The sequence below is a fragment of the Geodermatophilus sp. SYSU D00663 genome (assembly GCF_054050655.1).
The window spans coordinates 112403-168408 of record NZ_JBJGZT010000007.1; the positions used below are offsets into that span (position 1 = coordinate 112403).

Annotated in this window: 56 protein-coding genes (2 of these 56 running past the window's edge); 24 read left to right on the top strand and 32 right to left on the bottom strand. The window is 76.5% G+C overall.

Going from position 1 to position 56006, the window contains the following annotated elements:
* On the top strand, positions 1-875 hold the 3' portion of the coding sequence (locus ACI79Z_RS07395) for a hypothetical protein (RefSeq protein WP_456902201.1). The gene continues 22 nt to the left of window position 1, outside the view; 875 of the gene's 897 nt are visible here — the last part of the coding sequence; its start codon lies off the left edge, out of view; the stop codon is at positions 873-875.
* A 39-nt stretch (positions 876-914) separates the two neighbouring features.
* Here ACI79Z_RS07395 and ACI79Z_RS07400 read toward each other — a convergent pair whose 3' ends face one another.
* Entirely contained in the window at positions 915-2564 is a 1650-nt protein-coding gene (locus tag ACI79Z_RS07400) for an AMP-binding protein (protein WP_387988901.1), read from the bottom strand.
* Positions 2565-2571: 7 nt separating this feature from the next.
* A complete protein-coding gene (locus ACI79Z_RS07405; RefSeq protein WP_387988902.1) occupies positions 2572-3543 on the bottom strand; it encodes a cyclase family protein in 972 nt (323 codons plus the stop codon).
* A 117-nt stretch (positions 3544-3660) separates the two neighbouring features.
* Here ACI79Z_RS07405 and ACI79Z_RS07410 point away from each other — a divergent pair, with 117 nt between their 5' ends.
* A complete protein-coding gene (locus ACI79Z_RS07410; protein ID WP_387988903.1) occupies positions 3661-4932 on the top strand; it encodes a hydroxyacid-oxoacid transhydrogenase in 1272 nt (423 codons plus the stop codon).
* Between the two features lie 66 nt (positions 4933-4998).
* Here ACI79Z_RS07410 and ACI79Z_RS07415 read toward each other — a convergent pair whose 3' ends face one another.
* Both ACI79Z_RS07415 and ACI79Z_RS07420 read right to left on the bottom strand, forming a co-directional pair.
* Entirely contained in the window at positions 4999-5415 is a 417-nt protein-coding gene (locus tag ACI79Z_RS07415) for a PaaI family thioesterase (protein WP_387988904.1), read from the bottom strand.
* Positions 5416-5606: 191 nt separating this feature from the next.
* Complete coding sequence (locus ACI79Z_RS07420) at positions 5607-5933, bottom strand: WhiB family transcriptional regulator (RefSeq protein WP_456902202.1); 327 nt, start codon at positions 5931-5933, stop codon at positions 5607-5609.
* A gap of 263 nt (positions 5934-6196) precedes the next feature.
* On the opposite strand from ACI79Z_RS07420, the gene ACI79Z_RS07425 reads away from it, so the two are divergent.
* From ACI79Z_RS07425 to ACI79Z_RS07450, 6 genes are all read left to right on the top strand, one after another.
* A complete protein-coding gene (locus tag ACI79Z_RS07425; RefSeq protein WP_387988905.1) occupies positions 6197-6538 on the top strand; it encodes a YciI family protein in 342 nt (113 codons plus the stop codon).
* A 1-nt stretch (position 6539) separates the two neighbouring features.
* Entirely contained in the window at positions 6540-7784 is a 1245-nt protein-coding gene (locus tag ACI79Z_RS07430; RefSeq protein WP_456902203.1) for an RNA polymerase sigma factor, read from the top strand.
* Positions 7785-7942: 158 nt separating this feature from the next.
* Positions 7943-8935 carry a BMP family protein gene (locus ACI79Z_RS07435; protein WP_387988907.1) on the top strand — a complete coding sequence of 331 codons (993 nt, stop codon included), beginning with the start codon at positions 7943-7945 and terminating at the stop codon, positions 8933-8935.
* Positions 8932-10548 (top strand): ABC transporter ATP-binding protein, encoded by a 1617-nt coding sequence (locus ACI79Z_RS07440; protein ID WP_387988908.1) that lies wholly within the window; start codon positions 8932-8934, stop codon positions 10546-10548. Before ACI79Z_RS07435 ends, ACI79Z_RS07440 begins: the two co-directional genes overlap by 4 nt.
* Entirely contained in the window at positions 10545-11630 is a 1086-nt protein-coding gene (locus ACI79Z_RS07445; protein WP_387988909.1) for an ABC transporter permease, read from the top strand. Before ACI79Z_RS07440 ends, ACI79Z_RS07445 begins: the two co-directional genes overlap by 4 nt.
* A complete protein-coding gene (locus ACI79Z_RS07450; protein ID WP_387988910.1) occupies positions 11627-12556 on the top strand; it encodes an ABC transporter permease in 930 nt (309 codons plus the stop codon). The genes ACI79Z_RS07445 and ACI79Z_RS07450 overlap by 4 nt, the downstream gene beginning before the upstream one ends.
* 39 nt (positions 12557-12595) lie before the next feature.
* On the opposite strand, the gene ACI79Z_RS07455 is transcribed toward ACI79Z_RS07450, so the two are convergent.
* The 6 genes from ACI79Z_RS07455 to ACI79Z_RS07480 form a co-directional block, all read right to left on the bottom strand.
* Positions 12596-13858, bottom strand: a complete 1263-nt coding sequence (locus ACI79Z_RS07455; protein ID WP_456902204.1) for a D-arabinono-1,4-lactone oxidase — start codon at positions 13856-13858, stop codon at positions 12596-12598.
* A gap of 23 nt (positions 13859-13881) precedes the next feature.
* On the bottom strand, positions 13882-15228 hold the full coding sequence (locus ACI79Z_RS07460; protein ID WP_456902205.1) for a cytochrome P450: 1347 nt from the start codon (positions 15226-15228) through the stop codon (positions 13882-13884).
* Positions 15229-15324: 96 nt separating this feature from the next.
* The gene (locus ACI79Z_RS07465; RefSeq protein ID WP_387988913.1) at positions 15325-15792 is read right to left on the bottom strand and encodes a heme-degrading domain-containing protein; all 468 of its coding nucleotides are present in this window, start codon (positions 15790-15792) and stop codon (positions 15325-15327) included.
* Positions 15789-16067, bottom strand: a complete 279-nt coding sequence (locus ACI79Z_RS07470) for a YciI-like protein (RefSeq protein ID WP_387988914.1) — start codon at positions 16065-16067, stop codon at positions 15789-15791. The genes ACI79Z_RS07465 and ACI79Z_RS07470 overlap by 4 nt, the downstream gene beginning before the upstream one ends.
* A gap of 167 nt (positions 16068-16234) precedes the next feature.
* Entirely contained in the window at positions 16235-16438 is a 204-nt protein-coding gene (locus tag ACI79Z_RS07475; RefSeq protein ID WP_012948522.1) for a cold-shock protein, read from the bottom strand.
* A 194-nt stretch (positions 16439-16632) separates the two neighbouring features.
* Complete coding sequence (locus ACI79Z_RS07480; RefSeq protein WP_387988915.1) at positions 16633-16779, bottom strand: hypothetical protein; 147 nt, start codon at positions 16777-16779, stop codon at positions 16633-16635.
* A gap of 206 nt (positions 16780-16985) precedes the next feature.
* Here ACI79Z_RS07480 and ACI79Z_RS07485 point away from each other — a divergent pair, with 206 nt between their 5' ends.
* Complete coding sequence (locus ACI79Z_RS07485) at positions 16986-17810, top strand: alpha/beta hydrolase (protein ID WP_387988916.1); 825 nt, start codon at positions 16986-16988, stop codon at positions 17808-17810.
* A gap of 2 nt (positions 17811-17812) precedes the next feature.
* On the opposite strand, the gene ACI79Z_RS07490 is transcribed toward ACI79Z_RS07485, so the two are convergent.
* Together ACI79Z_RS07490 and ACI79Z_RS07495 are read right to left on the bottom strand one after the other, a co-directional pair.
* Positions 17813-18001 carry a hypothetical protein gene (locus ACI79Z_RS07490; protein ID WP_387988917.1) on the bottom strand — a complete coding sequence of 63 codons (189 nt, stop codon included), beginning with the start codon at positions 17999-18001 and terminating at the stop codon, positions 17813-17815.
* 78 nt (positions 18002-18079) lie between these two features.
* On the bottom strand, positions 18080-20485 hold the full coding sequence (locus tag ACI79Z_RS07495) for an MFS transporter (protein WP_456902206.1): 2406 nt from the start codon (positions 20483-20485) through the stop codon (positions 18080-18082).
* 63 nt (positions 20486-20548) lie between these two features.
* Between ACI79Z_RS07495 and ACI79Z_RS07500 the strand changes: the two genes are divergently transcribed.
* Positions 20549-21160 (top strand): TetR family transcriptional regulator, encoded by a 612-nt coding sequence (locus ACI79Z_RS07500; protein WP_387988919.1) that lies wholly within the window; start codon positions 20549-20551, stop codon positions 21158-21160.
* Position 21161: 1 nt separating this feature from the next.
* Here ACI79Z_RS07500 and ACI79Z_RS07505 read toward each other — a convergent pair whose 3' ends face one another.
* Positions 21162-22412 (bottom strand): cytochrome P450, encoded by a 1251-nt coding sequence (locus ACI79Z_RS07505; RefSeq protein WP_456902207.1) that lies wholly within the window; start codon positions 22410-22412, stop codon positions 21162-21164.
* Positions 22413-22735: 323 nt separating this feature from the next.
* On the opposite strand from ACI79Z_RS07505, the gene ACI79Z_RS07510 reads away from it, so the two are divergent.
* A complete protein-coding gene (locus ACI79Z_RS07510) occupies positions 22736-23083 on the top strand; it encodes a DUF4326 domain-containing protein (protein ID WP_456902239.1) in 348 nt (115 codons plus the stop codon).
* A 37-nt stretch (positions 23084-23120) separates the two neighbouring features.
* Positions 23121-24146 carry an aldo/keto reductase gene (locus ACI79Z_RS07515; protein ID WP_387988922.1) on the top strand — a complete coding sequence of 342 codons (1026 nt, stop codon included), beginning with the start codon at positions 23121-23123 and terminating at the stop codon, positions 24144-24146.
* Between the two features lie 25 nt (positions 24147-24171).
* Here the strand turns inward: ACI79Z_RS07515 and ACI79Z_RS07520 are convergent, their stop codons facing one another.
* From ACI79Z_RS07520 to ACI79Z_RS07530, 3 genes are all read right to left on the bottom strand, one after another.
* Positions 24172-24507 (bottom strand): HNH endonuclease signature motif containing protein, encoded by a 336-nt coding sequence (locus ACI79Z_RS07520; RefSeq protein ID WP_456902208.1) that lies wholly within the window; start codon positions 24505-24507, stop codon positions 24172-24174.
* Between the two features lie 27 nt (positions 24508-24534).
* Positions 24535-25347 carry a DUF222 domain-containing protein gene (locus tag ACI79Z_RS07525; RefSeq protein ID WP_456902209.1) on the bottom strand — a complete coding sequence of 271 codons (813 nt, stop codon included), beginning with the start codon at positions 25345-25347 and terminating at the stop codon, positions 24535-24537.
* Positions 25348-25436: 89 nt separating this feature from the next.
* Positions 25437-26609 (bottom strand): MFS transporter, encoded by a 1173-nt coding sequence (locus ACI79Z_RS07530; RefSeq protein WP_387988924.1) that lies wholly within the window; start codon positions 26607-26609, stop codon positions 25437-25439.
* 60 nt (positions 26610-26669) lie between these two features.
* On the opposite strand from ACI79Z_RS07530, the gene ACI79Z_RS07535 reads away from it, so the two are divergent.
* The gene (locus tag ACI79Z_RS07535) at positions 26670-27155 is read left to right on the top strand and encodes a cupin domain-containing protein (RefSeq protein ID WP_387988925.1); all 486 of its coding nucleotides are present in this window, start codon (positions 26670-26672) and stop codon (positions 27153-27155) included.
* A 37-nt stretch (positions 27156-27192) separates the two neighbouring features.
* Here ACI79Z_RS07535 and ACI79Z_RS07540 read toward each other — a convergent pair whose 3' ends face one another.
* From ACI79Z_RS07540 to ACI79Z_RS07570, 7 genes are all read right to left on the bottom strand, one after another.
* Positions 27193-28128, bottom strand: a complete 936-nt coding sequence (locus ACI79Z_RS07540; protein ID WP_456902210.1) for an alpha/beta hydrolase — start codon at positions 28126-28128, stop codon at positions 27193-27195.
* Between the two features lie 77 nt (positions 28129-28205).
* Entirely contained in the window at positions 28206-29054 is an 849-nt protein-coding gene (locus ACI79Z_RS07545) for an ABC transporter permease (protein WP_387988927.1), read from the bottom strand.
* Positions 29051-30013 (bottom strand): ABC transporter ATP-binding protein, encoded by a 963-nt coding sequence (locus ACI79Z_RS07550; protein ID WP_387988928.1) that lies wholly within the window; start codon positions 30011-30013, stop codon positions 29051-29053. The genes ACI79Z_RS07545 and ACI79Z_RS07550 overlap by 4 nt, the downstream gene beginning before the upstream one ends.
* Entirely contained in the window at positions 30010-31104 is a 1095-nt protein-coding gene (locus ACI79Z_RS07555) for a hypothetical protein (RefSeq protein ID WP_456902211.1), read from the bottom strand. The genes ACI79Z_RS07550 and ACI79Z_RS07555 overlap by 4 nt, the downstream gene beginning before the upstream one ends.
* A complete protein-coding gene (locus tag ACI79Z_RS07560; protein WP_456902212.1) occupies positions 31088-31597 on the bottom strand; it encodes a sigma-70 family RNA polymerase sigma factor in 510 nt (169 codons plus the stop codon). Before ACI79Z_RS07560 ends, ACI79Z_RS07555 begins: the two co-directional genes overlap by 17 nt.
* 169 nt (positions 31598-31766) lie before the next feature.
* Complete coding sequence (locus ACI79Z_RS07565) at positions 31767-32357, bottom strand: TetR/AcrR family transcriptional regulator (protein WP_456902213.1); 591 nt, start codon at positions 32355-32357, stop codon at positions 31767-31769.
* Entirely contained in the window at positions 32357-33769 is a 1413-nt protein-coding gene (locus ACI79Z_RS07570; RefSeq protein ID WP_456902214.1) for an amidase, read from the bottom strand. The genes ACI79Z_RS07565 and ACI79Z_RS07570 overlap by 1 nt, the downstream gene beginning before the upstream one ends.
* 136 nt (positions 33770-33905) lie before the next feature.
* On the opposite strand from ACI79Z_RS07570, the gene ACI79Z_RS07575 reads away from it, so the two are divergent.
* Entirely contained in the window at positions 33906-35108 is a 1203-nt protein-coding gene (locus tag ACI79Z_RS07575; protein WP_456902215.1) for a cation:proton antiporter, read from the top strand.
* A 10-nt stretch (positions 35109-35118) separates the two neighbouring features.
* On the opposite strand, the gene ACI79Z_RS07580 is transcribed toward ACI79Z_RS07575, so the two are convergent.
* From ACI79Z_RS07580 to ACI79Z_RS07590, 3 genes are all read right to left on the bottom strand, one after another.
* The gene (locus ACI79Z_RS07580) at positions 35119-36525 is read right to left on the bottom strand and encodes an ATP-binding protein (protein ID WP_456902216.1); all 1407 of its coding nucleotides are present in this window, start codon (positions 36523-36525) and stop codon (positions 35119-35121) included.
* 91 nt (positions 36526-36616) lie between these two features.
* Complete coding sequence (locus ACI79Z_RS07585) at positions 36617-37945, bottom strand: alpha-amylase family glycosyl hydrolase (RefSeq protein WP_456902217.1); 1329 nt, start codon at positions 37943-37945, stop codon at positions 36617-36619.
* Between the two features lie 82 nt (positions 37946-38027).
* Positions 38028-38624 carry a hypothetical protein gene (locus tag ACI79Z_RS07590; RefSeq protein ID WP_456902218.1) on the bottom strand — a complete coding sequence of 199 codons (597 nt, stop codon included), beginning with the start codon at positions 38622-38624 and terminating at the stop codon, positions 38028-38030.
* A 260-nt stretch (positions 38625-38884) separates the two neighbouring features.
* Here ACI79Z_RS07590 and ACI79Z_RS07595 point away from each other — a divergent pair, with 260 nt between their 5' ends.
* Together ACI79Z_RS07595 and ACI79Z_RS07600 are read left to right on the top strand one after the other, a co-directional pair.
* Positions 38885-41569 carry a LuxR C-terminal-related transcriptional regulator gene (locus tag ACI79Z_RS07595; protein WP_456902219.1) on the top strand — a complete coding sequence of 895 codons (2685 nt, stop codon included), beginning with the start codon at positions 38885-38887 and terminating at the stop codon, positions 41567-41569.
* Positions 41570-41729: 160 nt separating this feature from the next.
* Complete coding sequence (locus tag ACI79Z_RS07600) at positions 41730-42209, top strand: DUF7144 family membrane protein (protein WP_387988938.1); 480 nt, start codon at positions 41730-41732, stop codon at positions 42207-42209.
* A gap of 226 nt (positions 42210-42435) precedes the next feature.
* Here ACI79Z_RS07600 and ACI79Z_RS07605 read toward each other — a convergent pair whose 3' ends face one another.
* Together ACI79Z_RS07605 and ACI79Z_RS07610 are read right to left on the bottom strand one after the other, a co-directional pair.
* The gene (locus tag ACI79Z_RS07605) at positions 42436-43023 is read right to left on the bottom strand and encodes a potassium channel family protein (RefSeq protein ID WP_456902220.1); all 588 of its coding nucleotides are present in this window, start codon (positions 43021-43023) and stop codon (positions 42436-42438) included.
* Positions 43024-43031: 8 nt separating this feature from the next.
* Positions 43032-44477 (bottom strand): DUF2252 domain-containing protein, encoded by a 1446-nt coding sequence (locus tag ACI79Z_RS07610; RefSeq protein ID WP_456902221.1) that lies wholly within the window; start codon positions 44475-44477, stop codon positions 43032-43034.
* 192 nt (positions 44478-44669) lie between these two features.
* Here ACI79Z_RS07610 and ACI79Z_RS07615 point away from each other — a divergent pair, with 192 nt between their 5' ends.
* Positions 44670-45236, top strand: coding sequence for an HdeD family acid-resistance protein (locus tag ACI79Z_RS07615; RefSeq protein ID WP_456902222.1), 567 nt, complete (start codon positions 44670-44672; stop codon positions 45234-45236).
* 37 nt (positions 45237-45273) lie between these two features.
* Positions 45274-45468, top strand: coding sequence for a hypothetical protein (locus ACI79Z_RS07620; protein ID WP_456902223.1), 195 nt, complete (start codon positions 45274-45276; stop codon positions 45466-45468).
* A gap of 20 nt (positions 45469-45488) precedes the next feature.
* Here ACI79Z_RS07620 and ACI79Z_RS07625 read toward each other — a convergent pair whose 3' ends face one another.
* Positions 45489-45980: a hypothetical protein gene (locus tag ACI79Z_RS07625; RefSeq protein ID WP_456902224.1), complete on the bottom strand. Its 492-nt coding sequence runs from the start codon at positions 45978-45980 to the stop codon at positions 45489-45491.
* Between the two features lie 143 nt (positions 45981-46123).
* Here ACI79Z_RS07625 and ACI79Z_RS07630 point away from each other — a divergent pair, with 143 nt between their 5' ends.
* The 4 genes from ACI79Z_RS07630 to ACI79Z_RS07645 all read left to right on the top strand — a co-directional run bounded on the left by ACI79Z_RS07630 (position 46124) and on the right by ACI79Z_RS07645 (position 50695).
* On the top strand, positions 46124-47821 hold the full coding sequence (locus ACI79Z_RS07630; RefSeq protein WP_456902225.1) for an alpha/beta hydrolase: 1698 nt from the start codon (positions 46124-46126) through the stop codon (positions 47819-47821).
* Positions 47822-47839: 18 nt separating this feature from the next.
* Complete coding sequence (locus ACI79Z_RS07635) at positions 47840-48550, top strand: CPBP family intramembrane glutamic endopeptidase (protein ID WP_387988949.1); 711 nt, start codon at positions 47840-47842, stop codon at positions 48548-48550.
* A 74-nt stretch (positions 48551-48624) separates the two neighbouring features.
* The gene (locus ACI79Z_RS07640; RefSeq protein ID WP_387988951.1) at positions 48625-48864 is read left to right on the top strand and encodes a three-helix bundle dimerization domain-containing protein; all 240 of its coding nucleotides are present in this window, start codon (positions 48625-48627) and stop codon (positions 48862-48864) included.
* Positions 48830-50695, top strand: a complete 1866-nt coding sequence (locus tag ACI79Z_RS07645) for a SulP family inorganic anion transporter (RefSeq protein WP_456902226.1) — start codon at positions 48830-48832, stop codon at positions 50693-50695. The genes ACI79Z_RS07640 and ACI79Z_RS07645 overlap by 35 nt, the downstream gene beginning before the upstream one ends.
* Here the strand turns inward: ACI79Z_RS07645 and ACI79Z_RS07650 are convergent.
* A complete protein-coding gene (locus ACI79Z_RS07650) occupies positions 50671-52050 on the bottom strand; it encodes a diacylglycerol/lipid kinase family protein (protein ID WP_456902227.1) in 1380 nt (459 codons plus the stop codon). The two genes, ACI79Z_RS07645 and ACI79Z_RS07650, sit on opposite strands and share 25 nt — an antisense overlap.
* Before the next feature lie 269 nt (positions 52051-52319).
* Here ACI79Z_RS07650 and ACI79Z_RS07655 point away from each other — a divergent pair, with 269 nt between their 5' ends.
* Together ACI79Z_RS07655 and serA are read left to right on the top strand one after the other, a co-directional pair.
* Complete coding sequence (locus ACI79Z_RS07655) at positions 52320-53060, top strand: HpcH/HpaI aldolase family protein (protein WP_456902228.1); 741 nt, start codon at positions 52320-52322, stop codon at positions 53058-53060.
* A gap of 78 nt (positions 53061-53138) precedes the next feature.
* Positions 53139-54347, top strand: coding sequence for a phosphoglycerate dehydrogenase (gene serA / locus ACI79Z_RS07660; RefSeq protein ID WP_387988958.1), 1209 nt, complete (start codon positions 53139-53141; stop codon positions 54345-54347).
* A gap of 61 nt (positions 54348-54408) precedes the next feature.
* Here the strand turns inward: serA and ACI79Z_RS07665 are convergent, their stop codons facing one another.
* Positions 54409-55641, bottom strand: coding sequence for a hypothetical protein (locus tag ACI79Z_RS07665; protein WP_456902229.1), 1233 nt, complete (start codon positions 55639-55641; stop codon positions 54409-54411).
* A gap of 6 nt (positions 55642-55647) precedes the next feature.
* A protein-coding gene (locus tag ACI79Z_RS07670) for an immune inhibitor A domain-containing protein (protein ID WP_456902230.1) crosses the window boundary here: on the bottom strand, positions 55648-56006 show its final stretch. Its footprint extends 679 nt past the window's final position; 359 of the gene's 1038 nt are visible here — the last part of the coding sequence; its start codon lies beyond the right edge, outside the window; its stop codon occupies positions 55648-55650.

Genomic DNA, 56006 nt, shown 5'->3' on the forward strand with positions numbered 1-56006 from the left:
CGCCGGACCCCGCCGAGGAGGTCCGCCCCGGCACCCGGTGGCTGCTGACGGCCTTCCTCGCGCTCACGCTGCTCGCCGTCTCCGAGCTGCTGCTGCTCGCCGACGTCGCCGACCGCTTCTGGGCCTGGTCCATCCGCACCGAGGCGACGGCCGCGTTCCTCGGCGCCGCCTACACCGCCGGCGCGGTGCTGTCGGTCCTCTCCCTCCGGCAGGACCGGTGGAGCCGGATCCGGGTGCCGGTCCTCACGGTCACCCTGTTCACCGTCCTCACCTGCGCCGCGACGCTGGTCCACACCCACCGCCTGCACCTGCTCACCGGCGGGCCGGTCGCCCGGGCGGCGGCCTGGGTCTGGCTGGCCGTCTACCTCGTCGTCCCGGCGCTGTGCCTGGCGGTGGTCCTCGGGCAGGAGGTCCGCCGGGGCCGGCGCCCGCCCGTGCGGCTGCCGATGCCGGCCCGGCTCACCGCGCTGCTGCTCGTCGAGGGGGCGCTGCTGGCCTCGGCGGGCGCGGTCCTGTTCGCCGGCGGGCTCACCGTGCACCACCACGTGGAGACCGTCACGTCGTTCTGGCCGTGGGAGATCACGCCGCTGAGCTCGCAGGTGATCGGCGCCTGGCTGCTCGCCCTCGGGTTCGCCGCGGCGCTGTCGGTCCGCGAGCGGGACCTGGACCGGCTGGGCGTCGCGGCGGTCACCTACACCGTGTTCGGCGCGCTCGAGCTCGTGGTGGTGCTCTGGTACCGCCGCGACGTCGAGGCCGACGACCCGTGGCTGTGGGCCTGGGTGGCCCTGCTGGTCGCGGTCGTGGGCACCGGCGCGGCCGGGATCCGGGCCGCCCGGCCCACGTGGTCGCGCCGGCCGGGCGCGCCGGTGCGGTGACCGGGTCCCCGCCCGGGGCGGGGCGGGGACCCGGCCCGCTCACGTCCCCCGCAGCTCGCGGCGGAGGATCTTGCCGGTGACCGTCTTCGGCAGCTCGTCGAGCACGACCACGCTGCGCGGGTACTTGTAGGCGGCCATCCGCTCCCTGCAGTGCGCGATCAGCTCCTCCGGGGTGGTGCTGGCCCCCGGCCTGAGGCTGACGAACGCCTTGACCGTCTCGCCGCGCTTCTCGTCGGGCACGCCGACGACGGCGGACTCGCGGACGGCGGGGTGCTCGGCCAGGACGTCCTCGACCTCGCGCGGCCACACCTTGTAACCGGACGCGTTGATCATGTCCTTCTTGCGGTCGACGATGAACACCCAGCCCTGCGGGTCCATGAACCCGACGTCGCCGCTCCTCAGCGCCCCGCCGGGCAGGTTGGCCGCCGTCTCCTCGGGCTTGCCCCAGTAGCCGGCCACCACCTGCGGGCCCTCGGCCACGATCTCGCCGACCTCGCCCAGCGGCAGGTCCTGCCCGTCGTCGCCCTGGATGCGGACGACGGTGTTCGGCGCCGGCACGCCCACCGACAGCGCGCCCGAGTTCGGGTCCACCGGCGACGGCGACCCGAACGGCGTCACCGTCATCGGCGACGTCGTCTCGGTGAGGCCGTAGGCGTTGTGCACCTGCTTGCCGGTGGCCTCGAAGAACCCGCGCTCGGCGGCCGGGGAGATCGCCGCCCCGCCGGAGTAGACCGACGTGAACGAGTCGAAGTGCTCCTTGCGGAACCCCGGGGCGTTGAGCAGCGCGCTGAACGCGGTAATCGCGCCGATGGTGAACGCCGGCCGGTGCTCGAGGAACGCGTCGAGCACCACCTGCGGCTCGAACCGGTAGGCCAGCACCAGCGGCGCCGGCACCAGCATGCTCACCGCCACGTGGCCGATCAGGCCGGTGATGTGGAACAGCGGCGCGATGCCGAAGATCGCGCCGTCCCGCCCGGCGTGGGTCCAGTCGCGGTAGACCTGCGCGGTGAAGCAGACGTTGCGGTGGGTGTTCATCGCGCCCTTGGGCACGCCCGTCGTCCCCGACGTGTAGGTCAGGAACGCGACGTCGTCGGGGCCCAGCTCCACCGGCGGCGGGGTCTGCCCGCGGTACCGCTCGACGAACTCGAGCAGGTCGGTGGTGCCCTCGTGCCGCTGCCGGGTGACGCCGGCGAACAGCCGCTCGTCGTCGCGGGTCTGCAGGTCCAGGCCGCTGGTGGTGAGCACCAGGCGGACGTCGGTGCCCGGGACGACGTCGCGGGCGACCTCGTCGTAGAGGGTGTCCAGGCACAGCAGCACCGTCGCGCCGGAGTCGGCCAGCAGGTAGGACAGCTCCCGCGCCCGGCTCATCGGGTTGATCGACACCATGACGCCGCCGGCCTTCCAGGTGGCGACCATGGCCAGGACGAACTGCGGCACGTTCTGCAGGTAGACCGCCAGCCGGTCACCGGGCCGGAAGCCCGACTCCAGCAGCCCGGCGGCCATCGCGTCGGTCATCGCGTCGAGGTCCCGGCGGACGACCGTGCCGTCGAAGTAGCGCAGCGCGTCGCCGTCGGGGTCGCGCTGCACGCCGGCCCGGAACATCGACAGGGCGTCGCCGAACTCGATGTCGTAGTCCGGCGGCTGGTCGCCGTAGAGCGCCAGCCAGGGGCGGTCGTCGTAGGCGCTCACGACGGGCTCACTTGAGGACGACGGGGTTGACCGGCGAGCCGCTGGCCTTGTGCACCTTGAGCGGCGCGGCGACGTAGAGGCCCTCGTACTGCCCGTCCTCGGCGGAGTCGGCGGCCAGCGCCTCGAGGTCGGCGATCTCGGTGAGGGTGACCCCGAGGTTGCGCATGAGCGCGTTGTGCAGCACCAGCGCGACGCCGTTGTTCGGGTCGGTGGTGACCTCGTTGGCGATGGTGTCGGTGACCAGGTTGGGGATCTCCATGTCCTGGAACCACCGCACCAGCTCCGGGCTGTAGACCAGGCCGGGCTCGTTGAAGCCGTCGTAGAAGGCGTCGCCCTGGTCGAAGAACAGCTGCAGGAAGTTCGTCCGGATGATCAGGACGTCCCGCTTCCGGATCTCCACGCCCTGCTGCTCGGCGCAGGCGAGCAGGTCCTCGTGGGTGAAGGTCTCGCCCTTGTCGAGGGTCGGCTTGCCGCGGAAGCGGGCCATGTCCAGCAGCACGCCGCGGCCGACGACGCCGCGCTGCGCGATCGGCTCGACGCTGGCCTTGTCCATGCCGCCGACGGTGGTGCGGGCGTCGTAGCCGTTCCAGAGCTTGCCGCCGTACCAGACGTGGCCGAGGCCGTCGTACTGCGTGGAGCCCTGGAGGAAGGCGTTGATCTTGTCGTCGGCGTAGTGCAGGCCGCCGGGGTACTGCGGCGCGTCGTCGGAGTCCCAGGTGGACTCGTCGAGGATCTGGGTGCGCTCGGCGGGGGAGCGGCCGGGCCACACCGGGTCGCCCTTCGGGTCGCCGATCAGCCGCTGCAGCGTGAACACCTTGCCCTGCCGGACCAGCCCGACGGCGGCCAGCACCTGCTCGGGGCCGAGGTAGTTCAGCGCGCCGACCTCGTCGTCGTCGCCCCACTTGCCCCAGTTGGTGGGGGAGTCGGCGAGCAGGTCGTCGAGGGCGGGGACGGCGGTGGTCTCGGGTTCTGCGGTCACGGCTGACCTCCAGGGGAAGGTTGGTGGGCGCACCCGACCCTGCCGCGCTGTGGTCCCCGCCACAAGGAGGGTGCAACGATCCGTGCAACCGGATCCGCCCGAGCCGAGGAGGCCGACATGACCGCCGAGTCCGTGTTCACCTACGGGGCGCCGCAGCTGAAGTTCGGCAGCGGGGCGTCGGAGGAGATCGGCTACGACCTCAGCCGCTTCGGCGTGCGGCGGGTCCTGGTGGTCACCGACGCCGGGGTGTCGGCCACCGGCCTGCCGCAGCGGGTCGCCGACCAGATGGGCCGCTTCGGCATCGAGGCGCGGGTCTACGACGGCGTGCACGTCGAGCCGACCGACGTCAGCCTGACCGAGGCGATCGAGGCCGCCCGCGAGTCCGGGCCGTGGGACGCGTTCGTCGCCGTCGGCGGCGGGTCGAGCATCGACACCGCCAAGGCGATCAACCTGCTCACCACCAACCCCGGCGAGCTCCTGGACTACGTCAACGTGCCGGTGGGGAAGGGGCAGGCGCCCACCGAGCAGCTCAAGCCGCTGGTCGCCGTCCCGACGACGACCGGCACCGGGTCGGAGAGCACGACCATCTGCGTCATGGACGTGCTGGCGCAGCGGGTGAAGACCGGGATCAGCCACGCGCGGCTGCGGCCCACCCTCGCCGTCATCGACCCCGACCTCACCGTCACCCAGCCGCCCGGGGTCACCGCCGCGGCGGGGATGGACATCCTGTGCCACGCGCTGGAGAGCTACACCGCCCGCTGGTACACGACCTACGACCGCAAGGCCCCCGAGCAGCGGGTGCCCTACTGCGGGTCCAACCCGATCTCGGACATGTGGTCGGAGAAGGCGCTGTCGCTGCTCGCGGGCTCGTTCCGGCGGGCGGTGCGGCACGGCGACGACACCGCCGCGCGCGGGGACATGGCGATGGCCGCGACCTTCGCCGGCATGGGCTTCGGCAACGCCGGGGTGCACGTCCCGCACGCCAACGCCTACCCGATCGCCGGGCAGGTGAAGGACTTCCACCCGAAGGACTACCCGGCCGGCGAGCCGATGGTGCCGCACGGGATGTCGGTGGCGCTGACCGCGCCGGAGGCCTTCCGGTTCACCTTCGAGGCCGCGCCCGAGCGGCACGTCCGGGCGGCGCAGCTGCTCGCCCCGAACGCCGGCGAGCCCGACGACCCGGCCGAGTTCCTGCCCACCGTCCTCACCGACCTGATGCGCGACATCGACATCCCCAATGGGATCGCCGCGGTCGGCTTCGACGAGGGCGACGTCGACGACCTGGTCGAGGGCACGATGAAGCAGCAGCGGCTGCTGGCCACCTGCCCGCGGGAGGTCACCGCCGAGGACGTCGCCGGCATCTTCCGCCGCTCGATGTCGCTGTGGTGACGTCGCTGTGGTGACGTCGCTGGGGTGAGCCCGCGCCGGTGACCCGGGGCCGCCCCGCGCCGCGGATCAGCCCGCCGGGACGATCGTCTTCGTGACCTGCGCCGAGGCGACGAGGGCGCCGTCCACCGTCGCCTCGGACCGCAGGAACGCCACCCCGCGGCCGCGGCGCAGCACCGAGCCGGTGACGTCGACCCGCGCACCGGCGCGCACCGGGCGCAGCAGCGAGGCGGTGAGGTCGTGGGTGACCGCGTGCTCGGCGTCGCCCAGGGAGGGCAGCAGCGCCAGGAAGGCCGCGACGTCGAGGAAGGTGTAGACGACGCCGCCGTGCAGCAGCGCCGCCTGGTTCTGCGCGGGCGCGCCGACGGGGAACCAGATGCCGGCGGTGGGGTCGGCGGGGTCGCGCAGCTGCATGCCCAGGTGCCGGTGCAGCGGGATGTCGAGGACCGCCTGCACCCGGGCGGCGCCGACGTCGGGCGAGCTCACCGGCGGGCCGGCAGGTCGAGCACCCGGCGGGTGGGCAGCGCGGCGATCGCGGGGACGCCGGGCGCCGGCCCCGGCGGGTGGTGGAACGGCACGACCTCGGCCACGGGCGGCTCCTTCGTCGGGTGGTGGTCCGGCCACGGGACCTGCGTCGGACCGTAACCCGCGGGACCGGGGCCGCCCCGCTCAGGCGGTCAGGCGCTGAGCCGCATGCTGCGGCGGGCCAGGCGCACCCGCCGCCGCTCACGCTCGGACAGCCCGCCCCAGATGCCGAAGCGCTCGTCGTTGGCCAGCGCGTACTCCAGGCACTCGGTGCGGACGTCGCAGCCGGCGCACACGCGCTTGGCCTCGCGGGTCGAGCCGCCCTTCTCCGGGAAGAAGGCCTCGGGGTCGGTCTCGGCGCACAGCGCGTCCAGCCGCCAGGTGGCGTCGCCGCCGGACAGGACGCTCCAGACCGAGCCGGCGAGCGCGTCGGGCTGCGCGGAGGACTCGGTGATCAGGCTGAGGCGGGAGGTCGGCACGGGGGGCTCCTCGGGGTCTGGGAGGTGGCGTGACCCGTGCGTGACGGACGGGTACGCCCTGACTGCTGACAGTGACGTTACGGAGTGCCCGACCCGTCGCGCACCGTCAGAACATCTGCGGAACCTGGCCGTCCGGTTGTCAGATCATGCCGGAGACGACGACGCCCGGAAGTCCTTCCGCGGGAGCTGTCGATCTGGTGCGGTGCTGCGTGTCGTAGAGGTGGAGGGCCCGGCAGGCGGGCCCCCGGAGCCCGGAGGACACCATGACGAAGTACCTGGTCCTGATCTACGAGGACGAGGCGCAGTACGCCACCGCGACCCCCGACGTCTACGGCGAGATCATGGCCGAGCACGAGGCCTTCTCCGCGGGCGTCGAGCAGCTGGGCGCGAAGCTGCTCGGCGGTGAGGCGCTGGAGCCGACGACGACCGCGACCAGCGTGCGCGGCGGCGAGGTCACCGACGGCCCGTTCGTCGAGACCAAGGAGGCCCTCGGCGGCTACTACCTCGTCGACGCCCCCGACCTCGACACCGCGCTGGCCGTCGCGCGGACGGTGCCGGCCCGCTTCGGCGGCGTCGAGGTCCGCCCGGTGATGACCTTCGACTGACGTGGCCCTCCCGACCGCCGACGCCGTCGCGGCCGCGGTCGCCGACGCGCACCGTCGCGAGTGGGCCTTCGTGCTCGCCGCGACGGTGCGCGTCACCCGCGACCTCGACGTCGCCGAGGAGTGCGTCCAGGACGCCTTCGCCGCGGCGCTGACCGACTGGGCCGCGCACGGCGTCCCCGCCCGGCCCGGCGCCTGGCTCACCACCGCCGCCCGGCGGCGGGCGCTCAACGTGCTGCGGCACCGCGGCGTCGAGCGGCGGCACCTGCCGCTGCTGGTCGAGGAGGACGTCGCGCCGGCGCTCGTGGACGAGGCGCACGGCTACCCCGACGACCGGCTGCGGCTGGTGGTCACCTGCTGCCACCCGGCGCTGGACCGCCCCGCGCAGGTGGCGCTGACCCTGCGCCTGGTGTGCGGGCTGAGCACCGCCGAGGTGGCCCGCGCCTTCCTCGTCCCGACGGCGACGATGGCCGCGCGGCTCACCCGCGCCAAGAAGAAGATCGCCGTCGCCCGCATCCCGTACCGGGTGCCGCCGCCCGCGGAGCTGCCCGAGCGGGTCGACGCCGTCCTGTCGGTGGTGCACCTGCTGTTCACCATCGGCCACACCACCCCGGCCGGTGAGGACCTGGTGCGCCACGACCTGGTGGAGCGCTCGGTCGGGCTGGCCCGGATGCTGCGCCGGCTGCTGCCGGGCGACGCGGCGGTGGCCGGGCTGCTCGCGCTGCTGCTGCTCACCGACGCCCGCCGCGAGACGCGCACCGGCACCGACGGCCGGCTGCTGCTGCTCGAGGAGCAGGACCGCACCCGCTGGGACCGGGCCGCCATCGCCGAGGGCGTCGCGCTGGTCCGCGAGGCGCTGCGGGCCCGGCCGCCGTCGCGGTACGCGCTGCAGGCGGCGATCGCCGCGGTGCACGCCGAGTCGCCGTCGTGGGCCGACACCGACTGGGCGGAGATCGTCGCGCTCTACGGCGTCCTCACCGCGGTGTGGCCCTCGCCGGTCGTGGCGCTCAACCGCGCGGTCGCCGTCGGCTTCGCGTCCGGGCCCGCGGCGGGGCTGGCCGCCCTCGACGAGCTGGCCGCCGAGCCGCAGCTGGCCGGCTACGGCTACCTGCCCGCGGCCCGCGCGGACCTGCTGCGGCGCCTCGGCCGGGTCGCCGAGGCCCGCGACGCCTACGCCGAGGCGCTGCTGCTCACGGAGAACGCCGTCGAGCGGGAGTTCCTCGCCGGCCGGCTGCGCGAGCTCGGCTGAGCCAGGCCAGAGCGGTCGGCGAGGCTGCGACTCGATCACGGCCCGGCGCGGGGTGTTGTGTCCCACACGTCTCAGCGCTGAGATACCCGCACGATCTCCCAGCCGGTCGACGACGGGATGTGCCGCCCATGCGATCTCCTCGAACCAGTGCGAGTGCCGTGGCCGTAGCGGCCGTGCTCGTCCTCACCGCCTGTGGCGGGTCGAGCGGCGGGGACGGGGGCGGCGGCGGGGGAGGAGGCGACGGCGACGCGCCGCGGATCGCCGCCGTCTTCTCCGGCACCACCACCGACGCCGACTACACCTTCCTCGGCCTGCAGGCCCTGCAGGCCGCCGAGGAGGACCACGGCGCGGAGACCACCTACTCCGAGAGCGTCCAGGTGCCCGACGCCGAGCGGGTGCTGCGCGAGTACGTCGCCGACGGCTACACCGTCATCTGGACCCACGGCAGCCAGTTCTACGACGCCACGGTGGCCGTCGCCGAGGAGGCGCCGGAGGTCGTCTTCATCGCCGAGCAGGACACCCAGCCCTCCGACGTCCCCGACAACGTCTGGGTCCTCGACCGCAACTTCCACCTGGCCTTCTACCCGCTGGGTGTCCTGGCCGCCGGTGCCAGCCAGAGCGGGCGGATCGCCTACCTCGGTGGCGTGACGCTGCCCTTCTCCTACTCCGAGGTGCACGCGGTCGAGCAGGCGCTGGCCGACAGCGGGTCCACCGCGACCCTGACCCCCGTGTGGACCGGGGACTTCAACGACCCGACGCGCGCCCAGCAGTTCACCAGCCAGTTGCTCGCCGACGGCAACGACGTCGTCCTGACCTCGCTGAACCTCGGCGCCGTCGGCGCCTTCGAGGGCGTCGCCGACGCTCCCGCGGGCGTCCTCATGACGGCCAAGTACACCGACAAGTCCAACCTCGCCCCCGACCACTACCTGACGTCGGTGCTCTACGACTTCACGCCGATGCTCGACGAGATCCTCACCTCGGTGGAGGACGGCGAGACCGGCGGCTACCTCGGCATGGACTACGAGCAGGGCATCTCGCTCCAGCCGCCGACCAACGTCGACCAGGCCGTGGTCGACCAGGTCGACCAGGTCGTCGAGCAGCTCCGGTCCGGCGAGATCGAGGTCGAGCGCGACGTGACCCCGGTCGAGTGAGCGGCGCCATCGCGGCGGGCCCGGCCGGGGGTGCCGCCCCCGGCCGGGACCGCCCGCTGACGATGAGCGGGATCACCAAGTCCTTCGGGACCGTCCGCGCCCTCGTCGACGCCGACCTGGAGCTGGCGCCGGGAGAGGTGCACGGGCTGGTCGGGGGCAACGGCGCCGGCAAGACGACGCTGATGAACGTCCTCTACGGCCTGTACCGGGCCGACGCCGGCGACATCCGCGTCGACGGCCGCACCGTGCACATCCGGTCCCCGCGCGACGCCATCGCCCTCGGCATCGGGATGGTGCACCAGCACCTGCTCCAGGTGTCGAGCTACACCGTCCTCGAGAACGTGGTGCTGGGGACCACCGCCGGGACGGGTGGGCTGCGCGGTGCCGCACGCCGGATCACCGAGCTCTCCGACCGCTTCGGCCTGGCGGTGGACCCGCGGGCCCGCACCGACCGGCTGTCGGTGGGCGCGCGGCAGCGGGTGGAGATCCTCAAGGTCCTCTACCGCGGGGCCCGGGTGCTGGTCCTCGACGAGCCGACGACCAACCTCACGCCGCAGGAGGTCGACGGGCTCTTCGTCTCCCTGCGCGGCATCGTCGCCGAGGGCACCAGCGTCGTGTTCATCTCGCACAAGGCGCGCGAGGTGCTGGCCATCTGCGACCGGATCTCCGTCATGCGCGACGGCCGGCGGATCGCCACGGTGCCCCGGTCCTCGACCGACGCCACCGGCCTGGCCTCCCTCATGGTCGGCGAGCTGGCCGCGGAACGGACCTCCGAGGTCGCGGCGGCCCTCGGGGTCGGCGCGGTCGGGCAGACCCCGGCCGCGCCGCCCGCCGAGCAGCGGCGCCCCGACGCCGGGCGGGTGCGGCTGGCCGTCTCCGGCGTCACGGCCGACAACGACCACGGCGTCCCGGCGCTGCGCGGGCTGGACCTCGAGGTCCGGGCGGGCGAGGTGCTGGGTGTCGCCGGGGTGGCCGGCAACGGGCAGGTCGAGCTGGCGGAGGTGCTCGCCGGCGTCCGGCCGGTCCGTGCCGGCAGCGTGTCCGTCGACGGCACCGACCTGGCCGGTGCACCCACCCACCGCTGGCTGTCCGCGGGGGTCGCCTACGTGCCCGAGGACCGGCACCGGGACGGGATCCTGGGGGCGGCCACCGTCGCGGACAACCTGCTCCTGGGCGCCCAGAGGCGCGCCGAGCACCGTCGTGCCGGGCTGATCGACTGGCGGCGGGTGCGCGACCACGCCCGGGAGACCATCGACCGGTACTCGATCAAGGCACCCGGTCCCGACGCCCTGGCCGGGAACCTCTCCGGGGGCAACATCCAGCGGCTGGTGCTGGCCCGGGCCTTCGACCGGGAGCCCGCGGTCCTCGTGCTGCAGAACCCCACCCGCGGGCTGGACCTGCGCTCGACCCGCTTCGTCTACGACCGGGTCCACGAGGCCCGCGACCGGGGCTGCGCGGTCGTGCTGATCTCCGAGGACCTCGACGAGCTGAGCCTGCTCGCCGATCGGATGGTCGTCCTCTACTCCGGGGAGGTCGTCGGGGAACGGGCCCGCGGGGACTACGACGTCTACGAGCTCGGCCGCCTCATGGCCGGGGTGCAGGAGGACGCATGAGCGCCCCCGTCCTGACCGACACCGACGCGCCGGCCCCAGCGCCCTCGGGGCCCCTGGCCCGGCTGCTGCGCGGGCTCCTGCCCTATGCGCTCGCGCTCGTGCTGGCCTTCGCCGTCTCCGGCGTCGTCATCGCGGCACTGGGCTACGACGTCGTCGAGGCGTACCGGACGATCCTGACCACGTCGTTCCGCACCGGGTTCGGCTTCACCGAGACGCTGACCAAGTGGGTGCCGCTCACGCTGCTCGCACTGGGCTTCACCATCCCGCTCGCGGTGGGGCGGTTCAACATCGGCGGTGAGGGCCAGCTCCTGGTGGGGGCCACGGCCGCGGCCGGGGTGGGGATCGTCTACGCCGACCTGCCGGCCGCCGTCCTGCTGCCCCTGGTGGTCCTGGCCGGGGTGCTCTCCGGCGCGGTCTGGGCCGGGATCGCGGCGCTGCTGATGGGGCGCTTCCGGGTCAACGAGATCCTCAGCACCGTCCTGCTGAACTTCGTGTCCTTCCAGGTGCTCGACTACGCCGCGACCGAGGTGTGGCCGGACCCCGCGGCCGGGGTGGCGGCCACGCAGCGGGTCGGTGAGGGCGCCGAGCTGCCGGTCCTGGGCGGGCCGCCGGGCGTGCACGCCGGCATCCTGCTCGCGCTGCTCGTGGCGGCGGTGACGGTCGTGGTCACGCGGCGCACGGCCGCAGGCTTCGATCTGCGGGCGGCGGGGGTCAACCCGCGGGCGGCGGCCATCAACGGCATCCGGGTGGAGAAGGTCGCCGTCCTCGCGCTGGTCGTCGGGGGCGCGCTCGGGGGACTGGCCGGCGCGCTCGAGGTGGGTGGCGTGCACGGGCGCGCCATCGAGGGCATGCAGTCCAACTTCCTGCTGCTCGGCATCATCATCGGGCTGATCGCCCGGGGCAGCGCGCTCTGGGTGCCGGTGGTGGCCTTCGGCATCGCGATCCTCGAGGTGGGCGCGAGCTCCATGCAGCGCACCGTCGGGGTCCCGGCCGAGATGGTGCTCATCATCGAGGCGCTGATCCTGATCTTCCTGCTGCTCTCCGACGTGATCGCGGGGCGGCTGGCGCGGAGGGTGGCATGACCGAGTTCGCGTCCCTGGCCCAGCTCACCGTCGTGGCCATGGTCCCCTACTTGCTCGCCTCCCTCGGCACGATGATCGGCGGCCTGACCGGCGTCTTCAGCGTGTCGCAGGAGGGCGTGATGCTCCTCGGGGCGGCCGTCGGCTTCCTCGTCAGCTACGGCACGGGCAGCACCACGGTCGGCATCCTGCTGGCGGCCGGGATCGGAGCGGTGTTCGGCGCCGCCCTCGGGTGGGCGACGACCATCCTGCGGCTCGACCAGTTCGTGGTCGGACTGGCGCTGTTCTTCGCCGCCACGGGCCTGGCGGGGCTGCTGTACCGGATCGTCATCGGCCAGGGGGCGACGACGCCGCGCGTCGACACCCTCCCGCGGCTGGAGATCCCGCTGCTGCGCGACATCCCGGTCCTCGGGACCGCGCTGTTCTCCCACAACGTGCTCGTCTACCTCACCGCCCTGCTCACGGTCGGCGCGTGGTTCTTCCTCTACCGCACCCGCGCCGGCCTGGACCTGCGGTCGGTGGGGGAGAACCCCAGGGCGGCCGACAGCCTGGGCATCCCGGTGGTGCGCAACCGGCTGTGGACGGCCACCGCGGGAGGCGCGCTCATGGCGGTGGCGGGGGCGTACCTGCCGCTGGTCTACACCGGGACCTACACCGACACCATCGTCGGCGGCCGCGGCTGGCTGGCGATCGCCCTGACCTTCTTCGGCGGGTGGCGCCCGCAGTTCATCGCCCTCGGCGCCCTGTTCTTCGCGGCCATGGACGTCGTCGCGCTGCGCGCCGAGGTGGCCGGCATCGACATCCCCAGCCAGGTGCTGCTGGTGGTGCCCTACGTGGCCACCCTGCTGGTGATGGTGTTCGCCTTCCGGTGGGCGAAGGTGCCGGAGTTCCTCGGCCGCAACTACGACCGCGAGTCCCGGACCGCCTGACGTCGGCGGGCCGGCCGGCCCCCGGAGCCGGCCGGCCCGTCAGGCGAACGCGGCGACCGTCCGGTCGAGGTAGTCGTTGCGGAACGCGCCGCGCGGGTCGTACCGGCGCACCAGCGCCTGGAAGTCGGCCATCCGCGGGTAGAGCCCGGCCAGCTCCGCGGCCTCCGTGGTGAACAGCTTGCCCCAGTGCGGGCGGGCGCCGAACGGGCGCAGCGCGGCCTCGATCTCCGGCAGCACCGCGGTCACGGCGGGCTGGTCGGGCAGCCAGGTGAAGTGCAGCGCCATGACGTCGCCGCCCGACGCCGGGCTCAGCCACAGCTCGTCGCCGGCGACGGTGCGGATCTCGCTGACCTGCAGCAGCGGCGCGACCCGGTCGGCGAGCCCGCGCAGCGCCTCGAGGGCGGCGCGGCCGTGCCGGCGGGGGACGAACCACTCGCTCTGCAGCTCGTCGCCCTTGCTGGGGGTGAACTCGGCGCGGAAGTGCGGCAGCCGCTCGTGCCACTCGCCGGGGACGCCGAGCTGCTCGGTGAGGTTCTCGACCGGGGTGTCCGGGAGCATGTGCGTCGGCTCGGTCGCCGCGCGGGCGCCGAAGAAGTCCTCGGGTGCCGCCGGGTCCTCCGGCCGGGACTTGACCCACACCGAGGTGACCCGGTGCCAGTCGGTGAAGACGCTGACGCTGTAGGCGGCGTCGGCGACGCCGTCGAGGTCGGCGAACAGCCGGTCCCAGGTCATGTCGACGTAGACGGTGTTGGCGACGTCGAAGGTCGGCTGGACCCGCAGCGCGACCCGGGTGACGACGCCGAGCGCGCCGAGGTGGACGACCGCGCCGGGCAGGTCGGCGTCGTCCTCGCCGAGCACGACGACCCCGCCGTCGGAACGCACCAGCTCCAGCCCCGCCACCGACGTGGCGAGCGAGCCGTTGCGGTTGCCCGAGCCGTGGGTGCCGGTGGCGGTCGCGCCGGCGACGGTGATGTGCGGCAGCGACGCCAGGTTGTGCAGCGCCCGCCCGGACGCGGCCAGCGCCCGGACCAGCTCGCCGTACCGCATCCCGGCCGGCACCCACAGCACGCCGCCGCCGTCGTCGTCGATCCGCGCGAGCTCGACGCCGGTGTCCAGGTCGTCGAGGACCACCAGGTCGGCGGTGGTGTCGGCGATGTCGTTGAAGCAGTGCCGCGAGCCGAGGGCCTTGACCCGCTCGCTGCCGGCGACGACCTCCTGCACCTCGGCCACCGTCCGCGGCCGGTGCACCCGCGCGGCGCGGTAGGTGAGGTTGCCGGCCCAGGTCCGCAGCGGGGTCTCCACCGGTGGCACGCTACGCGGCGCCCTCAACGGGCGAGGCCGGCGGCGGGGGACAGCGCCGGGGTCAGCGCGACCGGCAGCGACTCCCAGCCGCGCAGGATGACCGTGCTCCGGCGGCGCCCGGCGCCGGCGGCGGCGAGGTCGGGGAACCGCTCGAACAGCGCCCGCAGCGCCACCTCACCCTCCATCCGGGCCAGGGCGGCGCCCAGGCAGAAGTGGATGCCGCTGGAGAAGGCGACGTGGTCGCGGGCGTTGCGGCGGGTGACGTCGAAGGCGTGCGGGTCGTCGAACACCCGCGGGTCGCGGTTGGCCGCGGCGAGGACCAGCAGCACCAGGTCGCCCTCGGCGATCGGCACCCCGTGCACCTCGGTGGCGCGCCGGGCCCGCCGGCCGGTCCGCTGCACCGGCGACTCCAGGCGCAGCACCTCGTCGACGGCGTTCGGCCACAGCGACGGGTCTTCGGCGAGCAGCCGGCGCTGGGCCGGGTGCGCGAACAGCAGCGCGGCGCCGTTGCCGACGAGGTTCACGGTCGTCTCGAAGCCGGCGCCGAACACCAGCGCGGCGGTGGCCATGAGCTCCTGCTCGGTGAGCGCGGCGCCGTCGTCGTCGGCCGCGGTGACCAGGCCGGACAGCAGGTCGTCGCCGGGCTCGCGGCGCAGCCGGCGCAGGTGGCCGCGGAACCAGGCGTCGAGCTCGCCGAGGTTGCGCTCGACCTCGCGGTGGGTGCGCCAGGACAGGCCCATGTCCAGGCTCGGGGTGGCGCCGTCGGCCCAGGCGAGGAACTGCTCGCGCATCGCCACCGGCACCCCGAGCACCTCGGAGATGACCGTGACCGGCAGCAGGCTGGCGTAGCGGGCGACGAGGTCGACCTGCCCGCCGGTGGCCGCGGCCTCGCGCTCGAGGTCGTCGAGCAGGTCGTGCGCGATCTCGCCGGTGCGCTCGCGCAGCCGGGCCACCGCCCGGGCGGTGAAGGCCCGGCTGACCAGCCGGCGGTAGCGGGTGTGGTCGGGCGGGTCGACGGCGAGCATCGACGGCGGGTCGATCGGCCCGACGCTGGGCCGGGGGCCGGCCAGGCGCAGCGCCAGCCGCAGCACCGGCGGCAGGCCCTCGGTGCGGTTGCCGCCGATCTGGCCGAAGTCGTCGCTGCGCAGGACGTCGGTGCAGACGTCGTGGTGCACGCTGACCCGGGCGAACGCGCCGCCGGCGAACGGTGCCGGCGTGCGCAGCCGCTCGTAGTGGGCGTGGGGGTCCTCGCGCACGACCGGGTCGCGGAGGACCTCGGCGTCGGGGTTGCCCGCCCGGGCCCGTGCCCGGATCGCCAGCCGCATCGCGCCGTGTGTCGCGGCCCAGCGGACCGCACTGCGCACCGTCACGTCCCCGCACCTCCGGAGTCCCGTCGTCGGCCCCGTCGCCGTCGACGGTGCACATCCTGTGACACGGGTCCCACAGGTACCAGTACCGACCCGTACTCAGCGGCCGAGGTGCGCCCGCATCGCCGCGACGACCATCCGGTGGTCCTCCAGCTGCGGCAGCCCGGACACGACGACGACGCCGACCGGGCCGACGTCGCGCACGAGCACCGGCACGGCGCCGCCGTGCGCGGCGTATAGCCGGGGGTCCAGCCCGGAGGACTCCTCGAACGTCGTGCCCTTCTCCACCCAGGACTGCCGGACGTACAGCGAGCTGTGCCCGAAGCGGTGCACGGTCCGGGCCTTGCGCGCGATCCAGTCCGCGTTGTCGGGGGTGGCGCCGGTCAGGGCGGCGGAGAACAGCCGGTGCCCGTTGCGCCGGATCTCGACCGCGACCGGCGCGTCGGCGCGGCGGGCTCCGGCCACGAGCGCCGAGCCGAGGTCCCAGGCGTCGTCGTTGGTGAAGGTCGTGAACCGCAGCTCGTCCTCCTCGGCGGCGAGCTCGGCGACGGTCGGGAAGCCGCTCACGACTCCCGCCCCCCGACGACGACGTTCCACGGCCGGACCGTCCAGCCGGTCACCAGGCCGTGGACGACGTAGGGGTCGGACTCGGCGAAGCGCTCCACGACCTCGCGGTCGGTCGTCCAGACCAGCAGCGCCCGGTCGAACGGGTCCGGCAGCGCGCCGGCGAGCAGCAGCTCACCCCGCTCGTGCGCCGCGCGGGCGAGCGCGAGGTGGTCCTCCCGCAGCGCGGCCCGCCGCTCCAGGTAGTCGTCGGCCAGGGAGTACTCGAGCAGGTACATGGCCGCCACTCTCACACGGGGGCGTGCCCGCCGGGCGTCCCGCGGTCCGGCGGTCCGGTCCCGGGCCCCGGGGACGACGGGACCCCCGCGGCCGAGGGGCCGTGGGGGTCCGGTGGTGGTGCGGCGGGAGGACGCGGCGCGGTCGCGCCGCGTGCCCCCGGTGGTGCTCAGATCGCGCGGACGTTCTCCGCCTGGGGGCCCTTCTGGCCCTGGGTGACGTCGAACTCGACGCGCTGCGCCTCGTCCAGCGACCGGTAGCCGGAGCCGCTGATCGCCGAGAAGTGGCAGAAGACGTCGGGGCCGCCGCCGTCCTGCTCGATGAAGCCGAAGCCCTTCTCCGCGTTGAACCACTTCACGGTGCCCTGGGTCATGTCGTTCTCTCTTCCGTGCTGGGGGTGTCGGTCCGGCAGGTGCCGGCGCCGGGTCGCCGCACCGACCGGCAGGACCGAGAGGAACGTCAGGCAGAGACGACTGCGGACGTCCGAGAACGAAGCAGAGGCACGACAGCGACCGGAGGCCACTGTACCGGCTCCCGGCGCGGGGGCGGCGGCCGTCCCCGCCGTCGTCACCAGCGGAGCGGGTCGGTCAGCCGGGACTGCGCCGTGCGGCAGACCCGGCAGTTCCCCCAGGCGAGCAGGGACAGCGGTGTGGTCGGGGAGCCGCACTCGGGGCAGTCCACCGGCTCGTCGGACCGGGCCCGGGCGTCGCGCATCTCACTCGAGCGTCGCTCGTGGACGGTCTCGTCGCCCCGGCAGGGGCATCCGAGGTGGGCTTCGGCGCAGCGTCCGCGGTGTGTGGGAACGGGACCTCCTCCGGTCCGCCCCGACGCTACCGGTCGCGGGCCCTCCTCGGGTGCGTCCCGCGGCCGCCGCCCGGTCCGGCGGGGTGGCGGTGCGGGTCGTCCGCGACCATCGGGCCGTGCGCTCCGGACCGCGGGCGGCGCTGGCCGTCCTCGTCGTGTTGGCTGTGGTCGTGGGCCTGCTGTGGACGTTCCAGCGGCGCCTGGTCTACCTCCCCGACGACGGCCCGCTGCCCGCCGCGGCCGTCGCGGTGCCCGGCGCCCGGGACGTCGGGCTGACCACCGCCGACGGCCTGACCCTGGGCGCCTGGTTCGTCCCCGGCCCGGCCGCCGCCGCGCCCGCCGTCCTGGTGGCGAACGGCAACGGCGGGCACCGCGGGCTGCGCGCGCCGCTGGCCCGGGCGCTGTCGGACGCCGGGCTGGCGGTGCTGCTGTTCGACTACCGCGGCTACGGCGGCAACCCGGGCAGCCCGAGCGAGGAGGGCCTGGCGCTCGACGTCCGGGCCGCGCGGACCTGGCTGCTCGAGGAGGCCGGCGTGCCCGCCGGCCGGCTCCTCTACTACGGCGAGAGCCTGGGGGCGGCGGTGGTGGCCGAGCTGGCCGTGGAGCACCCGCCGGCCGGGCTGGTGCTGCGGTCGCCGTTCACCGACCTGGCCGCCGTCGGCGCCGAGCACTACCCGTTCCTGCCGGTCCGGCTGCTGCTGCGCGACCGGTACCCGGTGGCCGAGCGGGTCGCCCGGGTGCGGGTGCCGACGACGGTCGTGCTCGGCACCGCGGACACGATCGTGCCGCCGGCGCAGAGCCGACGGGTGGCCGACGCCGCCGCCGCGCTGCACCGGCTGGTCGAGGTCCCCGGTGCCGACCACAACGACCTCGTCCTGCTCGACGGCGCCGCGCTGGTCGACGCCGTCGTCGAGCTGGCCGCGCTGACCGCCGGGGAGTGAGGTCAGCGCGGCTCGTCCGGCAGGACGCTGCCCACCAGGCGCCGGCCCACCCAGTGCAGGGCCTCGTCCCCGGGCGCCGGGTCCCAGCCGGCGGGCGAGAGGTACACCTCCCACAGGTGCACCTGGGCCTGCCAGTACCGGGTCACCGCCTGCCGGACCCGGCCCGCTGTGCTCGCGGTCAGGATGTCCATGCCCCAGGATCGGTCGCCGCGCCGTGCCGCGACAGGGGTGTCCCTGCCGGGGACCGCAGCAGTCCTGCCGGATCCGGCTCAGGGACTCGCCGGTGCGGAGGTGGTCGCGCCCGAGGTGGTAGCGCCCGAGGTGGTCGTGCCCGAGGTGGTCGTGGTCCCGGTCGACGGCGTGGTCCCGGTCGGGGTGGTCGTCGTCCCCGCCGTTGGGGTGGTGGTCACGGTCGGTGGGCTCGTGGTCGGTGGGGTCGTGGTGGTCGCGGGCGGCGTGGTGGTCGGGGTGGGCGTGGTGGTCGGCGCAGGCGTCGTGGTGGTCGGGGTGGGCGTGGTGGTCGGCGCAGGCGTCGTGGTGGTCGGGGCGGGCGGTGTGGTGGTCGCGGGCGGCGTGGTCGTGGTCGGTGGGGTCGTGGTCGGTGGCGGCGTCGTCGGGGTGGGCGTCGTCGGGGTGGGCGTCGCCGTCGCGGCCGGCGGGGTGGTGGCCTCGGGTGGAGTGGTGATCTCGGCCGGCGGGGAGGTGGTCTCGGGTGGAGCGGTGGTCGCGGCCGGCGGGGTGGTGGTCTCGGCGGGCTGCGTGGTCCGGGCCGCCGTGGCCGGGGCCGGCGCGGGCGCGGCCGTGGTGGTGGGCGCCGGCGCCGTCGTGTCCGGGGGTGGCTCGGACGTCCCGGGGAGCGCGGTCGCGTCGGTCACGGGCGGAGGCACGACCGCGGCGGAGGTGGGGGACAGCTGCGGCGCGGCGGTCCGCGGCGCCTCGGTCAGCGCGGCGGGGACGGTGTCCGGCACGTCGGTCGACCGCGTGAGGACGTGGGTCAGCAGGACGACACCGCCGAAGAGGCCCAGCACCATCCCGCCCACCAGGGCGACCTCCACACCCCGGGGCAGGCGCCGGGTCGGGACCACCCGGGACACCGGGGCGACACCCACGACCGGCCGCCGCCGTGCCACCACCGAGACGACCGGACCCAGGGCGCGTCCGATGCCGCGGCGCCGGGCCTGCGCCCGCCGGGGGGCGAGCACGGCGGACAGCAGCGCGCCGCCGAGCAGGACCGCCGCCCCGACGCGCAACGTGACGGCGTAGCCGGCGGCGAACGCCTCCCGGGCGCCGTCGGCGACCGCCGCGCCGGCGGACCCCGAGCGGCCGGCCACCTCGGCGGCCTGCGCCATGCCGGACCTCGCCCAGGCGGAGGTCTGCGCGGGCAGGTCCGCGACCGCGGGGGACAGGTCGCCCCGGTAGACGGCGAGCAGGACACCGGCGGCGACCGCGCCGCCGAGCGCGCCGCCGACCCAGCGCGTCGCGTCCCCGACCGTGGCGGCGGGCGAGCGCCGGTCGGCGGGCAGGCCCTCGGCGATCAGTGCCGTGGCCGAGACCAGCGCCTGGCCGAAGCCGATCCCGAAGAGGAACGTCGCCGCGGGGAACTGCCACAGCGGCGCGTCGCCGTCGGCCTGCCGGGACAGCAGGAACGCCCCGATGCCCATCTGGAGCAGCGCCCTCGTCGTGACCGCGCGGGGGCCCTGCCGGCGCAGCACCGGGGCGATCCGCACAGCCACGGTGGTGCCGACCGCCATCGGCAGCAGCCACAGCGCGGCCTCCAGGGGCGAGAGGCCGCGCACGTACTGCAGCCACTGCGGCGCGAGGAAGAGCAGACCGCAGGCGGCGGCGAACTGCAGGAGGACGACGGCACGGCCCAGGGACAGGCGCCGGTCGCGGAACAGCCGGAGGTCGACCAGCGGGTGCCGGCTGCGCAGCTGGTGGCGCGTGAACGCGGCCAGTGACACCGCGCCGACGGCGAGGGCACCGACCGTCGTCGCGTCGGTCCACCCGCGCACGGGCCCCTCGATGACGCCCCACACCACACCGCCGAGACCGGCGAGGGCGAGCACGCCGCCGAGCGGGTCCAGCGGCCGGTCCGGGTTCCGCGAGGCCGGGACGACGACGAGGCACAGCACCAGGACCAGCCCGGCGAGCGCGCCGGAGGCGACCTGCACGCTGCCCCACCAGGCGACCTCGAGCAGCGCGCCGGCGAGCAGCAGCCCCAGCAGCACCCCCGCGCCGGAGACCGCGGCCCACACGCCGATCGCGGAGGCGTGGCGCTCGGCGGGATGGGCGTCGACCAGGACCGACAGCGTGGCCGGCACGACCGCCGCCGCGCCGGCGCCCGCCAGCCCGCGCAGCGCGACGAGCGCGACCGGGTCGGTGACCAGGCCCGACGCGGCGGTGCAGGCGGCGAACACCGCCAGGCCCAGCAGTAGCGCGCCGCGCCGGCCGAAGCGGTCGGCGGCGACGCCCAGCGGCAGCAGCAGCGCGGCGAAGGCCAGCCCGTAGGCCTGGACCGCCCAGGTCAGCTCGGTCTGCGTCGCCCCGGTGGCGCGGCCGAGCTCGGGCAGGGCCAGCGCGAGCGATGGGGCGGCTCCGACGACCAGGGCCGAGGCGGCGCCCGTGGCGGCGAGCAGGGTGCCGAGGCCGCCCCGGGCTCCTCGGGCGTCGGGCATGCTGGACTCCAGACGATCGCCTGACACGCCCGTCTGAGGGCGGTGACCCAGGATGGAGGGGCCGTGACGGAGGTCGCAACCCCCGTGCGGCTGCTGGACGCGGCCGAGGAACTGCTCGCGACCGCCGGTGCCGCGGGCACCTCGGTGCGTGACGTGCTACGGCGGGCAGGCGTCGCCAACGCCGCCGCTGTGGGCTACTACTTCGGCGGCAAGGACGGGCTGGTCGCCGCCGTCGAGCGCCGGGTGGTGGACGGCGTGGTCGCCGACCGGGAGCGGGCGCTGGCCGGCCTCGGCGGGCACGCCGGCGTCGAGGCGCTCGTCGACGGCTGGGTGCGGCCGATCGTCGCGCTGCGCTGCGCGGGCCGCGGCCGGTACGCCGCCCGCGTGTTCACCCGGATCTTCGACCAGCCGCCGGACCGCTGGGAGGCCAACGGCGCGGCGGCGGTGCGTGCGACGGCCGGGCGGTACTGCGCCGCCCTGGCGCCGCTGCTCCCGCACCTCGACGGCCGCGAGCTCACCTGGCGCTGGCAGTGCGTCACCGCGACGACGGACTTCTACGCCATCGGCGCCCTCGACTTCGGCGAGCCGGCACCCGGCCCGGACGACGTCGACGCGCACGTCCGCCGCCTCGTCGTCCCGGGCGCCGCGCTGCTGCGCGCCGACCCCGCCGGCTGAGTCAGAACGTCACCGGCAGCGCGTCGACGCCGTACACGAACGACAGCCGGCGGAAGGCCGGCCGCTCGGGCGGCACCGCGAGGGCGAGGTCCGGGAACCGCCGGAACAGCGCGGGCAGCACGATCCGCAGCTCCAGCCGCGCCAGCTCGGCGCCGACGCAGCGGTGGATCCCGTGGCCGAAGGCCAGGTGCCCGCCGCGGGTCGGCCGCCCGGGGGCGAGCGCGTCGGGGTGCGCGCCGGCCCAGGCCGGGTCGCGGTTTGCGGCGCTCAGCGAGACCAGGACCGCGTCGCCGGCCCGCAGCCGGTGCCCGGCGACCTCGGTGTCCCGCCGGGCGAAGCGGGGGAAGGCCACCTGCACCACCGACAGCAGCCGCAGGAGCTCGTCCACCACCGTCTCCACGTCCCGGCGCGGGCCCTCGCGCACCAGCGCCGCGGCGGCCGGGTCGCGCAGCAGGACCAGGGTGCCGAGCGAGATCGTCGACGCCGTCGTCTCGAACCCGCCGGTGACGATCCCGTCCGCCAGGCCGGCCAGGTCGGCGTCGGAGACGGCGTCGCCGTGCTCGCGGACGATCCGCCCGAGCAACCCGTCGCCGGGGTCCCGGCGCTGCCGTGCGACCGCGTCGAACAGCAGCCGGCGCTGCGCCGACACCGCGCCGAACGCGCCGGCGGTGCCGCGGGCGGCGTCGAAGCGCCTGGTGGCCAGGCGGGTGACCAGCTGCTCGTCGGGACGGTCGAGGCCGAGGAGGTCGCAGACCGTCCGCATCGGGACCGGGCCGGAGACGAGCCGGGCGAGGTCGGCCGGCGGCCCGGCCGCTTCGAGCTCGTCGAGCTGCCGGGCCACGGTCTCCTCGATCGCGGGTCCGAGGCGCTGCAGGCGGGCCCGCGTGAACTCCGGGGCGACCAGGCCGCGCAGCCGGGTGTGGTCGGGCGGGTCGGTGAACCCCAGGCCGCCGACGTCGTCGGCGGTGGCCGGCCCGGTGCCGCTGAACAGGTGGCGGACGTCGGTGCTGAAGCCGTCGCGGTCGGCGAGCACCGCGCGGGCCTCCGCGGCGCCGGTCACCAGGAGCACGGAGAGGTCGAAGGGCAGGTCCAGCCGCCGCACCGGCCCGCCGTCGCGCAGCTCGGGCACCGGGTCGACGTCGACCCGCCGCAGCGGGACCGTCGCGGCGGCGGGGAGGAACGTCAGGCGGGAGAGGTCCAGCCCGCGGCGGCGGACGCGGCGCAGCGCCAGGTGGCCGAGCCGGTCCCGCACGCGCGCCGCCGGACCGCGGCGGGGAGGGGCAGGAGCGGGGGGCTGCGGGGGGTCGAGGGTGCACTCGGGAGCGGACACGGCGCCTCGTCGTCGGCCACGGGGGGTGGAGCCCGGCGGGACGTGACCTCGGTCCCGCCGGGCACCTCGAGCCTCGCGACGGCGCCGCGCGCGGACCATCGGGTGAGACCCCCGGAAGCGCTGGTCGGACCGGGGGTGTCCCCGGACGGGGGAGCCCGGGGAGCGCGGCGCGGTCCTGTCACACCCGCGCGGCAGCATCGGCCCATGACCGGTCCGGTGCGTGTGCAGCTCTCCCGGGCGCGCGGCTGGCGGAAGCCGCCGAACACCGTCGTCGTCGCCCGCCCTCGCGCTGGGGCAACCCGTTCCGGGTGGGGGAGACCTACCTGTGGCTGCCCGGCGACGACGAGACCGCGTGGCCGCTGCCGACCGTGCGGGAGCCGGGGGAGCAGGAGGACGGCAGCCGCGTCGTCCGCTGCGCCGACCGTGCCACCGCCATCGAGTGGTACCGCCGCTGGGCCGCCTCCGGCGACCTCGCCGCCCAGGCCCGCCGGCAGCTGCGGGGGCGGAACCTCGCCTGCTGGTGCCCGGCCGGCGAGCCGTGCCACGCCGACGTGCTGCTGGAGCTGGCCAACCGGGTGCCGGCCCTGCGCTGACCTCGCGCGGCTCCGCGTCCTGTGGCTTGCTGGACGCATGGACCTGCGCACCCTCGGCCGCAGCGGCTGTGCCGTCTCCTCGCTGGCGCTCGGCACGATGACCTTCGGCGCGGAGACGGACGAGGCGGGAGCGCACGAGCAGCTCGACGTGTTCGTCGAGGCGGGTGGCACGCTCGTCGACACCGCCGACGTCTACTCCGCCGGCGCGTCCGAGGAGATCGTGGGGCGCTGGCTGGCCTCGCGCCCGGCCGACGTCCGCGACCGCGTCGTCCTCGCCACCAAGGGCCGCTTCCCGATGGGCGAGGACGCCAACGCGCTGGGCACCTCCCGCCGGCACCTGCGCCGGGCGCTGCACGACTCGCTGCGCCGGCTCGGCGTGGACTCCGTCGACCTGTACCAGCTGCACGCGTGGGACCCGCTCACGCCGCTGGAGGAGACGCTGCGCTTCCTCGACGACGCCGTGTCCGCGGGCGAGATCGCCTACCCCGGACTGTCGAACTTCACCGGCTGGCAGGTGCAGCGGGCCGTCGACGTGGCCGAGCGCGCGCACCTCGCCGTGCCGGTGACCCTGCAGCCGTCGTACAGCCTGCTCGTGCGCGACGTCGAGGCCGAGATCGTGCCCGCCTGCCTGGCCAACGGCCTGGGCCTGCTGCCCTGGGGTCCGCTGGGCGGCGGGTGGCTGTCGGGCAAGTACACCCGGGACCAGCGGCCCACCGGGGCGACGCGGCTGGGCGAGGACCCGGCGCGCGGGATGGAGGCCTACGACCGGGTCGCCGCGCGGGAGCGCACGTGGGACGTGCTGTCGGCGGTGCAGGACGTCGCGGAGGCGCGCGGTGCGACGATGCCGCAGGTGGCGCTGGCCTGGCTGCTGGCCCGGCCGGGCGTCAGCTCGGTGATCCTCGGGGCCCGCACCACCGACCAGCTGCGCGGCAACCTGGGAGCCGCCGGACTCGTGCTGAGCGAGGAGGAGACCGCGCGGCTCGACGCCGTCAGCGACCCCGGTTGGTCCGACTACCCCTACGGCGAGGTCGGCGCGGAGCAGCGAAGCCGCTCGCTGGGCTGACACAGGCGCGCAGGCGCGAGGTACGTCAGGCGGCGGGCGCCAGCAGGGGTGCCGGGGTGGTGATCTCGGTGCCGTCGGGCCGCCAGGTGCGCCAGGTGCCGGTCGGTTGTCGTTCGACGCGGAAGCCGTGGTGGACCTTGGTGTGGTGGCGTTCGCACAGCAGGGCTGCGTTGTCGAGGCTGGTGTCGCCGCCGTCGATCCAGTGGACCAGGTGGTGGACGTCGCACCACCACGTCGGCGCCCCGCAGCCGGTGAACACGCACCCGCCGTCGCGCAGTTCGGCGGCGCGGCGGATGTGGCGGCTCATCAGCCGCCGCTCGCGGCCGAGGTCCAGTGGTGCGCCGTCGGGGCCGAAGACCACGCGGGAGATGGCGCCGTCGCAGGCCAGTCAGCGGGCTCTCGCGGCGGAGATGGTGGCGCCGAAGCCCATCCGCCCGGCGTTGGGACGCCCGGCCGGATCGACCAGGTCGTCGAGGTCGATGACGACGGCGATCTGTGGCCTGTGGCCGCGCAGCGTCGGCAGGGTCCCGGACGCCAGGGCGTTGTCGGCGAGCTGCACCAGCGCGTCGCCGAGGCGCTGGGCGCGGGTGCGCTCATCGCCGGCGGGGCGGTCGGCCTGCACGTGCGCCTCCAGGGCCGTCTGTAGCCTCTCCCCGCCCACGGCGTCCAGGTGCCCGCGGATCGTGAGGGAGCCGTCGGCGTGCCGGGCCAGCGTCAACGACCGCCCCTCGGTGGGGTCCGGTTCCGGTCCGTCGGGATCGAGGGCGTTGCAGTAGTGCTGCACCACCTGGGCGAGGTCGGCGTGCGACTGCTCGATCGCCACGCCGGTGAGCACCGCGTCGACCACCGCCAGGTCCACACGCTGGTCGGCGGCCGAGGCCAGCCGCTCGGGGGTCACCGCCCGCGCCGCGACGGCGACCTGCTCGGCGGACACGAGACCGGCGTCGTGCGCCTCGGCCAGCGCCGGCAGGTGCTCCAGCGCCCGCCCGGTGCGCACCAGCCGCGCGGCGGCGGCACCGGAGAGCCGGCAGTGCCCGCGCAGCCACGAGGCCATCGACGTCAGGCCGTCCCGCTCGGGCGCCTGGGACAGCTCCGCGGCACGGACCGCGCGGGCGAGGCGGGCGTCGATCCGGTTGCGCTCGGCGACCAGCGCGGCGACGTCGTCGAGGACGTCCCCGCCGCCCAGCCCACTCGAACACATGTACGAAGCTTACCCGATCAGGCACCCTCCCGCGCGGTGAATCCCCAGGTCAAACGCCTGTCCACGGATCGCATCCGAGGGTTGACATCTCACCCGCGGGCGGTGGACCGCAGCTCCCACCACAACCAGGCGGCGAGCGCGAGCGGCACCGCTACGAACGCCGCCAGCGCCGGGACGGTGCCGGACACCGAGCCCAGCCAGGCGAGCAGCAGCGGGGTGCCGAACCCGACGTAGGCGAAGGCGTAGAAGGCGCTGTTCATCGCCCCGCGGGTGTGCGGGGGCGCGAGCTGCGCGGTCAGCGTCAGCCCCGCGGTCAGGCACAGCCCCCCGCCGGCGCCCATCAGCGCCGACGCCGGCAGCAGCAGCGGCTCGAACGTGGTCGCCACCGCGACCACGCCGAGCGCGAGGCCGACGGCGCCGAGCGTCATCCCGAGCGGACCGCCGCCGCCCCCGGCCCGCCGCCCCAGCCGCGCCGCCACCGCGCTCGCCGCCAGCGCCAGCCCGCCCACCAGCCCGGCGTACGCCACGCCGACGCCGTCGGGCACCACCAGCAGCGGCAGCACGGTCGCCGCCACCGCGGGGAAGGCGAACACGCCCGTGGCGGTGGGCGCGAGCACCGCGCGGAACGGCCGCCGCGCCTCCGGCGGCAGGCCGAGGGTCATCAGCCGGCCCGGCCGGCGCTCCCGCACGGTCTCCGGCACGGTGAGCAGCGCGGCCAGCCCGACCAGCAGGACGGCGACGTGCACGAGGTAGGGCAGCGTCGTCGGCGCCGGGCCGTACTCGGCGAGCACCCCGCTCATGGCGGGCGCGATCGCGAAGCCCAGCGACGTCGACACCGCCCCGCGGGTGGCCGCCGACTGCTGCCCGCCGGGACCGGCCAGGTCCTGCAGCCACGCGTTGGCCACCGAGAACACGACGCCGGACACCGCGCCCTGCAGCAGCCGTCCCGCGTACAGCAGCGGTAGGTGCTCGGCCGCGGGCACGAACAACAGCGAGACGAGTCCCGCCAGCACCGCGAACGGGAGGACGACGGTGCGCCGGCCGAACCGGTCCGAGGCGGCGCCGGACACGGTCAGCGCGGCGATCAGGCCGATCGCGTAGCAGCCGAAGACGGCGGTGAGGTCGGCGTCGGACAGCCCGAGGGTGCGCCGGTAGACCAGCAGCAGCGGCGTGGGGACGTTGGTGCCCAGGGCGACGGTGAAGAGCCCGAACGTGAGGGCGTCCAGCCGCCGCCCGACCCGCTCCGTCGCAGCGTCCGGCACCCGGCGGACGCTACCGCTCCGCTGCGAGGATGGGCGCCGGCGACGAGAGGAGCCGGAGCCGTGTCCCTGCACCGCCACTACCCGCCCGACCTCTACCGCGGCACCACCGGGGAGGCCACCGCCTGGCTGCGCCGCGCCGACCAGCCCCCGGACACCGTCTCGGCCGCCGGCGTCACCTGCGAGTTCCTCGCCACCGGGGACCAGACGACCGGCCGGTTCGGCCTCTACCGGTGGACCTTCGGCGCCGACGCGTCCGGCCCCGGCCCGCACTTCCACCGCTCGATCTCCGAGCAGTTCTACGTCCTGCGCGGCGAGGTGGAGGTCTACGACGGGCGCAGCTGGGTCACCGCGGGCGCGGGCGACTTCCTCTACGTCCCCGAGGGCGGGATCCACGGGTTCCGCGGCGGCGACCACGCGTCGATGCTGCTGATGTTCGCGCCGGGCGGCCCGCGCGAGGAGTACTTCCGGACGCTCGCGCGGGGTGCGCAGATGACGCCGGAGGAGCGGGCGGAGTTCATGCTCCGCCACGACACGTACTGGGTCTGACGGGCCGGCCACCGCGGCGGGTGGCCGGCCCGCCGTCTCAGCCCCGGAGCAGCTCGCCGAAGCGCGCGCAGCTCTCGTCGATCGCGGCCTGCGCGGCCGGGGACCAGGCGCCCATGTCGAAGAAGCCGTGGACCATCCCGTCGTAGCGGCGCACGTCGGCCTGCACGCCCGCGGCCTCGAGCGCCTCGCCGTAGGCCTCGCCCTCGTCGCGCAGCGGGTCGAACTCGGCGGTGACCACGAGCGCCGGCGGCAGGCCGGCCAGGTCGGCGGCGTGCAGCGGGGACAGCCGCGGGTCGCGGGCGTCCTCCCAGGTCCCGGCGTAGTGGCCGTGGAACCAGTCCATCGTGTCCCGCTCGAGGAAGTAGCCCTTCCCGTTCTCCACCCGGGACGGGTACTCGCCGGCGACGTCGACCGACGGGTAGACCAGGAACTGGGCGGCGACCTTCGTGCCGTCGTCGCGGAGGACCTGGGCGACGACGGCGGCCAGGTTGCCGCCGGCGCTGTCGCCGGCGAGCCCGAGCCGGGAGTCGCCGCCGAGTTCGTCCAGGTGCTGCGCCACCCAGCGCGCCGCGGCGACGGCGTCCTCGGCGGCGGCCGGGAACGGGTGCTCGGGGGCGAGCCGGTAGTCGACGGCGACCACCACGGCCCCGGCGCCGCGGCAGACGTTGCGGGCCATGTTGTCGTGGGTGTCGAGGTCGCCGATCACCCAGCCGCCGCCGTGGAAGAACACGACCGTGGGGAACGGCCCCTCGCCCTCGGGCCGGTACACCCGCGCCCGCAGGTCGCCCTCGGCGCCGGGGACGGTGCGGTCCTCGGTGCTCGCCACCGGCACCACGTGCTCGGGCGAGCGCGCGCCGTGCGTGAGCGCCAGGTACTGGGCGCGGCCGGCCTCGGGCGTGCCCTCCCACATGGGCGGCGCGCCGGACTGCGCGAGCATGGACAGCAGGGCGGAGATGTGCGGGTCGACCGGCACGGGGCAACTCCAGACGGCGTCGTCGGGCGGGGCGGGGCCGTGTGACCCCGGCCACGGACGGTACCGAGCCGGGACGGCTACAGGTCCCGGCGGGAGAACGCCATCCCCGCGAGCCCCAGGACGACGGCGACCCACAGCGCCGCCCACGCCAGGTAGGTGGCGGTGAGCGGGGCCTCGCCGAAGAACGGCGACCCGCCGAGCTCGGTGAACTGCCCGACCAGCGTCGGGTCCTGGAAGGCGTTCATCGCCCCGCGCCACAGCCCGTCGGTGGGCAGCAGCATCCGCGACACCGCGCCCACCCGCGCGACGCCCTCGTTGCCCAGCGCGTCGCCGATCCCGCCGACGACGCCCGCGATCCAGGTGGCGCCGAACAGGCCGACCGCCACCACGCCCGAGGCCATCGGCGAGATGACCGTGGACAGCAGCAGGGCCAGGGTGAGCAGCACCGCGGTCTGCGCGGCGAGCAGCGCGAGCCCCACCAGCGGCCGGGGCGGCCAGTACCCGACCGTTCCCTGGACGACGACGAACTGCGCGAGCCCCGCCAGCGCGACGAACGCGCTGCCGAACGCCACCAGCCCCAGCCACTTGCCGACCAGCACCGCCGAGCGGCGGACCGGCCGCGCCAGCACCGCCAGCGCCGCCCCGGACTCCACCTCCCCGGAGACGGTCGGGCCGGCGAGGAACGCCGTCCCGAGCGCGGCGATGAGGCTGTAGCCGAACATCACCAGGTTGAGCACGGTCGACGCCGCGATCCGCGCCTCCCCGCTGGTCAGCCCCCCGAACTCGGCGTCCAGCCGGGCGAAGCCCCACGCGGACAGCCCGAGCAGCGCCAGCGTGAGCACCGCGAGGGAGCGCAGCACCTTCCGCCGCGCGGCCTCGCGCAGGGTCAGGCCGGCGATCGTCAGCACGACGCGGGCGGTGCTCACGACTGGGCCGCCTGACCCGAGCGGAGGACGTCGAGCAGCCGCTCCTCCAGGCTGATCCGCCCCGGCTCCACCGCGTGCACCCGGACGCCGAGCGCGACCAGGTCGGCGACCAGCGCCGGCACCACGGCGTCGGCGTCCTCGGGCAGCGTGACGGTGAACCGGTCGCCGCTGCGGGTCAGCCGGCCGGTGGCGGCCAGCCGCGCCTCGGCGCGGGCGTCGACGCCGTCGAGCCGCAGCCGCACCTCCCGCTGCCCGAGCAGCTCGGCCAGCGTCCCGGCCGCCGCGACCCGCCCCCGGTCGAGGATGACCACGCGGTCGCAGACCCGCTCCACCTCGCCGATCAGGTGCGAGTTGAGCAGCACCGCGACGCCGCGCTCGCGCAGCGACAGCACGACGTCGCGGACGTCCACGCGGCCGAGCGGGTCCAGCGCGCTGGTCGGCTCGTCGAGCACCACCAGCTCCGGGCGCGCCACCAGCGCCACGGCCAGCCCCAGCCGCTGCTGCATGCCCTTGGAGAAGCCGCCCACCCGGTCGCCGGCGCGGTCGGCCAGGCCGACCAGCGCCAGGACGTCGCGCTGCTCGGCCCCCGGCACCGCCGCGCCGGACAGCCGCACGTGCAGGGCCAGCACCTCCGCCGCGCTGAGCCACGGCTGGTAGCGGAACAGCTCGGGCAGGTAGCCGACGCGGGCCCGGGCCTGCGGGTCGCGCGCCGGGCGCCCGAGCAGCAGCACCTCGCCGGCGTCGGGCCGGACGAGGCCGAGCAGCATCTTGATGACGCTGGTCTTGCCCGCGCCGTTGGGCCCGAGCAGCCCGAGCACCTCGCCGCGGCCGACGGTGAAGGACACACCGTCGACCGCGGTCCGCCGTCCGTACCGCTTGCGCAGCCCCTGGCACCAGACCGCCGGCGACGGCGGCAGCTCGGCCAGCAGCCGTTCCGCGGCGGCGGTCGGGGAGGTCACTCCGACAGACCCCGCGCGACGGCGAGCACCTCGTCGGCGCCCAGCGACCCGGCCACCGCGGTGACGACGCCGTCGGTCACCCACACCACGCCGGCCACCGAGCCGTCCCGCGAGGTGAGCACCGTGGCCTCCTCGCCGTCGACGTCGGCGGTCGAGCTGGTCGCCAGCCCGGCCGGCACCGGCAGCGGCAGCGTCGTGCCGTCGCCGGAGAAGGACCGCAGCTGGGCGGCGAGGTCCTCGGGCAGGCCGGGCAGCGACAGCAGGTAGTCGCGGGCGGTCCCGAACGGGATGCCCGAGGACTCGGCGGTGGGGGCGACGACCCGGGCGACGACCAGGCCGGGCGCGCCGCTGCCGCTGGTCCAGACCGCGGCGACGCCGGGACCGGCGGTCAGCCGGAACCGGCCGCCGTCGAGACCGGCCGGCGGGGGCGGCAGCGTCTCCCCGGACGCCGCGGCCGCCTGCGCCGCCCGCTCGGCGGAGAAGGTGAACTCCACGGCCGCCCGGTCACCGACCTGGTAGGACGGGTCGCCGCCCACGCCACCGGGGAGCTCGTCGACCCGCGGGACGGCGAGCCCGGTGACGTCCTCCGCGGCGGCGGCATCAGACACCGGGCGGACGTCGGGCTCCTCCAGCACCTGCGCGGTGCCGTAGGCGGACAGGTCGGGCAGCGCCACCAGGTCGGCCTGGGTGACCGTGACCGGCGCGATCTCCTCGGTGCGGAAGACCTGCAGCCAGTCCGCGGCGGCGGCCGCGCCGCCGCCGGCCAGCAGCGCGACCACGCCGACGGCGGCCACGAGCGGGCTGCGCAGCCGGGCGCGCCGGCGGCGGGCCGGGTCGGGGGCGGCCGCGCGGCGGCGCTCGTCCAGGGCGACCGCGGACGACAGGCGGTGCCAGGCGGCCCCGGTGTCGGGGGCGGTGTCGGCGGCGGTGTCCGGGGACAGGGCCGCGGAGACGGCGGTGGCGTCGCGCTGGGCGGCGGCCAGGCCGGTCAGGCACGTGGCGCAGCCGGCGACGTGCTCGCGGTCGGCGTCGGGGACACCGGCCGGCTCGTCCACGAGCCGGCGCAGCGTGCCCTCAGTCGGATGACGCATGGCGGGTCAACTCCTCGCGCAGGGCGGACTCGGCGCGTCGCACGGTCGTGCCGACGCTGCCGGGGGACAGGTCGAGGGCGGCCGCGACCTCGGCGTAGCTGAGGCCGCTGTGCCGCAGGACGAGCGCGACGGCCTGGCGGCGGGGGAGCCGGGCCAGGGCCGCCCGCACGCGGCGGCGCTCGTCGAGGGTGACGACGTCGTCGGCGACGTCGGGCACCGCGGGGTCGGGGCCGCCGGCCGCCTCCTCGCGGGTGGCGCGGCGGCGGCCGGAGCGGAGGTGGTTCAGGGCGGTGTGGGCCGCGGCGACCGAGAGCCAGCCCGGCGCCTCGCCGGCCGGCACCGTGGTGCGGGCGAAGGAGAGGAACACCTCCTGGGCGACGTCCTCGGCGCCGTCCCGGGAACCGAGCACCCGGGCGGCGACGCCGACCACGCGCGGGTAGGAGACGCGGAAGACCTGCTCGAGGTCGGCGCGGACCGCTCCCCGTCCCGACACGGCCCCGCCGTCCTCCCGATCCGCCCGGCCCACCCGCCGGCTCCGGCCGGCCCGGGACAGGACGGCCGGCACGGCGGCCGCCGGTGCGGGGACACCGTGCCTCATCGCGCTCACGTCCAGGGAGCACCGCCGCGCCCGCGGATGTGACACGGCGGCTCCGGGACCGGGCTCAGGTGTCCTGACGGAGGTGGGCGACGAGCCCGTCGAGACCGGGGAGCTGGTAGCTCCAGAAGCCGCCGACGAGGGCGCGGCCGTGGTCCCGGTCGCGCGCCGTCCGCAGGATGCGGGCCAGCGCGCGGCGGGTGTTGTCGAAGACGAGGTCGAGGACCTCCCGCTGCTCGGGGGTCGGCCGCCGGCCGAGGGAGCGCTCGGCGTGGCCGACCAGGCGCCGGACGAAGGCGGCGGGGTAGCCGGCGAACGGCGTCCCCTCCGCGCGGTCGAGCAGCACGGCGACGGCGAGGGGGTGGTCGAGCCAGAAGCCGAGGAGCTCGTCGGCCGGGGCGCCGTGGGCGGATCCCTCGGCCAGGGCCGCGACCCGGGTGTCGAGCAGCCGGTCGTGGCGGGCCGGCAGGTCCGGCGGCACCACCGCGTCGAACAGTGCCTGCTTGGAGCCGAAGTACCGGTACACGTTCCCCGGGGCGGTGCCGGCCAGGTGCCCGATCGCGGCGACCGAGGTGCCGGGGTAGCCGTCCTCGGCGAAGCAGCGCAGGGCGGCGTCCTCGATCCGCGCGCGCACCTCCGGCTTGAGGACCTGGGCCATCACCGCGCTCCCGGAGCGGCCGGCTCCGGTGGCCGGACGTCGGCCCACGGGGCGGCGCCCTCGAGCTCGAGGGCGAGCTCCAGCAGCATCCGGTCGGCACCGGGCCGGGCGGCGAAGTGGATGCCGACCGGCAGCCCGTCGTGCCGGCCGAGGGGGACCGACATCCCCGGGCACCCCGCGACGTTGTGGATCGGCGTGTACCCGACGGCCTCCTCGGTGCGGCGGATCAGCGTCTCCCGGCCCGCGGACGGGGACAGGTGCCCGACCGGCCAGGAGGTGCGGGCGAGCGTCGGGCTGAGGACGACGTCGCAGTGCTCGAACAGGCCGAGGTAGGCGCGGGTGGCGTCCGCGAACGCGCGCCCGGCCCGCGCCGGCCCGTCCGGGCCGAGCGACGAGGCCCAGTCGATCAGCTCGAGGGTGAACGGCTCCAGCTCGTCCGGGCCCGGTGGCCGCCCGAGCAGCGGGACGGCCGCGCGGGCGACCTGGGCCATGGTCAGGGCGGCGGCCGTGAAGAAGCCCCGGCTCAGCTCGGGGCCGTCGACCTCCGGCGCCGGAGCGACGTCCACGACGTGCCCGAGCGACGCGCACAGCGCGGCCGCCCGGTCGAGTTCGTGACGGACGGCCCGGTCGGGCTGCTCCCCGAGCAGCGTGGGCGCCAGCACCGCGATCCGCAGCCGGTCGGCCGGCGGCCCGGTCACCCGGCCGACCGGTGGGTGCACCGCCCCGGGGCCGCGGCGCTCGGTGACCGCGAGGAAGGCCGCGCTGTCGCGGACGGACCGGGTGACGACGTGCTCGACGAGCAGGGCGCCCAGTCCGGGCGCCTCCGGGCCGGTCGGCTCGCACCGCCGGTTCGACGGCTTGAACCCGAAGACGCCGGTCAGCGCGGCCGGGACGCGGAGCGAGCCGCCGGCGTCGCTGCCGTGCGCCATGGGGAGGACACCAGCGGCGACCAGCGCGGCGGAGCCGCCCGAGGACCCGCCCGCGGACAGGCCCGCCCGCCAGGGGTTGGCCGTCACGCCGTGCAGCGCCGTCTCGGTGCTGCCCAGCAGTCCGAACTCGGAGCTGGTCGTCGAGGCGACCACCTGCACTCCGGCCTCCCGGACGGCCGTGGTGTAGGGCGAGTGGCCGGGTGCGGGAGCGGTGGCCGTGAGGCGGGAGCCCATGGTCCAGGGCAGCCCGGGCCATGCGAGCAGCTCCTTGACCGCGAACGGCACGCCGGCGAGGGGACCCCGTGCGGTCCCCTCGCCGGGCGCGGGGGCGGCCGGGGCGGCGACCGCGTTGAGGTCGCTCCGCTCGGCCAGCAGACGGCGGGCCGCCTCGGCCAGCTCGGCGGCGGTGACCTCGCCGTCGCGCACGAGGCGGGCCGTGTCGAGGGCGTCCCAGCAGCGGTACTCGGTCAGCGACAGCGTCACGGGGCCAATCGTGAACGCATCGTTCGCGTTTGACAACCGGCCGGCGACCGGCGCCGTCGGCAGGGGCGCCGGGACGCTTCCCCGCGGGCGGGAGCGCGCGGGAGGATCGGCCGGCACCCGGGCGAGGGGAGTACGGGTGGACGACGTCGTGGTGATCGACACCCTGGCCGCGGTCACGGCCGTCTCCGTGCTCGCCGCCGTCCTCGTCGGGCTGTTCCCGCGGCTGCCGGTGCCCCAGGTGGTGCTGCTGCTCGCCGGCGGGATGCTGCTGGGCCCCTCCGCACTGGACGTCGGCACGGCGCAGGACGTGCGGGTGCTCGCCGACGTCGGGCTGGGCTTCGTCTTCCTGCTCGCCGGCTACGAGCTCGACCCGCGGCTGTTCCGGGAGGACGCCGGCCGCCGGGCGCTGCTCGGCTGGACGGTGTCCCTGCTGCTGGCGCTCGGCGTCGTGGGCCTGCTGCACGCCGGGGGCGTCGTGGAGGCGTTCCTCCCGGTGGCGCTGGGGCTGACCACCACCGCCCTGGGGACGCTGCTGCCGGTGCTGCGGGAGAAGGGGCTGCTCGCCGGCCGGCTCGGGCGGTACCTGCTGGCCGCGGGCGGCGTCGGGGAGCTGCTGCCCGTCCTCGCGATCGCGGTGTTCCTGGGCAGCCAGGGCCGGGTCGCCGCGCTCGTGTCGCTGGGCGCGGTCGCCGCGCTCGCCCTCGCCCTCGGCCTGCTGCGCCGCGGCGTCCGGGACGGCAGCCGGCTGGCCCGGGCCGTCGTCGCGGGCCAGGACGCGACCGCGCAGATCACCCTGCGCGCCACCGTGCTGCTGCTGATCACGCTCATCGCGGTCACCGAGCAGTTCCACCTGGACGCGGTGCTCGGGGCCTTCCTCGCGGGGATGGTGCTGCGGCGGTGGGTCGGCGGGGCCGCGCCCCAGCTGGAGGCGAAGCTCGACGCGGTCGGCTACGGCTTCTTCGTGCCGGTGTTCTTCGTGGCGTCGGGCATGGCGCTGGACCTCGGCTCGATCGCCGACGCGCCGCTGCGGCTGGTGCTGTTCTTCGTGCTCATGCTCGCCGTCCGGGGCGGCCCGGCGCTGCTGGTCTACCGCCGGGTGCTGCCGCTGCGGCAGCGCGCGCAGACCGCCCTGGTCAGCGCCACCGCGCTGCCGGTGCTGGTCGCGCTCACCGAGATCGGCCTGCGCAGCGGCCACATGCTGCCGGAGAACGCCGCCGCGCTGGTCGGCGCCGGCGTGGTCACCGTGCTGCTGTTCCCGGCCCTGGCCGTCGCCCTGGACCGGCGGCCGGCCACCCCGGCGCCCGTCCCGGCCGCCGGGGGCCCGGCAGGCCCTGCGTGAGACACCCGGGTCAGTGACGTCCGGGACGCCGGACCGGCAGGCGCACCCGGAGCACCGTCTCGCCGGGCCGCAGGTCGACGTCGATGTCCCCGCCGTGCCGGTCGACGATCCGCCGGGAGATGTCCAGCCCCAGGCCGGTGCCCTCGCCGACGCCGCGCGTCGTGAAGAACGGGTCGAAGGCGTGCGCCCGGACCTCCGGGGTCATCCCGGCGCCGGTGTCGCCGACCTCCACCACCACCGCGTCCCGGTCCACCCGCGTGGACACCCGCAGCGTCCCGCGGTCGCCCATCGCGTGCAGGGCGTTGTCGACCAGGTGGGTCCACACCTGGTTGAGCTCGGCGGCGCGCGCCTCGATGCGCGGCACGCCGGGTGCGTGGTCCCGGACGACGGTCACGCCCGGCGGCACCCGCGGGGCGAGCATCGCCAGGGTGCTCTCCAGGCCCTCGGCCAGGTCGGTCTCCCGCACGGCGGCCCGGTCGAGCTGGGAGTAGGACCGCACCGCCGCCACCAGGTCGGAGATGCGGCGGGCGGACTCCTTGACCTCCGCCAGCAGCCCGCTCGCCTCCAGGCTGCTCGCCACCCACTCCAGCGCGGGCTCGAGCCGGTCGGCCCCGACGACGCCGGCCACCCGCTCGCCCCAGGCGACGTCGGCGCCCGCCCCGCTGAGCGCGGGGGCCAGCGTCCACCCGTGCGCCACCCCCTGCCGGGACAGCCAGTCGGCGAGGGCGTCCTCCCGGTCGGCGACCTCCAGCGGGTCCCCGCCTGGCCGGGGCCCCAGCTCCTGGCGGAGGGTGTCCAGCCGGGTGAACTCGTCGCCGGCGACCGGGGCGGCGGCCAGCCGGCGCAGCGACGACAGCATCGCCGCGTGGGCCTCGGTCAGCGCGTCGACCGCCCGGGTCGCGGCCGCGGCCGGGTTGTTCAGCTCGTGCGCGAGACCGGCGGCCAGCGTCCCGAGCGCGGCCAGGGCCTCCCGCTGACGGGCCATCGTCTCGTAGTTGCGCGCCGACCGGGACACGCCCTCGGTCAGGTACAGCCCCAGCGGGAAGCGGCTGGCCCACAGCTCCCGCAGCGCCGCGGCCGGCACCCGCAGCACCCGCCCGTCCGACGCCGCCCGGCCGGTGGCGAGGTAGGCGCCGTGCTCGTCCCACGCGCGGAAGCCGCCGGCCCAGCGGCCGGGCACGTCCATGACCCCGAGCCGGGTCTCCTCCGACCCCAGGTGGCGGACCAGGTCGATGCTGCCCTCCAGGAGCACCCACCAGGACTCCGCGGGGGCGTTCTCCACGAACAGGACGTCGCCGTCGGTGAAGGACACCTCGGTGCCGACGGCGGCCAGGGTTCGCAGCTGGTCGTCGTCGGTGCCGGCGAACAGCCCGATCCCGCGCAGGGCGGGGACGGCGGGGCCGGTGGTCTCGGTCATCCGGGCGACCTCCTGCCTCCCGGTCTCCCCGGGCGTGCCCGGAGCATGCCGGGCCCGCCGGGGCCCCGACAGGCCCCCGGGCGCGGCGACCTCAGCCGGTGAGGACCGCCCAGCCGTGCGCGGGCAGCTCCACCCCGCCCCGCCCGTCCCGACCGCGGCCGACGGTCGCCGCGCCGGCGAGGACGGCCCCCGCCCCGGGAGCGGGCACGCGCACCGCGGCGTCGGCGAGGTTGAGCGCGACCAGCAGCCGCTGCCCGTCCCCGGCGACGGCGTACACCAGCTGCTCGTTGGCCACGTGCACCTGCCCGGGCGCCGCGGTGTGCAGCCAGCGGTGCCGGCGGCGCAGGCCGACCAGCTCCCGGTGCAGCGCGAACGTCGGCGCGCCGAGCGGCGAGAGCCCGGACGGGTCGGCGGGGAACGGCGGCCGGACGGCGTCGTCGCCCCCGGCGCGGTGCTCCTTCACCCCGCGGAAGGCGTGCTCGTCGCCGGACCACACCGCCGGCGTCCCGCCCACGGTGAACAGCACCGCGAGCGCGTGGGGGAGGTGCCGGACGTCGGGCAGCTGGCTGGCGATGCGGGTGACGTCGTGGTTGCCGACGAACGTCCACGGCACGAAGGAGCGCAGGAAGCCGGCGTGCCGCTGCAGCGACCAGGCCAGCTCGAACAGGTTGCGCTCGGCGATCCCGTGCCAGACCGCCTGCCACAGCTCGTACTGGGTGACCGCGTCCAGCCCGCCCTCGGCCACGAGCCGCGGGTAGTCGCCGTGGATGACCTCGCCGACGACGTAGGCCTGCGGGTGGCGGGCGCGCACGGCGGGCAGGACCCGCGCCCAGAACGAGGGCGGCACGGCGTAGGCGGCGTCCAGGCGCCAGCCGTCGGCGCCGCGGTCGAGCCAGTGCGTCATCACGCGGGTGACCAGGTCGGCGACGGCGGGGGAGGAGTGGTCGAGCTCGACGAGCAGGTCGTGGCCCTCGAAGACGTCGGCGCCCGGTGCGGTGCCCGGCGTCCAGTCCGGCGGCCAGTGGAGCCGGAACCAGTCCGCCGTCGGGGCGTCGCGCCCCTGCTCGACGACGGCGCGGAACGCGGGGTGGTCGCGGCCCACGTGGTTGAACACGCCGTCGAGCAGCACCCGGACGCCGCGCTCGTGCGCCGCGGCGAGCAGCGCGTCGAGGTCGGCGTCGTCACCCAGGCGCGGGTCGACGCGGAAGTGGTCGACGGTGTCGTAGCCGTGGGTGCCGCTGGCGAACACCGGCCCGAGCGCCAGGCCGTTGCAGCCCAGTGCCAGCAGGTGGTCCAGCCAGCGCTGCAGGTGGGGCAGCCGGTGCCGCAGCTCCCCGGGCGGGAGGGCGGCCGGCTCCGCGCCGGTGAAGGACAGGGGGTGCACCTGCCACCAGATCGCGTCGGTCACCCAGTCCGGCACGTCGCTCCTCCCGCGGTCGGCGGCCCCAGGCGGGGCCCCCGCCACCCTCCCCGAGCGGGCGCGCCCCCGCAGGCCGGGCGGCTCAGCCGCGGGCGCCGCGCCCCCCGGTGGCACGGACGAGCAGGTCGGCGGCCGGCGTCCGGCCGAGCTCGGCGAGCAGGTCCGCGGCCTCCTCGTCGAGGCGGACGGCCAGCCGGGCGCGGCCGGTCCACGTGCCGCGCTGCCGCAGGAGGGCCCGGCCCAGCGACCACGCCCGGAACTCGGCGACCAGGCCGCGCGCGTCCCCCGGCGGCGTGACCGCGACCCGCCCGCGGGCCCGCCGCAGGGCCTCGTCCCGGTCCAGCACGGCCGCGACGTCACCGGGCAGGTCGGGCCGGGCCGCGACCGCCGCCCGCACGTGCACCAGCGGCGTCGCCGCCACCTCACCGAGCCCGGCGGCGGGACCGGCGAGCGCGGCGGCCAGCAGGCCCGCGGCGGGGGAGGCGTCGTCCAGGACGGACCGGACCAGCCGCACGACCTGGCCGGCCGCCCAGGGGGAGGCGTCCTCGGTGTGCTCGGTGACCGCGAGCACCAGCGCGGTGGCGGCGACGTCGTCCCCGCGCCAGAGCCCGTGCCGGCCGGCCCACTCCCAGGGGTCCTCGGCGGGGTACCAGCGGTGGGAGGGGCGGTGCGGCGTCACCCCGTCCCATCGGCCGCCCGGTGAGGGGAGCTGGAGCCCCCGGCGGCGCCGGTCCCCCGGTCGTGGGAGGGGACGGGCATGTACCGGGCCCTCGGCCGCACGATCCGCCGGGAGAGGGCGCCGGTGACCTTCGGCTCTGAGGTCCCGCAGAGGGGACGGCCAGGCTGGGGAAGGGGACCGGTCGCACGCCGGCCCGGTAGGCGCCCAGAGGGAGGCCCGGCAACGGGGGACGGCCTGCACCGCACGCGGGAGGACGCGTCATGGCGAGTCTGTCGCCGATCCACGCGACCGGGTCGGGGACGGCGGTGCCTGCCGCTGCGCGGCCCGGCCCGGCCCTGCTGGCCTCCAAGCTCACCCCGCCCGAGCCCGGGGACGCGACGGTCCTCCGGCCGCGGCTGACCACCGCGCTCTCCCGGGCGGTGCGGCGGTCACCCCTGACCCTGGTCAGCGGGCCGGCGGGTTCCGGCAAGACGGTGCTGGCGGCCTCGTGGGCGCGCGGCCGACCGGACCACGGCGCCGTCGCCTGGCTCACCCTCGACGACTACGACGACGCCGCGGCGTTCTGGAGCTACGTCGTCGGTGCGCTGGAGTCGGTGGGGCTCGCGCGCAGTGGCCTGCCGTCCCTCGAGCCCGGGGAGCCGGAGCCGTCGTGGTTCGTCCCGTCCCTCGCCGGGCGGGTGGCCGCGCTGCCCCGGCCGGTGACGCTGGTGGTCGACGACGCCGACCACGTGCGGGACCGGTCGATCGCCACGGGGCTCGACCTGCTGGTCCGGCACTCCGGGGGCGGGCTGCGGCTGGTGCTGTGCGCCCGCGCCGACCCGCCGGTGCCGCTGCACCAGTACCGGCTGACCGGGACCGTCTCGGAGATCCGCGCGGGGGAGCTGGCCTTCACCCCGGACGAGGCCGGGGAGCTGTTCGCCGCGATGGGGGTGCCGGTGTCGCCGGCGGTCGCGCGGACGCTCCACGCGGAGGCGGAGGGGTGGGCGGTCGGCCTGCGGCTGGCGGGTGCCGCCCTCGCGCAGGGGGTGTCCCCCGAGCACCTGGTGACCTCGCTCGCGCGGGACGACGGCAGCGTCGCGCAGTACCTGTCCGCGGAGGTGCTGCAGCGGCAGCCGGCCCCGGTGCGGAGGTTCCTGCTCCGGGTCAGCGTGACCGCGGAGCTGTGGCCCGACCTCGTGGACCGGCTGTGCGGGCGGCCGATCGGCCGGCGGGTCCTCGCGGGGCTCGCGCGGGCCAACGCCTTCGTCGAGGCCGCGCCCGGCGCGCCCGGCGGGTACCGCGTGCACCCGCTGTTCCGGGAGGTGCTGCAGGCCCAGCTGGCCTACGACCACCCCGGGGACGTCGCCGCCCTGCACCGGACCTGCGCCGACTGGTACGCCGCCGCGGGCCGGGTGCCCGAGGCGGTCGGGCACGCCGCCGCCGCGGAGGACTGGCCGGTGGTCGCACGGCTACTGGTCGACGACCTGCTCGTCCCGCGCCTGCTCGCGCACGGCACCGACCCCGCCCTGCACGGGGTCCGTGCGCTCCCCGCCCGGTTCCCCGGCCCCGACGCCGCCGTGCTCCGGACCGCCGTCGCCCTGACCGACGGGGCCGCGCCCGACGCCGCCGACCTCGCCGACGTCGCGGCGGCCCGCGAGGAGGAGAGGTCCCGGCCGGCGCTGCGCGTCTCGGCCGCGCTCACCTCCCTGGCGACCGCCGCCGTCTCCGGGGTCCCCGCCGGCGCCCGGCTCACCGAGGCCGACGGCGCCGCTCCGCTGCTGGCCGCGCTGCCGGACGACGACCGGCGCGAGGGCGCCGCGGTGCTGGGTGCCCTCCGCGCCGCCGCGGCCCTCGGCACCGACGAGCCGACCGGGCAGCTGGTCGCCGGGTTGCGCACGGCGGCGGTCGCCGCCCAGGCGGCGGGCTCGCGGCACCTGCGCAGCGGCACCCTCGCCTCCCTGGGCCTGCTCGAGGCCCTCGAGGGCCGGCTGAACCACGCCGTCGAGCTGGCCGGCGAGGCCGAGAGGCTCTCGGCCGGGGAGGGCCGGGACGACGCCGCCCGCGAGCCGGCGTCGGCGACCGCGCTCGCGTGGACGCACCTGCGCCGCTACGACCTCCCCGCGGCCCGTGAGTGGCTGGGCCGGGCGCACGCCCGCGCGCGGTCCCGGGGTGACGGCGCGGCCGGCGCCGCCCACGCGGAGCCGCTCCTCGCGGTGCTGCAGAGCCAGCTGCTCCGGCTGCGGCACGAGTACGACGCGGCGGAGCGGTGCCTGGGGCCGCACCTGCGGGGCCCGCGTCTGCCCCGGTGGGTGGCCGAGCCGGTGATCGGCGAGGTGGTCCGGCTCGCGGTCGCCCGCGGGCACGTGACCGAGGGGCTGTCGATCCTCCGGGAGACCCGGGGCGACGAGCCGTGGAGCCGGCGGCTGCGCGCGACGGTCGACCTCCTGTCCGGCGACCCGACGGCGGTCACGCCGACCGAGCCGACGGGGACCAGGGCGCCGGCCGCCGTCGTCGAGGCCCGGGTCATCCGCGCCTGCCAGCTGCTGGAGGCCGGCCGCGCGCCCGCCGCGGTGGACGAGCTCGCCGAGGCCCTGGAGACGGCCCGGCCCGAGCTGCTGCGCTGGCCCTTCGTCGACACCCTGCCCCAGGCCCGGCGGCTGCTGCGCACGCAGGCCCGGCTGCAGGGGCCCGCCGCCTGGCTGAACCCGTCGGCGGCCGCGCCGCACCCGGACGGGACCCGCCCGGCGGCTCCCCGGGAGGTGCCGGACGTGGTCCAGGAGCTCAGCGACCGGGAGACCGAGGTGCTGCGGCACCTGGCGGGGATGCTGTCCACGGCGGAGATCGCGGCGACCATGTTCATCTCGGTGAACACCGTCCGCACGCACATCCGCAGCATCCTGCGCAAGCTCGCGGTGAGCCGGCGCAACCAGGCGGTCCGGCGGGGCCGCGAGCTCGGCCTGGTCTGATCTCCCGGCGGCGCGTCGCCGCAGCGGGAGGCGGCCGGGTCATGCAGGGCGGACGATGCCGCGCGGTCCGCCGGGGCCCACGCTGCTGCCGCACACGCCTCCGGTCCCGCGTGCCGCACGGGCCACCGGGACCCGGGGCCGGACCGAGGAGGAGAGGCACGTGACAGACACCTCGCGCGCGGACGCGACGTCGGCGACCACGTCGGTGCCGCGGCCCCGCCACGAGCAGCGACCCCTCGAGGAGCGGCCGCCCAGCGGCTGGGCGGGCTGGGTCGTCTTCGCCGGCGTCATGCTCGTCATGCTCGGCACGTTCCAGGTGATCCAGGGGCTCATCGCCGTCTTCGACGACGGCTTCTACCTGGTCACGCAGTCCGGCCTGGCGGTGAACGTCGACTACGACGTCTGGGGCTGGACGCACATGGTCATCGGCGTCGTCGGGGTCGCGACGGGGCTCGGCCTGCTGGCGGGCAACACGGCCGCCCGCGTGGTCGGCGTCTGCATCGCGTTCCTGAGCGCGCTGGTGAACCTCGCGTTCATCGCCGCGTACCCGGTGTGGTCGGTCCTCATGATCACGATCGACGTCATCGTGATCTACGCGATCACCGTCCACGGGCGGGAGCTGAGGTCCGACCACCGCTGACCGCCGTCGCGCGCGGGGGTGCCCGTCCCGGGACGGGTGCCCCCGCCGTGCCGTGCGGATCGTCCGCGTGGGGGACGTGGACCGGCGGCCCCGCGGCGACGGAGGGGCCGACCGCCGTCCACCCGCACGCCCCGGGGCGGGGACGACCACGGACGTCCAGCACCCGACCGACGTCGACCGGCCCCCCGGGTGGAGGGCCGGCTGCCGGCCTGGTGAGCGGGCCGGGTCAGCCGTCCCGGCCGGGCGCCGGGCTCCCCGCCCGCGCCGCCCGGCGGTGGTCCACCGCGCCGAGGAACAGCTTGAGCACGAGCCCGATCAGCACGAGGTCGCCGACCATCAGCAGCGTGGTGAGGACCCGGGCGACGGGGCTGACCGCGCTGATGTCGCCGAAGCCCACGGTGGCGAACACGGTGACGACGAAGTAGACGCCGTCGACGCGGTCCAGCGGCTCGCTGAACGCCTGCGGGTCGCTGCCGGACAGCTGCACGAAGGCGGTCGCGAACAGCAGCAGGAACAGCGGCAGCGACAGCGCGATGCCCTCGGCCGCCCGCAGCCCCGGGTGCCGGGAGCGCAGGATCGCCCGCACCTGCACGACGACCAGCACCCCGACGGCGAGGACGCCGGCGCCGAGCGCCAGGACCGTGCCCACCGTGAACGGCCGGTCGAGGGGGAGCAGGGCGTAGACGACGAGCAGCCCCGCCGTCGTGAGCAGGGTCCGCGCGACGCCCCGCAGCAGCGCGCCACGCCCGGGCGGCAGGACCGGCGGTCCGGCCGGGGGGCCGGGGCGCGACCCGGCGGCTGCGGGACTCGCCACGGCGCGCCTCAGACGCCGCGCTTCACGGGCACCCGGCCCGCGGCGGCCGCCTCGGCCAGCTGGCGGTGGTCGCCCTCGGTGACGTCGGCGCACGCCTCCGCGTACTCGGCGAGCGCGTGCTCGAACGCCGGCGAGGAACCCAGGTAGCCGGCGATCGCGATGCGGTCGCCGGTGCGGGCGTGCGCCCGGGCCAGGCACCAGGCGCACACCGCGCCGTAGAGCTCGAGTCCCTCCGGGCGCAGGTCGCCCAGCTCGACCGACCCCTTCCAGTCCCGCAGCTGCCGGACGTAGAAGTCCCGCTCCACGCCGTCGACGCCGGCGGTCCGCTCCCAGCCGAGGAAGACGTCGCTGGCCTGCTGCATGAGGCGCTGGCCGGCCACCACCCGCTGGCCCTGGTGGGTGTAGCGGCCGGGCCCGACGAACTCGGCGTGCACCGAGGGGCCGGCCTCCTTGACCTGCAGCAGCAGCGGGTCGTCGTCGTCGCGCCCGACGAGCAGCACCACCCAGCAGCGGGTGCCCACGCTGCCCACCCCGACGACCTTGCGGGCCATGTCGACGAACGCGTACCGCTCCAGCAGGGTGCGGCGGTCGACCTGCAGCGAGTTCCGGTACTGCCGGATCAGGCCGTGGAAGGCGCCGGCCGGGTCGGGGCCCTCCGCCCCGGGCACGAGGTCGCGCAGCGGCACCAGCAGCGGCGGCTCGGCCCTGATCCGCAGCCGGCCGTCGGCCACCTCGGTGAGCTTGCCGAACGCCTGCAGGCTGTCGCGGGTCCGAGCCTTCTCGAGGGCGCGGGTCAGCCGCTTGCGCCCGCCCGACCCCAGCATCGGGGCGATGTCGCGCTGCAGCGCGTCGGCGTCGAGGCTCGCGTACCAGACCTCGATGTCCCGCTGTCCCGCGAACTCCGCCATCGCCGTCCGGTAGCGCGCACCGGCCGCCACCGTGACCGCCCGCCGCTGCCTGCGGGGCAGGCCGTTCTCCCGGGCGGCGAGCTCCAGGCTGGCGACCAGCCGCCGGACGTCGTGCTCGAAGGGGCCCGGCAGGGTCTCGTCGAAGTCGTTGGTGTCGAACTGCAGCCGCCGCTCGGGGGAGCCGAACAGCCCGAAGTTGGCGGCGTGCGCGTCCCCGCACACCTGCACGGTCAGGCCCGAGCGGGACGCGCCGGCCTGGTCGGCGGCCATGACGCGGGCGGCGCCGCGGTAGTAGGCGAAGGGGGACGCCGGCATCCGCCCCCAGCGGATCGGCACGAGCTCGGGCACCCGGCCGGCTGCCTGCTCCTCGAGCAGGGTGAGCGGGTCGCGGGTGCGCGTGTCCCGCGGGGACCCGGCGAGCGCGTCGAGGGGAGCCGTGGCGCGCAGCGCCTTGCCCGAGGCCCGCCGCTGGGCCGGCGTGGGCCGCGGCGGCCGGTCCTCGACGGCGACCGCCGTCCCGGTCAGCACCTCGCGCCCGTCGAGCACGGTGCCGCCGCCTCCGCGGCGCGCGTCCCGGGTCGGGGCCGTGGTCCGGGCCGTCCGGCGTCCGGCTGCGCCCGTCCTCATGGCCCGACGGTGCCGGGCCGGGCGGCGCGGTGGCCTCATCCGGCGGGGATGAGGCCGTCCCGCTCCGCCACGACGACCCTCGGCGCGGGAACCCGCCGGGAGGAGACCGCGATGACCACCCACCTGTCCCGTCCCTCCGTGACCGTCCCGCCCCGGCGCGGCGGCGCGCGCGTGGTGGTCGGGCTGCTCGGCCTGGCCGTCGTCGTCCTCGGGGTCGTGCTGCTGGCCAACCCGGTCGCCGCCGCGCGCAGCCTCGCCCTGCTCGTCGGGCTGTCGTTCGTCGTCGGGGGACTGCTGGAGATCGCCGTCGGGTGGGACTCCGGGCGCTCGCGCGGGGCCTCGGTGCTGCTGGGCGCCGTCCTCGTGGTCGGCGGCGTGCTGGCCGCGGCCTGGCCCGGCGTCACGCTCTGGACGCTGGTGCTGGTCACCGGGCTGTCGCTGATCGTCCACGGCGCCGGCCGGATCGCCCTGGCCGCCGTCGGGCGGGACCGGGTCGACGGCCGGGGCTGGCTGGCCGCGCTCGGCGTCGTCGACGTCGTCGTCGGCGTGCTGGCCCTCACCTGGCAGGAGGCCACGGTCCTGGTGCTGTGCGTCCTGTTCGGCATCCAGGTGCTGTTCCTCGGCCTGGCGCTGGTGGTCGTCGGCTTCCTGCGCCCGCCGGCGGCCGCTGACCGGTGACCGGACGTCGGCATCGACGGACGCCGTCATCCGCGGGATGCGGGGGGAGATCCGGCCGGGGACCCCGGCGCTGTGCGTCCCGTCCTCGGACGCGGTGATCGACGGGGTCAGGGACGCGTTCGAGGACCAGGCGGTGACCCCGGTGGGGAGCGGGCTCGGCGAGGACCAGGAGGCCGGGCGGCGCGAGGTCTCCGCCGTGACCGAGGCGCCGGCGCCCGCGACCGCTGGCTGAGCGCCGCCCCGTGCGGCCGGTCAGTGCACGAGGGCCTTGAGCACGACGAGACCCGCACCGACGACGGCGACGAGCGCGCCCCGGACCAGCGCCTGGGCGGGTGTGCCCCCGGCCAGCCGCACGCCCCAGTAGCCGTAGGAGCCGATCAGGCCCACCCCGGACCACTTCGCGAGGGTGAACGCGGTGCCGGTCGCCAGCACGCCGATCGCGGCGAGCAGGAAGAAGACGGCGGGGAACACCACGCCGAACCCGACCGCCCCGGCGTCCTCGGTCATGTGCACGACCTCGGGACGGGTGACCCGCCGCCGGGCGCGGGTCTCGGCCCCCACCACGTCGCTGTAGACCTCGGCGAGCCCCACGGCCACGGCCGTCCCCAGCAGCCACACGGCCACGACCCCCGGCGCGGGCGGGTGCCGCTCGACCGCGACCACCAGCGCCAGGCCGATGATCGAGCCGTAGACGACCCGGCCGACCTGCCGGGAGCCGAGGTGCTCCGCGAGTCCGGCTCGCACGGGTCGCAGCGTGGGGGCGGCCGCCGGGCCGCACATCGTCCGTTCGGTGCGATCCTTGCTCCCCGGGACGCCCCTAGCCTCGGCGCCCCCACGTGCGCGCGGAGCCCGACATGACGAGCGAACCGGCTGTCCGAGACACCTCCGTGACGCCCGCCGTCCCCGCGCCCCGCACGGCACCGGAGGAGGGGCCCCCGCGGCGGCCGGTCCGCCGGCGGCTGCGGTGGCTGCCGCGGTACCGGTGGAGCGGGCTGGCGGGGGCCGTGGTGCTCGGCTGCCTGTCCCTGACGCCGTCGCTGCTGCCCCGCGGCTGGGTGGTCCAGGGCCTGATCGCGGGCATCACCGCGGCGATCGGCTACGGGCTGGGGACCGGGCTCGCCTGGTTCGTCGCGGAGGCCACCGACCGCCGGATGTCCGCGCGGTTCCGCCGCCGTGCCTGGCAGGTGCTGGCCGTGGCCGGGACGGTGCTGGTGGTGGTCTCGCTGTGGCTCGGCGCCCGCTGGCAGCGCGAGGTCCACCTGCTCATGGGGCTCGACCCGCCCCGCGGGTACTCCTCCGCCGGCATCGTGGTCGTGGCGGTGCTGCTGTTCGTCGTCCTGGTCGCCGTCGCCCGCGGCGTCCGGTGGCTGGGCCGCGGGCTCGTGCGGCTGCTGAGCCGCGTCCTCCCGCGGCGCCTGGCCCGGCCGCTCGGTGTCGTGGGGATCGGCGCGCTGGTGGTGTTCCTGGTCAACGGCGTGCTGTTCCAGGGGCTGGTCGAGGCCGCGAACTCCGCGTTCAGCGTGCAGGACGACCGGACGGGGGAGGGCGCCGTCCGCCCCGCCGGCGCCGAGCGCTCCGGGAGCCCCGGCTCGCTGCTGCGGTGGGAGGACCTCGGCCGGCAGGGCCGGATCTTCGTGGGCACCGGCCCGACGCCGGAGGACCTCACCGCCTTCTCCGGGCGGCCGGCGCTCCCGCCGGTTCGCGTGTACGCCGGGATGGCCTCGGCCGAGGACGTCGAGGAGCGCGCGGACCTCGCCGTCCGGGACCTCGTCCGGGCCGGCGGCTTCGACCGGGCGGTGCTCGCCGTGGTCACCACCACCGGGACCGGCTGGATCGACCCCGCGGCCGGCGCCGCGCTGGAGCACGAGTTCAACGGGGACACCGCGATGGTGTCCATGCAGTACTCCTACCTGCCCAGCTGGATCTCCTTCCTCGTCGACCAGGCCAAGGCCCGCGACGCCGGGCGGGCGCTGTTCGACGCGGTGTACGGCACCTGGTCCCGGCTGCCCGCGGGCGACCGGCCGGACCTGCTGGTGCTCGGCGAGAGCCTCGGCAGCTTCGGCGGGGAGGCCGCGTTCAGCGGGCTGGCCGACATCCAGAACCGCGCCAGCGGGGTGGTCTGGGCCGGACCGCCGAACTTCAACGCGCTGTGGCGGGACCTGGTCGCCGACCGGGACGAGGGCTCGCCGGAGTGGCTCCCGGTGCTCGACGGCGGGCGGACCGCGCGGTTCGCCGACGAGGCCGCCGACCTCGCCGCGCCGCCCGCCCCGTGGGGGGACTCCCGGGTCGTCTACCTGCAGAACGCCTCGGACCCCATCGTCTGGTGGTCCCCGCAGCTGCTGCTGACCCGGCCCAGCTGGCTCGAGGGGCCACGGGCGCCGGACGTGTCGGACGCCATGACGTGGCTGCCGTTCGTCACCTTCTGGCAGGTCACGGCCGACATGGCCTTCTCGACCGGCGCCCCGGACGGGCACGGTCACCGGTACACCGCCGACTACGCCGACGCCTGGGCCGCGGTCGCGCAGCCGCCCGGGTGGACCGACGCCGACACCGCGCGGCTGCGGCCGCTGCTCGGCCGGTACTGACCCGGCCGGCGCGGGTCCGTGACGGCGTCGGCCCGCGCGCGGCTGCGCACCGGGACCGCCGTCGCGGTGGTCGCCGTGCTGGCCGTCGCCGGTCCGCTCGTGCGGCCGCCGTGGTGGGTGCGCGGCCTCACCGGTGTCGCCCTGCTCGCGGCCGCCCGCCTGTCCGGGCTCGGCTGGCCGGAGCTGGGCCTGGGCCGCGACCGGCTGGCGGCGGGCTGCCGCTGGGCGCTCGGGGCGGTGGGCGTCGTCGGCGCCGTCTACGCCGTGGGCGTCCTGGTCCCGCCGACCCGGCCGGCCTTCCTGGACGACCGCTACGACCTCCCGCTCCCCGGCGTGCTGGCGAAGGCGCTCCTCAGCATCCCGCTGGGCACCGTGGTCCTCGAGGAGGCCGCGTTCCGCTCGGTGCTCTGGGCGGCGCTGGCCCGGCACTGCCGGCCGTGGCAGGTGCCGGTCACCACCGCGGTGCTGTTCGGCCTGTGGCACGTCCCGACCGTGCTGGCCGCCGCGGACGACGCCGGCGGGTTCCCCGCCGGCGTGGTCGCGGGCACCGTCGCGGTGACCACCGCCGGCGGCCTGGTGTTCGGCGAGCTGCGCCGCCGCAGCGGCAGCGTCGTCGCCGCGGCCGGTGCGCACTGGGCGACCAACGCGCTCGGCGTCCTCCTCGGGCTCCTCGCGCGGCGCCTGGACGCCGCGGCGGGCGGGTCCCCGGGACTCGTCCCCGGCGGGTGAGGCCCGGGGCCGCTGCGGACCGGGACCGTGGCACGGTCCCGGTCCGTCCGTCCCCCGGGGCGAGGAGGCGCGAGATGAGCGTGGTCGCCGAGCCGGCCACGGCGGACGACGGCGCCGTCCCCGGCGCGGACGCGGTCCTCGGGCCGCTCGTCGCCCGGCTGGCACAGGAGTACGGCGCCGACCCGGTGGAGGTCCGGGCGCGGGCGGTGGCCGCGTTCGCGGCGTTCGCCGGGGCCCGGGTGCAGGCGTTCGTCCCGATCCTGGTGGAGAAGCGGCTCCGTGAGCGCTACCGCGTCCCGCGGACGGCCGGCTGACCCGGGCGGCTCCCGCCGGGCACGGGGGACCGGGACGCCGGTCCCGCCCGGCCTCCGGGCGCTGCGCGGCTACCGCCGGGCCTGGCTGCCCCGCGACGTCGCCGCCGGGGTGGTGCTGACCACGCTGCTCGTGCCGCAGGGCATGGCCTACGCCGAGCTCGCGGGGCTGCCGGCGATCACCGGCCTGTACACGACCATCACCTGCCTGCTGGCGTACGCCGTGTTCGGCCCCTCCCGCGTCCTGGTCCTCGGCCCCGACTCCTCGCTCGGCCCGATGATCGCGGCGACCGTCCTCCCGCTGGTGGCCGCGGGCGGGGACCCGGAGCGGGCGGTCGCGCTGGCGTCGGTGCTCGCCCTGGTGGTCGGGGTGGTGCTGGTCGTGGCCGGCTGGACCGGCCTCGGCTTCGTCGCCGACCTGCTGTCGAAGCCGACCATGATCGGCTACATGAACGGGCTGGCCCTGACCATCCTGGTCGGCCAGCTGCCCAAGCTGCTCGGGTTCTCGGTGGACGCCGACGGCGTCGTCGGCGAGGCCGTCGGCTCCGCGGAGGGTGTGGCGCAGGGGCAGGTGGTGCCGGCCGCGGCGGCGGTCGGGCTGGGCGGGGTCGCGCTGGTCCTCGTGCTGCAGCGGTGGTGGCCGAAGGTGCCGGCGGTGCTGGTCATGGTCGTGCTGGCCGTGGCCGCCGGCGCGGCGTTCGACCTCGGGGAGCGCGGGGTCGACCTGGTCGGGGAACTGCCGCGGGGCTTTCCGCCGCTGACGATCCCGTCGGTCGGCTGGTCCGACCTCGGGGTGCTCGTCGCCGGTGCGCTGGCGATCGCGCTGGTCTCCCTGGCCGACACCATCTCGACGGCGTCGTCGTTCGCGCGGCGCGCCGGCCAGGAGGTGCACGGCGGCCAGGAGATGGTGGGCATCGGGACGGCGAACCTCGCCGCCGGGCTGTTCCAGGGCTTCCCCGTGAGCACCAGCGCCTCGCGCACCGCCGTCGCCGAGCGGGCCGGCGCCCGCACCCAGCTGACCGGGGTCACCGGCGCCGCGCTGGTGCTCGTGATGATCGTCTTGCTGCCCGGCCTGTTCCGCGACCTGCCGCAGGCGGCGCTGGCGGCGGTCGTCGTCACCGCGTCCCTGTCGCTGGCCGACCTGCCGGGCACCGTCCGGCTGTGGCGCCAGCGCCGCGTCGAGTTCGCCCTGTCGCTGGTCGCCTTCGCCGGCGTCGCGCTGCTCGGGGTGCTGCCGGGCGTCGCGCTCGCCGTCGGCCTGTCCATCCTCAACGTGTTCCGGCGGGCCTGGCACCCCTACGAGACCGAGCTGGGCCGGGTCGACGGCCTGCCCGGCTACCACGACGTGCACTCCCACCCGGAGGCCGGCCGGCTCCCGGGCCTGGTCCTCTACCGGTTCGACGCGCCGCTGTTCTTCGCCAACGCCAGGACCTTCCGGGACGAGGTGACCGCGCTCGCCCGCGCCGAGCCCGCGCCCCGGTGGGTCGTCGTCGCGGCCGAGCCGGTCACCGACGTCGACACCACCGCCGCCGACGTGCTGTTCGAGCTGGACCGGACGCTCGCCGCCCGCGGGCAGAGCCTGGTGTTCGCCGAGCTCAAGGACCCGGTCCGCCGCAAGATCGAGCGCTACGGCCTCGCCGGAGAGATCGGCGCGCGGGACTTCTTCCCCACGGTCGAGGCCGCGGTCGAGGCCTTCCGGCGCGAGACCGGCGCCGCCTGGCCGGACGCCGGCCCGCCGGCCGCCGCTCCGCCGCCCGGCGTCCCCGGCCCTCGGGACGCGCCGCCGGACGCGGACCGGGGCAGCGGCGCTCAGCCGTCCGTGCCCGGCACCTGAGCGGCCCGTTCCGTGCCGACCGGTGCCGGCCGGTCCGGGGGCGCGGCCGGCTGCACCCGGGGCGGCCGGCCCCGGGCCAGGGACCACAGCGACGACCACTGCACCCGGGCGCGCGGCGCGCGGACGCCGGGGCGGTCCCGCGGCAGCCGGACCCGCAGCGCCCCCGGGCGGACGGTGCACCGCACCGGCGTGGCCAGCCGCACCGTCTCGCCGTCGATGCCGACGGGGACCTCGGGCACGTCGGCGGTCACCAGCACCTCCCGTGCCTCCGCCGTCCGGATGCCCCGCTGGTGGGCGCCGCGCAGCAGCTCGACGGCCTGCCGCGCGCTGTCGACCCGGATCGCGATGACGCCGAGCACGCCGCGGTCGAGCCGGGACCGCCGGCCGATCCCGGCGAGGTCGGACTCGTCGTAGGAGCCGTTGCTGACCAGCACCGCCTGCGGCCCGTCGGCCACCAGCGACCCCGCCTCGGCCCGCAGGTGCGCGCCGCGCCGCCGGCTGAGGAGGTCCGGCAGCGCCGCGATCGTGGTGCCGGCCTTGTCCTCCCGGTACCCGGGGTCCTCGACGATCTCGGCGTAGGCGCCGAAGGACGCGTTGTTCACGAACGGCCGCCCGTTGACCGAGCCCAGGTCGATCCGCGCCTCCACGCCGTCGCGCAGCGCGTCGAGGCAGCGGGACGGGTCCTCCCGGTCCAGCCCGAGGTCGAGCGCGAAGTGGTTGCGGGTACCGGCGCTGACCACCAGGAACGGCACGCCGTGCTCGGCGGCGACGTCGGCCACCAGCGCCTGGGTGCCGTCGCCGCCGGCCACGCCCAGCAGGTCCGCGCCGCGGGCGAGCGCGTCGCGGGCCAGCTGCTGCACGTCGGTCCCCGGCCGGTCTAGCAGCGCCACCTCCGCGCCCAGCTCCTCCGCCCGCTCCCGCAGCGCGAACCGGCCGACCTTGCCGCCGCCGGACCGCGGGTTCATCACGAGGAACGGGCGGCGGGGCGGCGGCACCTCGGTGACCGGCAGCGTCCACTCCGACGGGTCCGGCCGCAGCGCGGCGCGCGCCGTGCCCAGCGCGCCGGCCCAGAGCAGCGCGGCCACGACGGCTGCCAGCACCAGGTCCTCGGCCAGGAAGACCGCGACGAGCGCGAGCGGGGCCACCACGACCAGGGCGAGGGCGAACCAGCGCTTGATGCGGCCGTGGCGGAGGAACCAGAAGACCCCGGCCACGACGGCGACGACGGTCGCCACCACCAGGGTCATCAGCCACAGGCCGCGCCCGTTGGCGGACTCCAGCAGCACGAGCAGGGCGGCGGCGGCCAGCGCCAGCGCGGCGCGGGCCTCCCACCGCCGGGTCCGCGAGGTCTCCACGGCGCACCTCCTCCGGCCGGTGTGGGGGGATGGTGCCAGGCGACGGGCGGTCCGTGCTCCCCCTCGAGGGACGGTTCCGCGGCGCCGGGTCGCGGTGCGGGCGGGGCCTGCCGAGACTGGATCTGCCCCGCCAGGCCGCGACGGAGGGCCCTGGCCCGTGGCGCGCCGGTCTGGCGGGTGCCCGCGCCGGGACGACGACGCGCGACGGACGGCGGGTGACGGCGGACGACGGGTGGCGACGGACGACGGGGTGACGGGGGACGGGCGGCATGGCGGCGAGCGCGGCGGACCTGCGGCGGCGGTGGGCGGCGGGGCGGCCCGCGCACGGGCTGTGGAGCCTGCTGCCCGGGGCGGTCACCGGCGAGCTGCTGGCGCGCACCGGCGCCGACTACGTCGTCGTGGACCTGCAGCACGGGGCCACCGCGGAGGCCGACCTGCCCGGGACCGCGGCGGCGATCGGCGCGGCCGGCGCGGTGCCGCTGGTCCGCACCCGCAGCCCCGCCTTCGCCGACGTCGGCCGCCCGCTCGACCTGGGCGCCCGTGGCGTGGTCGTGCCGAACGTCCGCGACGCCGCGCACGCCCGCGAGGTGGTGGCCGCCACCCGCTACGCGCCGGCCGGGACCCGGTCGATCGGGCGGCTGTCCGGCGGCGCCGACGAGCCCCTGGTCGTGCTCATGGTGGAGGCCGCCACCGCGCTCGAGGACCTCGACGCCCTGCTCGCCGTGGAGGGGCTGGACGGCGTGTACGTCGGCCCCGGCGACCTGTCCCTGTCGCTCGGGCTGACGGGGGAGGAGCACCGCGGGGAGCTGCGCGGCGTGCTGTCCTCGATCGTCGCGCGGGCGGTCGCCGCGGGCGTGCCCGTGGGCGTGCACGCCTACAGCGGGCAGGAGGCGGCGGGGTTCGCCGCGGAGGGCGCCACGATCGTCACGGTCGGCGTCGACGCCGCCGTGCTCGGCGAGGCGACGGCGGGCCACCTCGCGGCCGCCCGCCCGGGGTCCGACCCCCGCTGACCGGGCCGCCCCGGCCGCGACGGGATACTCGTCCCGACGGGGTCCGGCGGGCGGTCCCCGGTCGAGGAGGTCCCCGGAGTGCCCAGAGCCCTGCTGCTGGAGAACATCGACCCGGTGGCGGCCGACCTGCTCGGGGAGGCCGGCTACCAGGTCGAGTCCCTCCGGGGAGCGCTGGACGAGGCCGACCTGGTCGACGCGCTGGACGGCGTCGACCTGCTCGGGATCCGGTCCAAGACGCAGGTGACCGCCGAGGTCGTGCGCGCCCGGCCGGGCCTCGCGGCGGTCGGCGCCTTCTGCATCGGCACCAACCAGATCGACCTCGCCGCGGCCGCCGCCGCGGGCGTCGCGGTGTTCAACGCGCCGTACTCCAACACCCGCAGCGTGGTGGAGATGGCGATCGCGGAGATCATCATCCTGGCGCGGCGGCTGGTCGACCGGGACCGCGCGCTGCACGCCGGCACCTGGGACAAGTCGGCGGCCGGCAGCCACGAGATCCGCGGGCGCACGCTGGGCATCGTCGGCTACGGCAATATCGGCAGCCAGCTGTCGGTGCTCGCCGAGGCGCTGGGCATGCGGGTGCTGTTCTACGACCTCGAGGACAAGCTGGCGCTGGGCAATGCGGAGCGCTGCGACAGCCTCGAGGAGCTGCTGGAGCGCGCGGAGACGGTGACGCTGCACGTCGACGGGCGCGCCGGCAACGCCGGGCTGTTCGGCGCCGAGCAGTTCGCGCGGATGCGCCGGCGCAGCCTGTTCCTCAACCTCTCCCGCGGGTTCGTCGTCGACCACGAGGCGCTGCGGGAGCACGTCCTGTCCGGCCACATCGCCGGGGCCGCGGTGGACGTGTTCCCCGAGGAGCCGCGCGAGCAGGGCGACCCGTTCGACTCGGTGCTGCGCGGCCTGCCCAACGTCATCCTCACCCCGCACGTCGGCGGGTCGACCCAGGAGGCGCAGCACGACATCGGGCGGTTCGTCGCCGGCAAGCTCGTCGACTACACCACCACCGGGACGACGACGCTGAGCGTCAACCTGCCGACCGTGGCCCTGCACGGGTCGTCGGCTGCCCGGTTCGCGCTGCTGCACCGCAACGTGCCCGGCGTCCTCGCCCGCGTCGACGCCCTGGTCGGCGAGCACGGTCTCAACGTCGACGGCCAGGTCCTGGCCACCCGCGGCGAGCTCGGGTACGCGGTCACCGACGTGAGCGCCGAGCTGCCCGCGGACCTGCTGGCCGCGCTGCGCGCCCTGCCGGAGACCGTCCGGCTGACCACCGTGGGCCGCCGGCCGCGCTGAGGCCCCTCGAACGCGGAACGGCCCCCCGGCTGACGCCGGGGGGCCGTCCTCGTGTCGCAGGTCAGCCGTTGACGCGGACCTGCATGAACCCGTCGTGGGCGCTGGTGCTCACCACGGTGATCCGGGTGCCGGTCTTCGGCACGTCCACGCCGGTCCAGCCGTTGGCGTCGGGCTGCTCACCCGGCGCCACGTACCAGTCCTGCCGGTCGTCGAAGGTCGGCACGGCGGGCAGCCCGCCGTAGGTGCCGGCCACGCCGGTGTCCGGGTCGTGCAGCGTGATCCGGTCCGTCGCCTGCCGCCCGAAGGTGGAGTCGTAGGACTGGATCCGCGGCCGCCAGCTCTCGCCGTCGGTCCGGTCGGTGCCCTCGTCGTCGGTCGGCTCGTAGAGCAGGCCGGGGTGGGCGTCGACCGGCAGGACCAGCCCGCCGCCGGGGTGGGCGCCGACGTTGTTGTCCCCGTACTGGGTGTTCCAGTAGCTGATCAGCAGGCCGTCCTGGTACGGGAGCCGCTCGGCCCAGTCGGGACGGTTCGGGTCGCCGAAGTTGTACGGGCCGGTCTGCAGGCCGGCGTCGTAGCCGGTGTAGGCGCGGTTCTCGGCGATGTAGGCGTTGAAGTACTCCTCCGTCGCCGTGCCCGTGGTGCTGGTGAACCCGTCGAGGGTCCAGGTCGTCACCGCGGTGCCGTCGATCGCCACCGCGTCGACCAGGAAGCCGGGCTCGGTGGCGGCGCCGTCGGTCCAGTAGCGGAAGCCCACCCGGGCACCCGCCGGGACGCCGGCCAGGCTCGCCGACAGGTCGACCCACTGCCCACCGGTGCTGCCGGTGATGCCGTGACCGTAATTCTGGCCGTTGGGGTCGGTCGTCGTCGACCGGGTGGTCGGCAGCGAGGTGAAGGTGCGGCCGCCGTCGGTGGTGTAGACGGCGTAGGCGTAGTCCCAGTCCTGCTCGATCTGGTAGTTCACCTTGGCGGTGAGCGTCCCCGCGCCGGCCGGCAGCGCCGTCAGCATCGAGTGGTCCAGGTCGTCACCCGAGCCCGAGTACCAGAACTCCGGGCCCTCGAACGGGGTGCCGACGGTGGTGGTGACCTGGCGGTCCGGCAGCAGCACGATCAGCGCCTGCGCCTGCTTGGTGGTGGCAGTCGACGGGCCGAGGCGGGTGTTGGCCCGGGCGCCCGGCTGCACGACCTCGTAGTCCAGCCAGCCCAGCTGCAGCTTCTCCCACGCGCCCATGTGGATCGGCTTCGTGCCGATGCCGTCGGCCGGCCGGCCGCTGTTGCCGTAGGAGCCGGACGACATCAGCGTCTAGAAGGCGGTGCTGTTCTCCGCGCCGCCGCTGTTGCCGGAGGTGTCGTAGAGGTCCGGCAGGCCGAGGTCGTGGCCGAACTCGTGGGCGAAGACCCCGACGCCGCCGTTCTCCGGCTCGACCGTGTAGTCGCCGATCCAGTACTTCGACCCGCCGACCCGCGTGCCGCCGAGCGGGTTCTGCGTGCCGTCGGCGAGGGTCGGTCCGGCGGTGCCGACGCGGTTGGTCTGGTTGTACCAGCGGTGGGACCAGATGGCGTCGTCCCCGAGGACGCCGCCGCCGACCTCCTCGCCCATGCCGGAGTGCACGGCCTGGAAGTGGTCGATGTAGCCGTCGGCCTCGTCGAAGTCGCCGTCGC

What these genes read in the sequence shown, in the direction of transcription:
- ACI79Z_RS07470 (WP_387988914.1), bottom strand. Translation starts at nt 16,067, where the DNA reads ATGTACCTGCTCGAGTACTCCCTGGCCGACGACTACCTGGAGCGGCGG.
- ACI79Z_RS07410 (WP_387988903.1), top strand. Translation starts at nt 3,661, where the DNA reads ATGACCGCCGAGTCCGTGTTCACCTACGGGGCGCCGCAGCTGAAGTTC.
- ACI79Z_RS07565 (WP_456902213.1), bottom strand. Translation starts at nt 32,357, where the DNA reads ATGGCCCAGGTCCTCAAGCCGGAGGTGCGCGCGCGGATCGAGGACGCC.
- ACI79Z_RS07595 (WP_456902219.1), top strand. Translation starts at nt 38,885, where the DNA reads ATGGCGAGTCTGTCGCCGATCCACGCGACCGGGTCGGGGACGGCGGTG.
- ACI79Z_RS07640 (WP_387988951.1), top strand. Translation starts at nt 48,625, where the DNA reads ATGAGCGTGGTCGCCGAGCCGGCCACGGCGGACGACGGCGCCGTCCCC.
- ACI79Z_RS07495 (WP_456902206.1), bottom strand. Translation starts at nt 20,485, where the DNA reads ATGCCCGACGCCCGAGGAGCCCGGGGCGGCCTCGGCACCCTGCTCGCC.
- ACI79Z_RS07515 (WP_387988922.1), top strand. Translation starts at nt 23,121, where the DNA reads ATGGACCTGCGCACCCTCGGCCGCAGCGGCTGTGCCGTCTCCTCGCTG.
- ACI79Z_RS07450 (WP_387988910.1), top strand. Translation starts at nt 11,627, where the DNA reads ATGACCGAGTTCGCGTCCCTGGCCCAGCTCACCGTCGTGGCCATGGTC.
- ACI79Z_RS07615 (WP_456902222.1), top strand. Translation starts at nt 44,670, where the DNA reads ATGACCACCCACCTGTCCCGTCCCTCCGTGACCGTCCCGCCCCGGCGC.
- ACI79Z_RS07490 (WP_387988917.1), bottom strand. Translation starts at nt 18,001, where the DNA reads ATGGACATCCTGACCGCGAGCACAGCGGGCCGGGTCCGGCAGGCGGTG.
- ACI79Z_RS07555 (WP_456902211.1), bottom strand. Translation starts at nt 31,104, where the DNA reads ATGCGTCATCCGACTGAGGGCACGCTGCGCCGGCTCGTGGACGAGCCG.
- ACI79Z_RS07620 (WP_456902223.1), top strand. Translation starts at nt 45,274, where the DNA reads ATGCGGGGGGAGATCCGGCCGGGGACCCCGGCGCTGTGCGTCCCGTCC.
- ACI79Z_RS07525 (WP_456902209.1), bottom strand. Translation starts at nt 25,347, where the DNA reads ATGTGTTCGAGTGGGCTGGGCGGCGGGGACGTCCTCGACGACGTCGCC.
- ACI79Z_RS07665 (WP_456902229.1), bottom strand. Translation starts at nt 55,641, where the DNA reads ATGTCGTCCGGCTCCTACGGCAACAGCGGCCGGCCGGCCGACGGCATC.
- ACI79Z_RS07655 (WP_456902228.1), top strand. Translation starts at nt 52,320, where the DNA reads ATGGCGGCGAGCGCGGCGGACCTGCGGCGGCGGTGGGCGGCGGGGCGG.
- ACI79Z_RS07480 (WP_387988915.1), bottom strand. Translation starts at nt 16,779, where the DNA reads ATGCGCGACGCCCGGGCCCGGTCCGACGAGCCGGTGGACTGCCCCGAG.
- ACI79Z_RS07425 (WP_387988905.1), top strand. Translation starts at nt 6,197, where the DNA reads ATGACGAAGTACCTGGTCCTGATCTACGAGGACGAGGCGCAGTACGCC.
- ACI79Z_RS07580 (WP_456902216.1), bottom strand. Translation starts at nt 36,525, where the DNA reads ATGACCGAGACCACCGGCCCCGCCGTCCCCGCCCTGCGCGGGATCGGG.
- ACI79Z_RS07445 (WP_387988909.1), top strand. Translation starts at nt 10,545, where the DNA reads ATGAGCGCCCCCGTCCTGACCGACACCGACGCGCCGGCCCCAGCGCCC.
- ACI79Z_RS07475 (WP_012948522.1), bottom strand. Translation starts at nt 16,438, where the DNA reads ATGACCCAGGGCACCGTGAAGTGGTTCAACGCGGAGAAGGGCTTCGGC.